This window comes from Acidovorax sp. SUPP1855 (assembly GCF_030158955.1).
GTDB lineage: Bacteria > Pseudomonadota > Gammaproteobacteria > Burkholderiales > Burkholderiaceae_C > Paracidovorax.
The window spans coordinates 1-54,543 of sequence record NZ_BQXI01000014.1; the positions used below are offsets into that span (position 1 = coordinate 1).

The 54,543-nt window shown below is 67.6% G+C and carries 54 protein-coding genes (1 of these 54 only partly in view); 32 read left to right on the top strand and 22 right to left on the bottom strand.

Features of this window, described 5'->3' with window-relative positions; all coding sequences use genetic code 11:
- The coding region (locus AVMA1855_RS13675) for a hypothetical protein (RefSeq protein WP_284426122.1) at window positions 1-958 on the bottom strand (958 nt) is incomplete at its 3' end.
- 632 nt (window positions 959-1,590) lie between these two features.
- Between AVMA1855_RS13675 and AVMA1855_RS13680 the strand changes: the two genes are divergently transcribed.
- From AVMA1855_RS13680 to hisA, 6 genes are read left to right on the top strand one after another with little or no spacing between them, the layout of a single operon-like run.
- Window positions 1,591-1,815 (top strand): CopG family transcriptional regulator, encoded by a 225-nt coding sequence (locus AVMA1855_RS13680; protein WP_284396732.1) that lies wholly within the window; start codon window positions 1,591-1,593, stop codon window positions 1,813-1,815.
- Entirely contained in the window at window positions 1,812-2,264 is a 453-nt protein-coding gene (locus AVMA1855_RS13685; protein WP_284426123.1) for a PIN domain-containing protein, read from the top strand. The genes AVMA1855_RS13680 and AVMA1855_RS13685 overlap by 4 nt, the downstream gene beginning before the upstream one ends.
- Window positions 2,261-3,391, top strand: coding sequence for a pyridoxal phosphate-dependent aminotransferase (locus AVMA1855_RS13690; protein WP_284426124.1), 1,131 nt, complete (start codon window positions 2,261-2,263; stop codon window positions 3,389-3,391). The genes AVMA1855_RS13685 and AVMA1855_RS13690 overlap by 4 nt, the downstream gene beginning before the upstream one ends.
- Window positions 3,388-4,026, top strand: a complete 639-nt coding sequence (hisB, locus tag AVMA1855_RS13695; RefSeq protein WP_284405132.1) for an imidazoleglycerol-phosphate dehydratase HisB — start codon at window positions 3,388-3,390, stop codon at window positions 4,024-4,026. Before AVMA1855_RS13690 ends, hisB begins: the two co-directional genes overlap by 4 nt.
- A gap of 51 nt (window positions 4,027-4,077) precedes the next feature.
- Window positions 4,078-4,746: an imidazole glycerol phosphate synthase subunit HisH gene (gene hisH / locus AVMA1855_RS13700; protein WP_284405133.1), complete on the top strand. Its 669-nt coding sequence runs from the start codon at window positions 4,078-4,080 to the stop codon at window positions 4,744-4,746.
- A gap of 57 nt (window positions 4,747-4,803) precedes the next feature.
- Window positions 4,804-5,550, top strand: coding sequence for a 1-(5-phosphoribosyl)-5-[(5-phosphoribosylamino)methylideneamino]imidazole-4-carboxamide isomerase (hisA, locus tag AVMA1855_RS13705; protein WP_284396741.1), 747 nt, complete (start codon window positions 4,804-4,806; stop codon window positions 5,548-5,550).
- A 171-nt stretch (window positions 5,551-5,721) separates the two neighbouring features.
- On the opposite strand, the gene AVMA1855_RS13710 is transcribed toward hisA, so the two are convergent.
- From AVMA1855_RS13710 to AVMA1855_RS13750, 9 genes are all read right to left on the bottom strand, one after another.
- Entirely contained in the window at window positions 5,722-6,927 is a 1,206-nt protein-coding gene (locus AVMA1855_RS13710) for a spherulation-specific family 4 protein (protein WP_284426125.1), read from the bottom strand.
- An 86-nt stretch (window positions 6,928-7,013) separates the two neighbouring features.
- On the bottom strand, window positions 7,014-8,234 hold the full coding sequence (locus AVMA1855_RS13715) for a spherulation-specific family 4 protein (protein ID WP_284426126.1): 1,221 nt from the start codon (window positions 8,232-8,234) through the stop codon (window positions 7,014-7,016).
- A 71-nt stretch (window positions 8,235-8,305) separates the two neighbouring features.
- Window positions 8,306-9,679: an exopolysaccharide Pel transporter PelG gene (gene pelG, locus AVMA1855_RS13720; RefSeq protein ID WP_284426127.1), complete on the bottom strand. Its 1,374-nt coding sequence runs from the start codon at window positions 9,677-9,679 to the stop codon at window positions 8,306-8,308.
- Window positions 9,679-11,211 carry a GT4 family glycosyltransferase PelF gene (pelF, locus tag AVMA1855_RS13725; RefSeq protein WP_284426128.1) on the bottom strand — a complete coding sequence of 511 codons (1,533 nt, stop codon included), beginning with the start codon at window positions 11,209-11,211 and terminating at the stop codon, window positions 9,679-9,681. Before pelF ends, pelG begins: the two co-directional genes overlap by 1 nt.
- On the bottom strand, window positions 11,208-12,221 hold the full coding sequence (locus AVMA1855_RS13730) for a tetratricopeptide repeat protein (protein ID WP_272567617.1): 1,014 nt from the start codon (window positions 12,219-12,221) through the stop codon (window positions 11,208-11,210). Before AVMA1855_RS13730 ends, pelF begins: the two co-directional genes overlap by 4 nt.
- Complete coding sequence (locus AVMA1855_RS13735) at window positions 12,214-13,614, bottom strand: PelD GGDEF domain-containing protein (protein WP_272567618.1); 1,401 nt, start codon at window positions 13,612-13,614, stop codon at window positions 12,214-12,216. The genes AVMA1855_RS13730 and AVMA1855_RS13735 overlap by 8 nt, the downstream gene beginning before the upstream one ends.
- A 4-nt stretch (window positions 13,615-13,618) precedes the next feature.
- Window positions 13,619-14,170 (bottom strand): penicillin-binding protein activator LpoB, encoded by a 552-nt coding sequence (locus AVMA1855_RS13740; protein WP_272567619.1) that lies wholly within the window; start codon window positions 14,168-14,170, stop codon window positions 13,619-13,621.
- 23 nt (window positions 14,171-14,193) lie between these two features.
- Window positions 14,194-18,243 carry a tetratricopeptide repeat protein gene (locus tag AVMA1855_RS13745; RefSeq protein WP_284426129.1) on the bottom strand — a complete coding sequence of 1,350 codons (4,050 nt, stop codon included), beginning with the start codon at window positions 18,241-18,243 and terminating at the stop codon, window positions 14,194-14,196.
- Window positions 18,179-21,037, bottom strand: coding sequence for a bifunctional glycoside hydrolase/polysaccharide deacetylase family protein (locus AVMA1855_RS13750; protein ID WP_502870335.1), 2,859 nt, complete (start codon window positions 21,035-21,037; stop codon window positions 18,179-18,181). The genes AVMA1855_RS13745 and AVMA1855_RS13750 overlap by 65 nt, the downstream gene beginning before the upstream one ends.
- Before the next feature lie 362 nt (window positions 21,038-21,399).
- Between AVMA1855_RS13750 and galE the strand changes: the two genes are divergently transcribed.
- Window positions 21,400-22,407 (top strand): UDP-glucose 4-epimerase GalE, encoded by a 1,008-nt coding sequence (gene galE, locus AVMA1855_RS13755; RefSeq protein ID WP_284426131.1) that lies wholly within the window; start codon window positions 21,400-21,402, stop codon window positions 22,405-22,407.
- Between the two features lie 12 nt (window positions 22,408-22,419).
- On the opposite strand, the gene AVMA1855_RS13760 is transcribed toward galE, so the two are convergent.
- Entirely contained in the window at window positions 22,420-23,748 is a 1,329-nt protein-coding gene (locus AVMA1855_RS13760; protein ID WP_284426132.1) for a dicarboxylate/amino acid:cation symporter, read from the bottom strand.
- A 151-nt stretch (window positions 23,749-23,899) separates the two neighbouring features.
- Between AVMA1855_RS13760 and AVMA1855_RS13765 the strand changes: the two genes are divergently transcribed.
- From AVMA1855_RS13765 to tatC, 11 genes are all read left to right on the top strand, one after another.
- On the top strand, window positions 23,900-24,781 hold the full coding sequence (locus tag AVMA1855_RS13765) for a D-hexose-6-phosphate mutarotase (protein ID WP_284426133.1): 882 nt from the start codon (window positions 23,900-23,902) through the stop codon (window positions 24,779-24,781).
- Window positions 24,782-24,817: 36 nt separating this feature from the next.
- Complete coding sequence (gene hisF, locus AVMA1855_RS13770) at window positions 24,818-25,597, top strand: imidazole glycerol phosphate synthase subunit HisF (protein WP_284426134.1); 780 nt, start codon at window positions 24,818-24,820, stop codon at window positions 25,595-25,597.
- Window positions 25,594-26,196, top strand: a complete 603-nt coding sequence (locus AVMA1855_RS13775; protein ID WP_284405144.1) for a hypothetical protein — start codon at window positions 25,594-25,596, stop codon at window positions 26,194-26,196. The genes hisF and AVMA1855_RS13775 overlap by 4 nt, the downstream gene beginning before the upstream one ends.
- 104 nt (window positions 26,197-26,300) lie before the next feature.
- A complete protein-coding gene (hisI, locus tag AVMA1855_RS13780; RefSeq protein ID WP_487090342.1) occupies window positions 26,301-26,708 on the top strand; it encodes a phosphoribosyl-AMP cyclohydrolase in 408 nt (135 codons plus the stop codon).
- An 11-nt stretch (window positions 26,709-26,719) separates the two neighbouring features.
- Window positions 26,720-27,139, top strand: a complete 420-nt coding sequence (locus tag AVMA1855_RS13785; protein ID WP_284426135.1) for a phosphoribosyl-ATP diphosphatase — start codon at window positions 26,720-26,722, stop codon at window positions 27,137-27,139.
- Window positions 27,136-27,519 (top strand): DUF4870 family protein, encoded by a 384-nt coding sequence (locus AVMA1855_RS13790; RefSeq protein WP_272567628.1) that lies wholly within the window; start codon window positions 27,136-27,138, stop codon window positions 27,517-27,519. The genes AVMA1855_RS13785 and AVMA1855_RS13790 overlap by 4 nt, the downstream gene beginning before the upstream one ends.
- Entirely contained in the window at window positions 27,512-28,546 is a 1,035-nt protein-coding gene (locus tag AVMA1855_RS13795) for a patatin-like phospholipase family protein (protein ID WP_284426136.1), read from the top strand. Before AVMA1855_RS13790 ends, AVMA1855_RS13795 begins: the two co-directional genes overlap by 8 nt.
- Before the next feature lie 53 nt (window positions 28,547-28,599).
- The gene (locus AVMA1855_RS13800; RefSeq protein ID WP_284405146.1) at window positions 28,600-28,959 is read left to right on the top strand and encodes a histidine triad nucleotide-binding protein; all 360 of its coding nucleotides are present in this window, start codon (window positions 28,600-28,602) and stop codon (window positions 28,957-28,959) included.
- 104 nt (window positions 28,960-29,063) lie between these two features.
- The gene (tatA, locus tag AVMA1855_RS13805; protein ID WP_284396782.1) at window positions 29,064-29,312 is read left to right on the top strand and encodes a Sec-independent protein translocase subunit TatA; all 249 of its coding nucleotides are present in this window, start codon (window positions 29,064-29,066) and stop codon (window positions 29,310-29,312) included.
- 21 nt (window positions 29,313-29,333) lie between these two features.
- Entirely contained in the window at window positions 29,334-29,825 is a 492-nt protein-coding gene (tatB, locus tag AVMA1855_RS13810; protein ID WP_284396785.1) for a Sec-independent protein translocase protein TatB, read from the top strand.
- Window positions 29,826-29,882: 57 nt separating this feature from the next.
- Entirely contained in the window at window positions 29,883-30,674 is a 792-nt protein-coding gene (gene tatC, locus AVMA1855_RS13815; RefSeq protein ID WP_272567636.1) for a twin-arginine translocase subunit TatC, read from the top strand.
- Window positions 30,675-30,972: 298 nt separating this feature from the next.
- Here the strand turns inward: tatC and AVMA1855_RS13820 are convergent, their stop codons facing one another.
- A complete protein-coding gene (locus AVMA1855_RS13820) occupies window positions 30,973-32,127 on the bottom strand; it encodes a S1C family serine protease (RefSeq protein ID WP_284426137.1) in 1,155 nt (384 codons plus the stop codon).
- Window positions 32,128-32,427: 300 nt separating this feature from the next.
- Here AVMA1855_RS13820 and AVMA1855_RS13825 point away from each other — a divergent pair, with 300 nt between their 5' ends.
- From AVMA1855_RS13825 to AVMA1855_RS13835, 3 genes are all read left to right on the top strand, one after another.
- Window positions 32,428-33,750: an MFS transporter gene (locus tag AVMA1855_RS13825; RefSeq protein WP_284426138.1), complete on the top strand. Its 1,323-nt coding sequence runs from the start codon at window positions 32,428-32,430 to the stop codon at window positions 33,748-33,750.
- A 101-nt stretch (window positions 33,751-33,851) separates the two neighbouring features.
- Window positions 33,852-34,259 (top strand): GFA family protein, encoded by a 408-nt coding sequence (locus AVMA1855_RS13830; RefSeq protein WP_272551375.1) that lies wholly within the window; start codon window positions 33,852-33,854, stop codon window positions 34,257-34,259.
- A gap of 199 nt (window positions 34,260-34,458) precedes the next feature.
- On the top strand, window positions 34,459-35,412 hold the full coding sequence (locus tag AVMA1855_RS13835) for an ADP-ribosylglycohydrolase family protein (protein ID WP_284426139.1): 954 nt from the start codon (window positions 34,459-34,461) through the stop codon (window positions 35,410-35,412).
- 50 nt (window positions 35,413-35,462) lie between these two features.
- Here AVMA1855_RS13835 and AVMA1855_RS13840 read toward each other — a convergent pair whose 3' ends face one another.
- On the bottom strand, window positions 35,463-35,900 hold the full coding sequence (locus AVMA1855_RS13840) for a GNAT family N-acetyltransferase (RefSeq protein WP_284426140.1): 438 nt from the start codon (window positions 35,898-35,900) through the stop codon (window positions 35,463-35,465).
- A 174-nt stretch (window positions 35,901-36,074) separates the two neighbouring features.
- Here AVMA1855_RS13840 and AVMA1855_RS13845 point away from each other — a divergent pair, with 174 nt between their 5' ends.
- Window positions 36,075-36,866, top strand: coding sequence for a Nif3-like dinuclear metal center hexameric protein (locus AVMA1855_RS13845; protein WP_284426141.1), 792 nt, complete (start codon window positions 36,075-36,077; stop codon window positions 36,864-36,866).
- Window positions 36,867-37,028: 162 nt separating this feature from the next.
- Here AVMA1855_RS13845 and AVMA1855_RS13850 read toward each other — a convergent pair whose 3' ends face one another.
- The 5 genes from AVMA1855_RS13850 to AVMA1855_RS13870 form a co-directional block, all read right to left on the bottom strand.
- Window positions 37,029-37,775 carry a hypothetical protein gene (locus tag AVMA1855_RS13850; RefSeq protein WP_284426142.1) on the bottom strand — a complete coding sequence of 249 codons (747 nt, stop codon included), beginning with the start codon at window positions 37,773-37,775 and terminating at the stop codon, window positions 37,029-37,031.
- Between the two features lie 221 nt (window positions 37,776-37,996).
- Entirely contained in the window at window positions 37,997-39,040 is a 1,044-nt protein-coding gene (locus tag AVMA1855_RS13855) for a VWA domain-containing protein (RefSeq protein ID WP_284426143.1), read from the bottom strand.
- 25 nt (window positions 39,041-39,065) lie between these two features.
- On the bottom strand, window positions 39,066-40,118 hold the full coding sequence (locus AVMA1855_RS13860) for a DUF58 domain-containing protein (RefSeq protein WP_284426144.1): 1,053 nt from the start codon (window positions 40,116-40,118) through the stop codon (window positions 39,066-39,068).
- Window positions 40,099-41,121 (bottom strand): AAA family ATPase, encoded by a 1,023-nt coding sequence (locus AVMA1855_RS13865; protein WP_272567651.1) that lies wholly within the window; start codon window positions 41,119-41,121, stop codon window positions 40,099-40,101. Before AVMA1855_RS13865 ends, AVMA1855_RS13860 begins: the two co-directional genes overlap by 20 nt.
- A 214-nt stretch (window positions 41,122-41,335) precedes the next feature.
- A complete protein-coding gene (locus AVMA1855_RS13870) occupies window positions 41,336-42,319 on the bottom strand; it encodes a S1C family serine protease (RefSeq protein WP_284426145.1) in 984 nt (327 codons plus the stop codon).
- Window positions 42,320-42,466: 147 nt separating this feature from the next.
- On the opposite strand from AVMA1855_RS13870, the gene AVMA1855_RS13875 reads away from it, so the two are divergent.
- The 7 genes from AVMA1855_RS13875 (at window position 42,467) to AVMA1855_RS13905 (ending at window position 50,161) form a co-directional block, all read left to right on the top strand.
- A complete protein-coding gene (locus AVMA1855_RS13875; RefSeq protein WP_284405158.1) occupies window positions 42,467-43,303 on the top strand; it encodes a TatD family hydrolase in 837 nt (278 codons plus the stop codon).
- Between the two features lie 164 nt (window positions 43,304-43,467).
- Window positions 43,468-44,061, top strand: a complete 594-nt coding sequence (locus tag AVMA1855_RS13880; protein WP_284426146.1) for a DNA-deoxyinosine glycosylase — start codon at window positions 43,468-43,470, stop codon at window positions 44,059-44,061.
- A complete protein-coding gene (locus AVMA1855_RS13885; RefSeq protein ID WP_372588158.1) occupies window positions 44,048-44,830 on the top strand; it encodes a class I SAM-dependent methyltransferase in 783 nt (260 codons plus the stop codon). The genes AVMA1855_RS13880 and AVMA1855_RS13885 overlap by 14 nt, the downstream gene beginning before the upstream one ends.
- Before the next feature lie 93 nt (window positions 44,831-44,923).
- Window positions 44,924-46,717, top strand: coding sequence for a type IV pilus assembly ATPase TfpB (tfpB, locus tag AVMA1855_RS13890; RefSeq protein WP_284426147.1), 1,794 nt, complete (start codon window positions 44,924-44,926; stop codon window positions 46,715-46,717).
- 232 nt (window positions 46,718-46,949) lie between these two features.
- On the top strand, window positions 46,950-47,438 hold the full coding sequence (locus AVMA1855_RS13895) for a tripartite tricarboxylate transporter TctB family protein (RefSeq protein ID WP_284426148.1): 489 nt from the start codon (window positions 46,950-46,952) through the stop codon (window positions 47,436-47,438).
- Between the two features lie 18 nt (window positions 47,439-47,456).
- Window positions 47,457-48,968, top strand: a complete 1,512-nt coding sequence (locus tag AVMA1855_RS13900) for a tripartite tricarboxylate transporter permease (RefSeq protein ID WP_284426149.1) — start codon at window positions 47,457-47,459, stop codon at window positions 48,966-48,968.
- 635 nt (window positions 48,969-49,603) lie between these two features.
- Window positions 49,604-50,161, top strand: a complete 558-nt coding sequence (locus tag AVMA1855_RS13905; RefSeq protein WP_284426150.1) for a hypothetical protein — start codon at window positions 49,604-49,606, stop codon at window positions 50,159-50,161.
- A gap of 104 nt (window positions 50,162-50,265) precedes the next feature.
- On the opposite strand, the gene AVMA1855_RS13910 is transcribed toward AVMA1855_RS13905, so the two are convergent.
- The gene (locus tag AVMA1855_RS13910; RefSeq protein ID WP_349817111.1) at window positions 50,266-50,820 is read right to left on the bottom strand and encodes a DUF6402 family protein; all 555 of its coding nucleotides are present in this window, start codon (window positions 50,818-50,820) and stop codon (window positions 50,266-50,268) included.
- 48 nt (window positions 50,821-50,868) lie between these two features.
- Between AVMA1855_RS13910 and AVMA1855_RS13915 the strand changes: the two genes are divergently transcribed.
- On the top strand, window positions 50,869-51,000 hold the full coding sequence (locus AVMA1855_RS13915) for a hypothetical protein (protein WP_284426151.1): 132 nt from the start codon (window positions 50,869-50,871) through the stop codon (window positions 50,998-51,000).
- Between the two features lie 91 nt (window positions 51,001-51,091).
- Here the strand turns inward: AVMA1855_RS13915 and AVMA1855_RS13920 are convergent, their stop codons facing one another.
- From AVMA1855_RS13920 to AVMA1855_RS13930, 3 genes are read right to left on the bottom strand one after another with little or no spacing between them, the layout of a single operon-like run.
- Window positions 51,092-51,499, bottom strand: coding sequence for a hypothetical protein (locus tag AVMA1855_RS13920; RefSeq protein ID WP_284426152.1), 408 nt, complete (start codon window positions 51,497-51,499; stop codon window positions 51,092-51,094).
- Window positions 51,480-51,866 (bottom strand): hypothetical protein, encoded by a 387-nt coding sequence (locus AVMA1855_RS13925; RefSeq protein WP_284396840.1) that lies wholly within the window; start codon window positions 51,864-51,866, stop codon window positions 51,480-51,482. Before AVMA1855_RS13925 ends, AVMA1855_RS13920 begins: the two co-directional genes overlap by 20 nt.
- Window positions 51,867-51,877: 11 nt before the next feature.
- Entirely contained in the window at window positions 51,878-52,771 is an 894-nt protein-coding gene (locus AVMA1855_RS13930) for a DUF6402 family protein (protein ID WP_284426153.1), read from the bottom strand.
- A 441-nt stretch (window positions 52,772-53,212) separates the two neighbouring features.
- Here AVMA1855_RS13930 and AVMA1855_RS13935 point away from each other — a divergent pair, with 441 nt between their 5' ends.
- Together AVMA1855_RS13935 and AVMA1855_RS13940 are read left to right on the top strand one after the other, a co-directional pair.
- Window positions 53,213-54,088 (top strand): DMT family transporter, encoded by an 876-nt coding sequence (locus AVMA1855_RS13935; RefSeq protein ID WP_272569612.1) that lies wholly within the window; start codon window positions 53,213-53,215, stop codon window positions 54,086-54,088.
- A 167-nt stretch (window positions 54,089-54,255) separates the two neighbouring features.
- On the top strand, window positions 54,256-54,543 hold the beginning of the coding sequence (locus tag AVMA1855_RS13940) for an SDR family oxidoreductase (protein ID WP_284426154.1). It continues 543 nt past the right edge of the window; the window shows 288 of its 831 coding nt (coding positions 1-288); its start codon is at window positions 54,256-54,258; its stop codon lies off the right edge, out of view.

Genomic DNA, 54,543 nt, shown 5'->3' on the forward strand with positions numbered 1-54,543 from the left:
AGGTTGCTTCACCAGCTTCACCGCTTCCCGTTTGAACTCGTCCGTAAATGCTCTTCTCGTCCTTGGCATGTTTGCCTCCTAAACACATCATGTCATTCGATGTGTCCGGGAAACCGGGGGAAGCCCAATTCTTACGAGCCGCCTTCAAATCAGTGACTGTGTCCTTGAGCACTGCCTGAAGCTCCTTGCGGTCCAATGAATCGAGGTCTTCTGCCATCGCGGCGTGAGCTGAGCGAATCTTGCCTAGCGCTGCAGTCGCGGTGTCCACACGCTTAATGAAGTCCTCATAGCGCTGCTCGTACTCTTGCATTCGGTCACGCGCCAGCATACGAACAAGGGGGGAAGTGTCCCTCGCGGAGGACAATGCGAACAGTGCATCCCCCACCGTTCGCGAATCGTTTTCCAGCATGCCACGCCAGCTTTTTGCTACCAACTCGAGCCTGGAAAGGAGGCGCGTCGCCGTCGGCCCACCTTCATTCACGAGTTCCTTGATGGCTGAACTTTGAGCGCGAGAAAGCACAAGGCGCTGGGCAATTTTGGTCAACGCGATTGCGCCTTCTGTGGTGCCGGTATCCAGCGTGCCATCCGGAAGCGACTTCAGCCCCAAGGCAATAGCATCCAGCTCCTTATCGAGCGTGAAGGAATCCTCGCCCGCAAGCTGGGCCAGCGTAGAAAAATAGCCAACCAAAGTGCTCTGCAACGCATTTGCAGCGGCCACCTGCTTTTTCCGAGCATCAGGGACGTCTGCCCGTGCCGGAGCGTTGGTCAGATAAGGCTGAATCGTGCGGGCACTGTCCTGATAGGCGTTACCAGCATCAACGTAGCTGGTGACCTCAGCAGCAGATTTGCCGAACTCACGCACAGCGGTGAGATTCGCGCAGCCTTGTAAGGCTCCAATAATGAGAACAAAGGCCCAAGCGCGAAGCATCACTTGTGCGGTCGAATAAGGTTGTTTCATCATCCCTCCATCAAGTAACTGAGCTAAATAGCGTCGGGCGCCATCCAAAATCTCTCCAGTCTTATGCAAAAACGCACAGGAGCAAGCGAGGTGAATTGATGGACCACTGACTCGCTTCATCAGGAATGAAGCCGCGAAGGCAGTAGTAGTCGCCACTCCCAAGTCTTTTGACGCCTTTGCTGTGTTTCAGTCAGGCGCTCTCAAAAATGTGTCGATTTATTACAACCGCTATGGCAAACATAGTCAATAGTTCAAACGATTTCCCATGTGATGCACCGTTGATATGGGTTCAGGCAGAGAGTCGGACTGCGCTGATCTGGCAAATGGGTTTTGCAGACCTTCCCTAACGGCAGGTAGAAATAAAAACAGCGCAAGAGTGAAAAGGTTGTTTTACTTATATTTAATTTGGTCGGCGACGCACCTTGTGGAATTGATGGTAATGCCGTAGCCAATCCGTCCTACCGCTCGCCGCCACTGCCTAGCATCGCGGTCGGGCGTGTCTCAAGCTCCTGGATGGCTATGGCACGGCACACGAATGTTGCTTCCGCCGTGGCGCGCGTCGATTAAAAGGAAAGGATAGGCTTAAATCACACGAACTTCGTGCTCCACGAAGTTCGTGTAGCATTTGCCCCATGAAGAACGTGACCATCACCATGGACGACGCCGCTGCCGAGTGGGTGCGCGTGGAGGCGGCCAAGCGGGGCAGCAGCGTCTCGCGGCTGGTGGGCGAATGGCTGGCCGAGAAGATGCGGCAGGAAGATGCCTATGCGCAGGCCATGCGCGAGGCGCTGAGCTTCGAGAGCTGGGGCGCCTCCGACGGCCCCTACGTGCCGCGCGAAATCCTGTTCCAGCGATGAGCACCGCACCGATCTTCGTCGACACCGAAGTGCTGCTGTCCAGCGTGGACGACCGCGATGCGGTCCGGCAGGCGCGTGCGCGCGAATGGCTCACGTTCTGCTGGCAGACACGCAGCGGCCGCGTCAGCTCGCAGGTGCTCAACGAGCTGTACAACCAGGCCATCCAGCGCTTTCGGGGGCCGCACACGCTGCAGCAGGTGCGTGCGCAGGTGCGGCGCTTTCGCGTGTGGCAGCCGCCGCACCTGGACGCCTACACCGTCGATGGCGCGTGGGACCTGCAGGACCGCTACGGCCTGGGCTACTGGGATGCGCTCATCCTCTCCTCCGCGCACCAGCAGGGCTGCCGCTACCTGCTGACCGAGGCGCTGCCGCACGACCAGCCCATGGACGCCGTGCGCCCCATCAACCCCTTCCTCATGGCCCCCCACGAACTGGACACCGCCGAATGACGAGCCCCGCCACCCCCGCTGCCCCACCACCCAGCGCCCTCGACCGCATCCGCCCCGACGTGCGCGCCATGCACGCCTACACCGTGCAGCCCTCGGCCGGCCTGCTCAAGATGGACGCGATGGAAAACCCGTTCCGCCTGCCGGCGAACCTGCAGGCGGCCCTGGGCGAGCGGCTGGGCGCGCTGGCGCTCAACCGCTATCCCGGCGACCGCATCGCCGACCTGAAGGCCGCGCTGGCCGATTACGTGGGCATGCCGGACGGCCACGCCATCGTGCTGGGCAACGGCTCCGACGAACTCATCACGCTGCTGGCGCTGGCCTGCGCGCAGCCCGGCACCGGCCAGCGCGCCACGCTGCTCGCGCCCATGCCGGGCTTCGTGATGTACCCCTTGAGCGCGCAGCTGCAGGGGCTGGACTTCGTCGGCGTGCCGCTCACGGCCGACTTCGAGCTCGACGAGCCGGCCATGCTCGCGGCCATCGCCCGGCACCGCCCGGCCATCACCTACATCGCCTACCCCAACAACCCCACCGCCACGCTGTGGGACGAGGGCGCGGTGCAGCGCATCATCGACGCCGCGGGCGCGCAGGGCGGCATCGTGGCCATGGACGAGGCCTACCAGCCTTTCGCCAGCCGCACCTGGATCGCCCGCATGCGCGCCGAGCCCGGGCGCAACGCGCACGTGCTGCTGATGCGCACGCTCAGCAAGTTCGGGCTGGCCGGCGTGCGGCTGGGCTACCTGATGGGGCCCCGCGCGCTGGTTGCCGAGATCGACAAGGTGCGCCCGCCCTACAACGTGAGCGTGCTCAACTGCGAGGCCGCGCTGTTCGCCCTGGAGCATGCCGGCGTGTTCGCGGCACAGGCGGCCGAGCTGCGGCACGAGCGCGCCGCGCTGCTGGCTGCGCTGAGGGCGATGCCGGGCGTCGAGAAGGTCTGGGACAGCGAGGCCAACATGGTGCTGCTGCGCGTGGCCGATGCCGCCCGCACCTATGAGGGCATGAAGGCCCGCAAGGTGCTCGTCAAGAACGTTTCTACAATGCACCCACTGCTGGCCAATTGCCTGCGCCTCACGGTCGGCAATGCGGCCGACAACGCCCAGATGCTCGCCGCGCTCCAGGCCTCCCTATGACCTCTTCTGCACTCGTTCCTTCCGCCCCGTCCGACAGCCCCGACGCCGACCGCATCGCGGAGGTGTCCCGCGCCACGGCGGAAACCCGCATCCACGTGCGCGTGAACCTCGACGGCACGGGCGAAGCGCGCCTGTCCACGGGCATCGGCTTCTTCGACCACATGCTCGACCAGATCGCGCGCCACGGCCTGATCGACCTGCGCATCGAATGCGAGGGCGATCTGCACATCGACGGCCACCACACGGTGGAAGACGTGGGCATCACGCTCGGCCAGGCGTTCGCGCGGGCCGTGGGCGACAAGAAGGGCATTCGTCGCTATGGCCATGCCTATGTGCCGCTGGACGAGGCGCTGTCGCGCGTGGTGGTCGACTTCTCAGGCCGTCCGGGGCTGCACCTGCACATTCCGTTCACGGCGGGCAGCATCGGCGGCTTCGACACGCAGCTCACGTATGAATTTTTCCAGGGCTTCGTGAACCATGCGGGCGTCACGCTGCACATCGACAACATCAAGGGCATCAATGCCCACCACCAGTGCGAGACGGTGTTCAAGGCCTTCGCCCGCGCGCTGCGCGCTGCGCTGGAGCGCGACCCCCGTGCGGCCGGTGTCATTCCCTCCACCAAAGGGTCCCTCTGAGGTTTTCGGCTCCATGGGCCTCCAGCGCTCATCCAACATGCGCAAGCAGCTATGAAAAGTGAAGCAAAAACCGTGGCCGTCGTGGACTACGGCATGGGCAACCTGCGCTCCGTCTCGCAGGCCGTCCAGGCCGCCGCCGAGGGCACCGGCTGGACCGTCGTGGTCACCTCGCGTCCCGAGGACGTGCGCGCCGCGCAGCGCGTGGTGCTGCCGGGGCAGGGCGCCATGCCCGACTGCATGAGCGAACTGCGCGAATCGGGCCTGCAGGCGTCGGTGCTGGAGGCCGCTGCGTCCAAGCCGATGTTCGGCGTGTGCGTGGGCATGCAGATGCTGCTGGACCGCAGCGCCGAGGGCGACACGCCCGGCCTGTCACTCATCCACGGCGAAGTGCTCAAGTTCGACCTGGCCGGCCGCCAGCAGCCGGACGGCAGCCGCTACAAGGTGCCCCAGATGGGCTGGAACCGCGTGGGCCAGGTGCGCCACGGCGGCGCGGCGCACCCTGTGTGGGCCGGCGTGCCGGACCAGAGCTACTTCTATTTCGTACACAGCTTCTATGCGCGCCCGCGGGATGCGGCGCACTGCGCGGGCGAGGCCGATTACGGCGGCCCCTTTGCAGCGGCGATTGCGCGCGATAATATTTTTGCCACGCAATTCCATCCGGAAAAGAGCGCGGAGCACGGCCTGGCGCTCTATCGCAACTTCCTTCACTGGAATCCCTGATCTTCAACCCCTTGCCGGGCCTGCGGCCCGACCTGGCACATCCTTAGCCTTTCCATCATGCTGCTCATCCCCGCCATCGACCTCAAGGACGGACACTGCGTGCGCCTCAAGCAAGGTGACATGGACCAATCCACCACCTTCGGAGAAGACCCGGGCGCCATGGCCCGCAAGTGGGTGGAAGCCGGGGCGCGACGCCTGCACCTGGTGGACCTGAACGGCGCCTTTGCCGGCACGCCCAAGAATTACACGGCCATCAAGTCCATCCTGAAGGAAGTCGGCGACGACATCCCCGTGCAGCTCGGCGGCGGCATCCGCGATCTGGACACGATCGAGAAGTACATCGACGGCGGCCTGCGCTACGTGATCATCGGCACCGCCGCCGTGAAGAACCCCGGGTTCCTGAAAGACGCCTGCAGCGCCTTCGGTGGCCACATCATCGTGGGCCTGGATGCCAAGGACGGCAAGGTCGCCACCGATGGCTGGAGCAAGCTCACGGGCCACGAGGTGGTCGATCTGGCCAAGAAGTTCGAGGACTGGGGCGTGGAGTCGATCATCTACACCGACATCGGTCGCGACGGCATGCTCTCGGGCATCAACATCGACGCCACGGTCAAGCTGGCGCAATCGCTCACCATTCCGGTCATCGCCTCGGGCGGCCTGGCCAACATGGCCGACATCGAGCAGCTTTGCGCGGTGGAAGGCGAAGGCATCGAAGGCGTGATCTGCGGCCGCGCCATCTATTCCGGCGACCTGGATTTCGCTGCGGCGCAGGCCCGTGCGGACGAATTGAACGGCGCTGCCTGACGCCTCGGTCCGGCCGCCTCAGGATGCCTTGCGGCGACTGAGGCGGGTTTTCAGGCGCCGGTCCTTGCAAGCCCCGGTGCCGTGCCATCCGGACCATCGGTCCGGCGGCGTTCCATCCAACGCGATGGCCTCAGAGCGCCAGGCCAGCCCGGCGCCAGGCGCCGTCCGGGATCAGCACCCCGTGACGGCCCGCCCCTGGTTCACCGCGGCCACGGTCTGCAGCAGGTTCGTCCAGTACGAAGGCAGGGCGTCCCAGGGGTTGCCGACATCCGCCACCGGGTCGTATTCAAGGTTCGTCATGTAGATCGGACCGGCGTTGTACCGGGCCGAGGCGGCGGTCTGCACGGCCTGCTGCATGTCGGCGCAGGTGGCGGTGTTGTGCACCAGCGAGCTTTGGCGACTGTTGGCCAGCGTGTACAGCCAGGGCGCGGTGCGCGGGTCGTAGCTGGCGTAGGTGCTGTTGCGCCCTTCGAAGGTGACGAGCACATCGGCCACCGCGGCGTAGCCGGCGGCAGGCACCATGCCGGGGTTGCCGATCACGCGCAGGCTGGCGTCCTTGGCCTTGATGTAGCTGTAGATCTCGCTGTAGAAATCGAGCCGCGTGGTCTCAGAGGCCATTTCGTCCAGGAAGATGCCGCTGATCGCCCCGCGCCCGAAGAGCGCGATGTAGTTGTCGATGTTGGCCTTGATGCTGGCCAGCGACCGCGAGCCCGTGCCGTAGCCGGTATAGACATAGCCCACCACCTTGCCACCGGCCGAAACGAACGCGTTGACGGCGCTCACATAGCTGGCCTCCGCCGTGGTGAACACCCCGTTGTTGGGGTTCAGGATGGCGGTGACGGACACCGCCGGATTGGCCGCCGCGCCGCTGGCCAGCAGGGCCCAGCCCTGGCCCGACGAGGGGTGGAAGTAGGCGGGCACCAGCACTTCCAGCGCCGCAGGGGCCGGGCGCAGGTACACCACGCGGGTGGCGGTGACCGACTGGCCGGACACGCTGGTGGTGGCGCTGATCTCCTGCCGGCCTGCCGCGGCGCTGGACAGGGTGGCGGTCGCCACGCCCGCGCGGGTGGCGCTGGTGGCCGAGAACGCGCCGGGCAGGGCGGAGAAGTTCACCGCCGTGCCATCGGCCGCGTCGGCGCCGTTCACCGTGACGCGCGCGCTGATGGCCAGGGCTGCATTCGCGTTGAAGACGGCCTCCGCCTGCGGAGCGCTGAGGGTGATGGCGATGCTGGTCGGGGTGGGGGTCACCGGCGTCGTCGGATCGGTGGAACCCCCTCCACCGCCGCCACCGCAGGCGGCCAGCAAGGCGGCGAGTGACAGGCCGCACCAGCGGGTGATGCGGGCAATGAGGGTGACGCGGGCGGGAATGCGGGGCATGGGATGTCCTTGGCGGGCGGGAAAGGGGATGGTGAGGGGTTGGACAGGGACTGGTGCAATCGGCGTGCCGGCTGCGGATCTGTGGGTCAGCAGGTGGGCAGCGTGGCGCCCCGGTTGACGGAATCCACGGTGCCCAGCAGTCGGGTCCAGTAGGCCGGAAGGGTGTCCCAGGGGTTGCCTTCCTGCGTGTCGGGGTTGAAAGTGTCGTCGGTGACGTAGATCACGCCGCTGTTCAGGCGGGCCGTGGCCGCCGCACGCACGGCGGTTTGCATGGCCGCGCAGTCGGCCGCGTCGTGCACCAGAGCGTTCTGGCGCGTGTTGGCCATCTGGTAGAGCCAGCCGCCGCTGGCGCGGGGATCGTAGTCGGCAAAGGCCGCGTTGCGGTTCTCGAAAGTCACCAGGGTATCGGCCACGGCGGCATAGGCGGCGTTGGGCACGGTGCCCGGGTTGCCCACCACGCGCAAGCTGGCGCCTTTGCTCTTGATGTAGTCGAAGAGCTGCCGGTAGTAGTTGATCCGGCCGGGCGCGGACGACATCTCGTCGATGAAAAAGCCGCTCACCAGCCCGGTCCCGTAGAGACTGAGGTACTTGTCGATGTTGCCCTTGACCTTGCTGATCGAGCGCGATCCGTAGCCGGTGTACACGTAGCCCAGCAGCTTGCCGCCCGCCTGCACGAAGGCCGTGGCGGCAGCCGTGAACTCGGGGTTGGCGCGGGTGAAGACGCCGTTGCTGGGGTTGAGAATGGCCGTGATGCTGACGGAGGGGTACGCGCTAGCGCCAGCGGTCATGGCGTCCCAGGGCGAGCCCGCCGAGGGGTAGAAATACGCGGGGACCAGCACTTCCATGGGTGCGGCAGCCGGGCGCACGTAAAGGATGCGCGAGGCGGTCACGGCGCCGCCGCTAGAGGCCACTGAAGCGGTCAGGGTCTGGCGCCCCGGCCCGGCGGGGGTGAAGGTGGTGCCGGCCTCGCCGCCGCGCAGCGCGGCCACCGGCGGCGCAAAGCTGCCCGAGGTGGCGGAAAAATCGACGGACACGCCGTCGGGGATGGCGCTGGCGACCCCCGCCTGCACCGTGAGGGAAACCGGCACGCTGGCTCCGGCGTCGAATACATCCTGGTCGAGCGGGGCGGCGAAGGCGGCCTGCGCACCTGCCGTGGCGGCTTCGGCTTTTTGCGCCGAGGTTTCTGCGGGTTCACTGCTGCCGCCCCCGCAGCCGGCCAGCCCTGCGGCGAGCAATCCGGAGACCGACCAGAACGCCAGCCGCAGCGCAGCGCGGCTCGGCAAGGCACGATGGATCGCGTTCGGCATGGCGCCTCCCTTTTTTCTGTGGCCCGGGTGGATTTCAGTTTTTTGCCATTGTCCACCGAACGCGGGCCGGGCTACTGCAGCATGAAGGTTTCGTACTCCAGCCGGTTGAGTTGGCGCGACAGCAGGTACATGCCGGTGCACAGCGTGAGCAGCGTGGACAGCGCGAAGCCGTAGCCATACAGGGCCGCGCCGGCATACAGCGTGAAGCCGGTGAGCGCGATGTTCAGCAGCACGAACTGCACGCACAGCAGCAGCACGATGCGGCGCTGGTCCAGGTAGAAGAACACGTTCAGGATGGCCATCAGCCCCACCTGCAGGCCCGCGCCGATCACCTGCACGTGCAGCAACGGTAGGTAAAGCCGCGAGATGCCCAGCACGTCCAGCAGCGCCGGGCCGGCCACCAAGGTGACCAGGATGGCCAGCGTCTGGATCTTGCCGATCTCGCCCAGACCTTGCTGGATCGAATAGACCATCTCGTCGCGCATGGCCTCGATGTACTCGAGCGAGCCGCCGCTGCGCACCGCGTCGTAGAACTTGTCGTAGTACTCGACGAAGTCGGTCTCGATGCGCACCAGGAACACCGCCATGCCCGGAATGATGGACAGGTAGGCCAGGAACACCGGCAGGTCGTAGATGAGCGATGCGCGCAGCCCGCCGATGATGTTCTGGGACGTCGGTGGGAAGTACCAGAACATGAACTTGTCGATCCAGATCCCGAAGTTGTAGAGGAACCCGATGGCCACGAGCGACGGATACAGCAGCTTGCGCTCCGCGAAGTCGAACGCGATCAGCCGGCCCTTGGGGTTGAATTCCTGCACCACCAGGATCCACATGCCGGCCAGCAGCAGGTAGTTGCCCAGCACGAAGCCCGTGAGCAGCCCCTCCAGGCCCCAGGGGCGCATGAAGAGCGAGCCGATCACGATCACCGCGTAGGCCAGCCCGAACAGCACCACGATCTCCTTGTAGCGCTTCATGCCGGACAGCAGCACCGTCAGCACCCACACGTCGCACATCAGGGTGAAGCCCGCCAGCATCAGCATGCGGTACACCAGCCCCAGGTTGGGCAGCAGCAGGAACAGCGCGATCGTGCCCAGGGCACCGGCCACGAGCGTGACCACCAGCAGCAGCCCGTGCAGGTTGGGCAGGATGAGGTCCTTGCGCTTTTCGAAGAGCCGGTCGGACACGAAGCGCGTGAAGGCCAGCTGCACCAGCCCCGTGAGGATCAGGCTGCCCGCCACCATGTAGGTGACCGAGGTCTGGAACTGCGTGACCAGAAAGCCCGGCACCACCACGCTGGCGCTGAAGATACCGATGAGCAGGATGCCCACGATGGAGAAGACCCACGGGCCCGAGCCGATGACGCCCGCATAGGCGTAGGCCTGCACCAGGCTCACCAGCGTGTTCTTGCGCAGCATGCGGCGCAGTTCGAATCCGATGCCAGCCATCAGCGGGGGCCCTCCGTCTTCTGGAACGCGGTTTCGTACACGCGGCGGTAGCGGTCGAACATCATGGTGTCGGTGTAGTAGCGCTCCACGCGCGCAATGGCCGCCCGGCTGGCGCTCTCCCAGGCGGCGGGGTCGTTGAGCAGCGACAGCGAGGCGTCGGCCAGGCGCTGCGGATCGGCGATCGGCACCACCTTGCCCGAGGCGCCCAGCGCCTTGTCTTCATCGTCCAGCCCTTCGATGAGCTGGCGGCACGACCCCACGTCGGTGGACACGGTCGGCACACCCGCGGCGTAACCCTCCAGGATCACCAGGGGCAGCGCCTCGCTGATCGACGACAGGATCACCAGCCCGATGCGCGGCATGAGGTCTTCCACGCGCTGAAAGCCCAGGAAGCGGATGTTCTGCTCCAGTCCCAGGCTGCGCACGAGGTTCGTGCATTCCTGGGCATAGGCCGGGTCCTCCTCGGTCGGGCCGGCGATCCAGCCCTCGGCCTGCGGCAGCTGGTTGACCACGCGGCGCATGGCGCGGATGAAGGTTTTGATGTCCTTGATGGGCACCACGCGGCCGATGAGGCACAGAATCGGCGGCACCTGGGCGGGGCGCTTGTCGCGCAGCGGCGCGAAGCGGCCCAGGTTGATGCCGTTCGGGATGTTGAAGGTGCGCGATGCCTCGGCGCCATCGGTCACCTGGCGCAGCCGGTTGGTTTCGTAGAGCGCAATGATCGGGTCGGCAGCCGCGTAGCAGTAGTAGCCCAGCCATTCGAAGAACTGGATCCACATCTGGCGGAAGTACGACAGCTCGGTCGGATCGCGCTGGAAGATGTTGCGGTTGTCGCGGATCCACTCGCTCTTGAACAGGTCGATCTTGCGTTCCTTGGTATAGATGCCGTGCTCCGACAGGATCAGCGGCACACCGCGCGCCTGCTCGATCAGCCCGCCGAGGAAGCCGGCGTACCCCGTGGAGGCGCAATGCACCACGCGCACCGGAATGAGCTGCTGCGCCACGCGGGCCAGCGTCCACAGCGGCTGGTACATGATGCGCACCGTCCAGAAGTAGTCCACGAACGACGGGTCGGTGCAATGGTCGCGGTAGCTCTTGCAAATGATTTCCCAGGCCCGCTCGCTGTAGAGGAAATCCTCCAGCGGCAGGCGCCCGCCCGGCTGCATCTGCTGGGTGATCTCGCGGAACGCGGCCATCGTCTGCGGGCTGCGGTCGCCCGTGCGGAACGACTCGACCAGGGTGTGCACCATGTCCAGGGCCGCGCGGCTGCCCTTGCGCCGCGCGGGCAGGGTGCGCACGCCCAGGTGGTCGTAGAGGTAGTGCTCCTCGAAGTGCACGACGTTCGGCGGCAGCTCGTACTTGAACGCGGAATAGTCCTCGCGGCGGCTGCCCAGGAAGACGATGGCAAAGCGGTACTCCGGGTAGGCGCGGATGATCTGGTTGATCCAGCTCGACACGCCCCCGCTCACATAGGGGAAGGTGCCCTCCAGCAGCAGTGCCACGTCCGCCTCGCTGGCTCTGGGCCCTGTCATGGCGCGCTCCAGTAGTCGAGGACGGGGCGCAGCCGGGGCAGCGCGCGCCACTGGTTAAGCTGCTGCACCAGTTCGCGCGTCTGCGCGAAGTCGCGCCGCTCGAAGCACAGTTCGGCCTGGTAGGGCAGTACGCGCGTGGCGGGCAATCCCAAGTTCCGGGCGAGCGCGTAGGCGGCTTCGGCCTCTTCCACGCGGCCCAGCAGGTGCAGCAGGCGGCCGCGGCGCAGGTTCAGTTGCGGATGGTCCGGCTGCTGCGCCAGCACCTGATCGCAGTACTGCAGCGATTCCTTCACGGCGTGGTCGCGCAGATCGCCCTGTACCAGCTCCTGATAGACCAGCTCCCAATACAGGTCGGACAGCCGGAAAGCCGATTCGACGGTGAGCGGCCCCGGCACGTCGCCTTCGGTTTCCTTGGCCAGGCGCAGCGCATCCAGTTCGCTGTCGATGGTGCGGTTGATGCGCTTTTCCAGGGTGTCCAGCATGCCGTAGGCGAGCAGGCGCAAATCCTCGCTCGGATCGCTCAGCACCGTGCGCAAAAGGGGCGAGGCAATGCGGCCGGAGACGTGCTGCAGCGCCACCATGGCGCGCATGCGTGTCTGCATCGGGGCCTGGCTGTTGCCCAAGAAGGACCGCAAACCGGACTGGCGAAAGCTCCCCTGCATGCGCTGGTGGCGATCGAACTCCGGCAGCCGCAGCGATTCGAAGTCGCCCTGCGACGAAGGGCTGCGGTAGATGCGCAGCACCACCACGGCGGCGATCACCCCGATGAATCCGACGATGGGCACGGCATAGCTGAACACCGCCATCAGGCCCAGCACCGGCGCGCGCGGCCGGGCCTGCTCGCCCGACAGCAGGGGCAGCAGAAAGAAGGACAGCATCACGCAGGCCAGAGCGTGCACCAGCAGGTAGCTCGACAGGGCCGCATCCGTGTGGCCCTGCAGCAGCGCGGGCCCGCTCCATGCGCCGATCTCCAGCAGCAGCGCGGAGATGGCGAACTTGAGGTTAAGCATGGGCCATCCCGTTCAGCCGCTTGAGCACGGCCAGGGGCTCGCCGTTCAGCGGGATGATGTGCGGAAACACGCCGGCCTCGGCCAGCGGCTTGCCGCTCTTTTGGCCCGACCAGACCTCCAGGCGGTTGATGTAGCCCTCGGCGGTGGCGTTGTCGCCCAGCGGCATCAGCATGGCGAGCACCTGGCGATCATTGCCGGTGATGAGCCAGCTTTCGTCCAGCTCGCGTTTCAGCCGCTCGATCTGGCCCGGTAGGCCGGCCTCCATGGCGCGCGGCAGGAACTCCAGCGCCACGATCACGCTGGGCACCTTTGCCGTGTCGCGGATGTGGGCCAGGCGCTGCGCTTCGAAGGCGAAGTCGGCGGGGCACTGCGGCAGCTCCTTCAGGATCGGCGCGGCCACCGTCTGCATGGCCAGGCCGTCGGTGTAGTAGCCCAGCAGCAGGTTGATGGTCTGCAGGTTCTCGGCCTGCAGCGAGAAGAACGGCATGTCCTCGATCACCAGCAGCCCGTAGATCTCGCCCCCTAAGTCCAGCAGCGGCGCGGCGGCGAGGTAGCGGGTCTGCTGCTGGTCCGCCAGCATCTGGCTTACGTGGCAGAGCTTGCGGGTTTCCAGTGCCTGTTGCACGAGCGGGTCGCGCGCGTCCAGCTCGGCGCCGCTGCCGATGCGGGCCACGGCCCGGGCTTCGATGCTGTCTTCCGTGGCGGCGTACAGCGCCGCGGATTCGAGCTGGCAGTACTGGGCCAGCAGCCGCAGCAGGGTCTGCGCGCCCTGGGCCGCGTCCTCTTCGGAGCCGCCCAGCGCCTGCAGCGTGGACAGTGCATCGCGCATGGACATCGGCCGGCCGATCAGCTCCTGCTCCAGGCGGTCGTGTGACAGGCGCAGCAGGTAGTACTGGCGCACCAGGTGCTCCAGGCGCTGGTCCAGGTACAGCTGCACGTTCTCGGCCCGGCGGGTGCGCGCCTGCCAGAGGCTGGAGAACTCGCCCACCAGCATCACGAGGATCAGGCCGCCGAGAAAGAAGATCTGCGGAAAGGTGTCGTAGTGCCCGAAGTTGAGCGCCAGCCAGCCGGCCAGCAGCACGCAGGCGCCGCCCAGCCCGGCCAGCGGGCCGTAGCGCAGGGCCACGATCACCGGGGCCAGCCAGGACCACGGGAACGCGGCCTCGCTCCACAGCGGGTCGAAGGGCTCCAGCAGCATGCCCAGCGCGAGCGCGATGATCGGCAACAGCAGCGTCTCGCCCAGCATGATGGCCGGACGGGTGTCGGTGTCGGCCAGCTTGCCCAGCAGGTTGGAGGGCAGGTGCCGCACGCTCGGCTTGGCCGGCGGCTCGGGCGCGGCCGCCCCGACGGTGCGCCGCCGCTGTTCCACCGACGAGGGGGTCTCTGATGCCATGGCTTCAGCGGGCTCGGGACAGGCCGGAATCCAGCAGGTCGCGGATCAGCTTTTGCGCCACGCCGGAGAGGGCTTCGCGGCTCCAGCCGCTCTTGCCGCCGGTGCCGCTCCAGATTGTGTCGCCGGAGGCCACATCGATGATCTGCAGCGTCACGCCCGCGGCGGGCTCGCCGTCCACGCCGACCTTGTAGCGCCATTCGTCCACCGCCCCCGTGAGGGCGTATTTCGCCTGTTGCTCGCGTGCCCAGGCCAGCACTTCCTGCTGGCGCTTGGCGTCGCCCGCATCGAACAGCGCTTCCTGCTGCGTGGTGGTGGGATAGCGCTGGATGCGGCCCACGCCGCGCGCGTGCAGCAGGGCCTGCGCGATGGCTTCGGCGCGGTTGCCGGCCAACGGAGTCTCGGTGTGGTTGGCGAACGGCAGCACCACCCACGTGGCATTGCGCTCCAGCGCGGGGGGCTCGCCCCGGTCGATGGTGGAGCAGGCGGCCAGCAGCAGCAGGGCGCCGCCGGCGGCGAAAACTTGCAGGCGTTGCAGCAGGGTGCGGTGGTGTTGCATGGTGGATTCCTTTGGAGACGACATCAGAAATGGAGACGGTAGGTGAACAGCAGGCTGCGCGTGAGGCCCTGCAGCTGCAGGCCCGACTTGCCCACGCCCCAGCTCAGGCCCAGGTGGTCGGAGCCGAGCACGCTGCCGGCCATGCCCAGGCGCAGCTCGTAGCCCGGGCCGAGCACGCTGTGCCAGGTGCGGCTGGCCGTGGCGAATGGCAGCAGGGCGCGCGTGTATTCCTGCTCGTAGCGCATGTTGGTGGACACCTGCAGGCCATAGAAGCTGAAGCTCTCGGGCAGGAAGAAGTCCTGCCCCAGCGGGCCGGCGTTCACGGGCACGTAGCGGCGCACTTCCAGGTCCCGCGGTGCGAGCGTGTTCAGGTCGCGCCGCGAAAAATCGTGGTGCGACCAGAACGCGCCGAACTCCAGCAGCGGCGTCTCCTGCCGGTAGGTGTGCGTGTAGTTGATCGACGTGTGGCGGCCGCTGCCCAGCGAGGCGCCGGTCTGCAGCGTGTAGCGCTCGTCGGCATAGCCGATGGTGAACTGGTCCTGCCGCGTGGCCTGGTAGCGCAGGCTGGCGCCGGCGCGGTCCTTCATGCCGGCGATGCGCAGCGCCAGGCTTTCCTGGCTGGGCAGCTGCATGCCGAGTTCCATGCGCAGGGTCAGCCGGTTGTCGATGCGCTGCTCGTGCTCGACCTGCAGCGGCGTGTAGGCCAGAAAGCTCTCGCGGCGGCCGGCGCGGAACATCGTCTCGCCGTCGGGATGGCGCCAGCGCACCTGCACGTCCAGCGCACGCTCGTCGGGCGGGTTGCGCACCACGAGCGCATTGGTGGCATGCCGGCGGATGCTGATGAAGTTCACGTCCATGGCCAGCCGCGGGCTGATGGCGATGTGGAACACCGCGTCGGCCTCGCTCTCGTCCATGCCGCCCAACTGCTGGAACTGCAGCTTCGTGCCCGCGTGGTCGCTGAAGGCCAGCAGGCTTTCGGTGAGTTGCAGATGCAGGGGCTGGTCGTCGTGCTGGTCCTGCTGGGCGTCGAAGGCGGCGGTCTGCGCGAGGCGGATGTCGTTCACGGCGCGCGCCGCGTTCACGCGGTCGTAGCGGGGCAGGCGTTCGTCGAACTCCTGCAGCAGCTGGCCGGTGGCGGCCTTGTCGTCTTCGGCCAGCGCGACCGTGATCTCGGCCCACAGCGGGCGATTGCTGCGCACGCCGCGGCTACGGGCGTACTGGTGCCACAGGAAGCCGCGCTCGGCCGTGTATTCGCCGGCGTCCTGCAGCCAGCCGATGGCCGTCTCGGCCGCCGCGTTGGACATGCCGCCCTGGGCGTCGCGGTCCAGTCGCAGCAGTTCACGCAGCACGTCGACCGAGGGGTCGCCGGGCCGCTGCGTGAGGAACAGCCGGGTACGGGCGATGCGCCGGGTCTGGTCCAGGCCCTCTTCGGTGAGCCAGCGCTGGCGCGCCTGCGCGGACGTGAGGCGCACGCCGCCGTCGCCCTTGCGCACCGACTTCCATTCGCGCGACAGCAGTTCGCGGCGCAGCCGCCACGAGCGGTCGGACTGCTGGTTCTGGTCCAGCGCATCGGCGTAGTTCATGAGCCACAGGAAGTCGTCCTGGTGCTCCCGCAGGTGTGGCGTGAGGTAGCGGTCCAGCGCCACCTGCGGCAGCGACAGGGCCTGGTAGGCCGCCGCCAGCGCATCATGCACATCGCTGTCGCGTGCCCAGCTGCGCTCCTGTGTGGCCAGCAGGGTGCGCAGCGAGACGGCATCGTTGCTGTCGATGAACAGCCACATCAGCGCCTGGCGCATTTCCGACGAATCGGGGCTCAGCCGCAGGCCGGCTTCGAAGTGCCGGCGTGCCTCGGGCAGGTTGCCGGTGTTCTGGTAGTAGGTGCCGGCCAGCCGCAGGAACTCGGGAATCTGCCAAAAGCGCGCCAGCGAGCGCCGGGTCGCCGTGGGGCTCGCGTCCAGCTGGGCGAGCAGGGGGCCGAACGCCTCCCACCGGCTGCGGCCCGAATACAGCGCCAGGGCCTCGACCAGGTAGCGCGGCTCGTCGAACCGCTGCCAGGCCAGCACGGACACGCGCGCGGCTTCCAGCGGCTGGTCGGTGATGAGCAGGCGCACCAGGGCGTCGAAGTCCGACACGTCCGTGCCCTTGGTTTCCACCAGGCGCCGGTAGGCTTGCACGGCCAGGTCGTTGCGTTCGCGGCTCTCGGCCAGCTGGCCCGTGAGCCGCCAGAAGTCGGTCTCCATGTCCTGCGCGGGCAATTGCTGCTGCTGGGCCGTCTCCAGCCACTTCAGGCCTTCGTCGGGCCGGCCGTGGGTGAGGGCGAGGATGGCCGCGCGCATGGCGCGGGCGGGTGTCACCTGGGCCTTGTCGGCCAGCAGGCGGCGCCAGTTGTCGAGCGCGAGGGTGGGCTGGCCCGCGCGTTCGGCGAGGTTGGCCAGCAGTTCCACCGCTTGCGGGCTCTTGGCGTGGTCCTTCAGGTAGTCGATGGCGGGCTGCGGCTCGCCGATGCGCTCATAGGCATCCACCAGCGCGCGCACCAGGTTGAAGTCGTCGGGCCGGCTGCGCAACTGGTGGCGCAGGGCAAGCACCAGGGCGCCGTCGTCGAACTGGCCCGGCGCCAGGCGCAGCACGGCCTGCCAGGCGGCCTCCTTCTGCGTCTGCCGGGCGATGAAAAGCCAGTTCTCCAGCGCCGGGGCGGGGCGCTGCGTCCATTCGGACACCTGGGCCAGCCGCTCGCGCCACGCGAGGTCCTGCGGCTGCTGCTGCACGGCGGCGTTGGCCAGCGCCCAGGCGTCGTCCAGCTTGCGGTTTTCGAGAAAGACCTCGTAGCCCAGCGTGTAGATCTTGTCGTCGAAAGGCAGGCCGGGCGGCGGCACGTTGCGCGGCGCGGGCCGCGCGGCAGGGGTGGCCGGTGCGGCGGCGGTTGCTGCGGGCGTGGGTTCTGCCGCCTGCGCCATGCGCTGCAGGCGCCAGGGCCCGGCAGGCACGGTGTCGGGTGCTTGCAGGCGCAGCCACGGCGGCACCATCAGGTGGGCGCCATCGTCGTACCGGTGCAGCGGCGCGGCCGCTGTAGCGGGGCTCGTCAAGGGGCGCAGCAGGGCGCCCACGGGCCGCATGGCTTCGGCATCGTCGCCCTGGGCCAATGCGCTGGGCGGTGCCGGCCAGGGCGGGCTGAGCGAGATGCGCAGCAGGCGCCGCACATAGCGGTCCGCCACCGCCGGCTTACCGGCCGCCCGGGCCAGGTTGGTGATCATGAGCAGCGTCTGCGGGTCGTCGGCCAGAGGGCCGATCTCGCGCTCGGCCAGGGCCAGGGCGGCCACGGGCTGGTTGCCCGACTGCAGCGTGCGCACGGCGGCCAGGTAGTAGGCCTTGGCCTGTTCCGGGTCGGGCGTGACCTGGCGCGCCAGCATGTACAGCTCGGCGCTGCCCGCGTAGTCGCCCGTGCCCAGTGCTTCCTTGGCGGCCCGCTCGTACAGGCGCGCAGCCTCGCGCGGGTCTTTGGCCTCCTGCGCCAACTGGCGGCTCATGGCGACGCCGGTGGCGCGGTCTTCCATTTCGGCCGCGCGGCGGGCCAGCAGCAATTGGCGGTCGGCGGGCCACTTTTCCTTGGCCAGGGCCTGGAGCTGGCGCTTGAGGCCCTCGCGCTGGGCTTTGCGGCGCTCGGTTTCCTTCTCGGGCGTGCGTTGGTATTCGGCGTACGACAGGTCCCACAGGCTCCACAGCGCGTCGCGGTGCAGTTCCGGGTCGCTGGAATCCAGCGCGGGCTGCAGCGTGGCCCGCGCGTCCGCCATTTCGCCCACGGCGATCTGGCGCTGCGCCAGCAGCAGGCGCAGGCGGGGGTTGTCGGGATCGCTGCGCAGCAGATTGGTCAGGTAGGCCACCGACAGCGCGATGTCGGTGGTCTCGGACAGCCGGCGCTCCAGATCCTGGCGGGGGTACAGCAGCCACAGCCCCCCGCCGACCATGCTGGCCAGCAGGGCGATCAGCCACGAAGGCGCCAGGACGGGGCGCTCAGCGGGCTGGGCACTGGAGCTGGATTTGCGCAGCAGCATCGGCGATCCGGAATTGTTGGACATCCGGGCCGGCCGGAGTGGCCGCCCGCGTGGGTGTGAGCAGTTTCTGGTTGGCGCGCACCTGGCAGTTACCGGCCGCCGCCACGCTGAACGCGAGCGGGGCGTAGGCCTTTAGCGTGAACTCGGTGCGCGCGCCCTGGTCGCGCACGTTCCAGTCGCCGAGCCGGCCGTTGGCATCGAACAGGTAGGGGCCCTGGGCCACCGCGGCGGGCGTGCTGGCCGTGGCCGCAGGCGCCGCGGCGCCGGCCTCCGCCGCCGCGCCACGGGTCTGCACCCACGCCGCGCCGCCGGTCAGATGCACGTAGGTGCCCTCGGCGCCGGCGCGGTAGCCCGCCACGCCCTGGCTGCCCTGCACCAGCGGCGTGCCGAGCACGGAGGGCAGGCGCAGCGTGCGCAGCTCGCCGTCACCGCGCACGCGCCAGCCCGCGCCGTCGCGCGCCAGCGCGTAGGTGTGGAAGTCGCGCACCTTGCGGATGAACTCCGAGGCGAACACCGGGTGCAGCGGCTGGGCCACCGCCCAGTCGTACACCTTGCGCAGCACGTTGAGACCGGCGCGCTTGGTGGTGGAGTACACGTGGTAGTAGATGTCCACGGGCTTGATGCGGCGGGGCGTTTCCGTCATCTCGAAGCTCTGCAGCACCTGCTCGTAGCCGTAGTAGGGGCCGCGCCACAGGTTGGTGTAGATGTTCTCGTTGGTGATGGGTGCGTACACCTGCAGGTAGCCGTTCTTCTGGATGCCGTGCGCGCCCACCGCGGTGAGCGAGGGGTTGGTGCGCGTGATGGACGTGTCGCCGCCGTTCATGTTGAGCAGGCCCGCCCGTTCGGTGATCTCCAGCGCCTCGGCGCCGGGCGCGGTGTCGCCCGACCACAGCAGGATCTTGACCTTCTTGTCCGGCGGCGCCAGCCGGGTGTTGATGTATTCGGTCGAGCCTACGATCTCGCGTTTCAGGTCCATGGTGTAGCCGGGCACGTCCAGGCTCATGGCGGCTTCCGAGTTCTCGCTGAACAGCCCGTGGCGCACGCTGCGGTCCCACAGGAACGGGTGCGAGTAGGTGTGGCTGGCGATCTCCACGTGGGGCAGGCGGAACATGCGCCGCGCGATGTCCTCCAGTTCCTTGCTCATCTCCGGGTGCAGGCCGTGCGGCGCGATCTCGGCCTCGATCACGGACATGGTCTGCGGCACGGTGCGGTATTTTTCGAACACTTCCTTGAGCAGCACCAGCCCGGCGTTGGGGCTGCCCGGCAGTTCGGCCAGGGAGGGGAAGCCGTCGCCGTCCACGTGCGAGAACATCAGCCGGCGGCCGTTCTCGGTGGTCACGTCCGGCACCGGAATGGGTGGCAGGCGAAGCGCCTGCGTGAGGAAGGCGAAGGGGTCCACCACCCAGCGTGCGTAGTCGGTGCCCGGCACCTCCACCACGACGAAGGGGTCCACCACGAAGCCGCCCCAGGGCATGATCGCGCCGCCGACGAAGGACTGGCCGCGCTGATCCTTGAACTCCACCAGGGAGCGGCCCGCCTGCACCGGCACGCCGTTGCGCATGACGGGCTCGAACTGCGCCCGGGCCGCCGGTTCCACCGCCATCTCGAAGCCCATCATCGGGTCCTGGACCACGGGATTCTGCGTGCCGCGCGGTGGCGAGGCATTGCCCTGGATGCCCAGTTTGTCGTTGAGCTGGCGGTCCAGCGCGAAGCCGAAGTTGCCGAACACCGCCAGGGGCGTGCGCTCGGCCAGCCGGGCCTGCAGCCACTGGTTCATCGCCTTGGTGCGGGTCTCGGGCAGGAAGCCGGAGAACCACGTCACGATGCCCGCGTAGCGGTCCTGGTACACGCCGGCAGGCAGTTCGTTGCGCACGTCCGCATAGTCCACCACGTAGCCCATGTGGTTGAGCGGCATCTGCAGGAAGCGGTGGGCCGCGGCGTAGTTCAGCGCCGGGCTTTCGCCGCCGTAATAGACCACCAGCACCCGCCGCGGCACCACCTCGATGCTGCCGATGCCGACGGTGTGCACCTGGCTGTCCGTCACCCAGGGGATGAAGCCCAGGTCCTTGATCTTCTGTGCCGTGGCGCGCGTCAGCTCGCGGTCCGCGGGCGGCACGTAGTCGATGGCCAGTACCGGCAGGCCGTCGCGCTCGCGGATCGTGCGCAACTGGCCCAGCAGCCATTCGCGGTCTTCCGCCTTGACGGGTTCGTAGCGCTGGGCGCCGGCGTTCCAGCCCTGGTAGAGCGACTCGGCCGCCACCATCTGGATCTTGTCCTTGACGCGCGGCACGACCTCGAAGCCCCGGTTCAGGATGAGCTTGATGCCCGGAAAGCGCTGGTGCAGCAGTTCGATCACCCGGACGATGCCGGCCTGCTGCGCTGCCTCGTCGAACTGGTTGGCGAGCCGGTACGAGTCGAGGGTGTCCAGGAAAAAGCCGCGGTAGCCGCTTTGCCACAGCGGGCCGACCACGCGGGAGGCAAAGAACTCGGGCCAGTCGGCCGGCGTCTGGTCGATCACCTCGGAATTCCAGGCGCCGTTGCGGGCCAGCTTCCATGCAGCGGGGATGTCGCCGTAATAGGGGCGGGACGACTGCACCTCCGCCACCGAGACGTAGGCATACAGCTCGCTGCCGCCTTGGCGGTAGGCCACGGGGTCCTGGCCATGGCCGGGTTCGACCACCACGATGTCGAACACCTTCAGCTCCGACAGCGGGGCGGTCGGACCGTAGTGCAGCGCCACCGCCGGCGCAGCAGCCCAAGCCCAGGCCGGCAGCACCAGGAATAGGCTTAAAAACAACAGTCGAAGCGTGGTTGGCACGATGGATCGAGGGTGGGGACGCACAAGATGAAGCGGTTCGGATGCAGGGGATCTCGTTCGGATCATTGGGCCTGGCATCGTGGAAGCGGTGACTCTTCCGATTGAATGTTGCTACTTATAGACACATTGGCGCGGAAAAGGGAGACGGATACACCCCCGCATTAAGAAAAACAATCGAAACAATAGGTTTCATATGTGCATATTCCACACCGAAGTTCAGCACCGGGTTAAATACCAGCACGGCTCCATTTCCCCATCTTGACGGCTGGCAGGGTTTTGTGTTTTCCCGCCGACTTCTTTCGCGCGGCGCCCGGCACGGTACGCGGGGCTCGGGCATCCGGTTTCAAAAAAGGAGAAATTTTGTGATCCTCGTCACAGGCGGGGCCGGCTTCATCGGCTCCCACACTTGCGTCGCGCTGGCAGCCGCCGGCATTCCCTATCTCATCCTCGACAACTTCGGCAACAGCCGCCGCTCGGTGCTGGACCGCCTGGCCCGCATCACGGGTGCGACGCCCGAGTGCATCGAGGGCGACGTGCGCGACGAGGCCCTGCTGGCGCGCATCTTTGCCGAGCACCCCATCGAGGCCGTGGTGCATTTCGCGGCGCTCAAGGCGGTGGGCGAGTCGGTGCGCCAGCCGCTCGCCTACTACGACAACAACGTGGCCGGCACCGTGGTGCTGCTGCGGGCCATGCAGAAGGCGGGGGTGCGGTCGCTGGTGTTCTCCTCGTCGGCCACGGTGTACGGCGAACCGGCCTCGGTGCCGATCCGCGAGGATTTCCCCCTGTCGGCCACCAATCCCTACGGCTGGACCAAGCTCATGATGGAGCAGGTGCTGGCCGACGTGGACGCGGCCGAGCCCGGCCAGTGGCGCATCGCGCGGCTGCGCTACTTCAACCCCGTGGGCGCCCACGAGAGCGGCCTGATCGGCGAAGACCCGCAGGACGTGCCCAACAACCTGCTGCCCTACGTGGCCCAGGTCGCCGTCGGCATGCGCGAGAGCCTGAGCGTCTACGGCGACGACTACCCCACTCCCGACGGCACGGGCGTGCGCGACTACATCCACGTGTGCGACCTGGCCGACGGCCACGTGGCGGCGCTGCGCTATCTGCGCGAGCACCCCGGCCTGCTCACCGTGAACCTGGGGACGGGCCGGCCCGTGTCGGTGCTGGAGATGGTGCGCGGCTTCGAGCGCGCGAGCGGCCGCCCGGTGCCCTACCGCGTGGTGGCGCGCCGGCCGGGCGACGTGGCCCAGTGCTGGGCCGACCCGGCGCTGGCCGAGCAACTGCTCGGCTGGAAGGCCCACCACGGCCTGGACCGCATGTGCGCCGACGCCTGGCGTTGGCAGGACGGGGCGGCGCGCACGCTCTGACGCGCCGCGGTCTCAGGCCGGCGCTTGGGCCGGGACGCCGTCGCCGCGCGGCGCATCGGGCTCGGTGTCCAGCGTGGCGGCGTGCACGGCCGCCTCTTCCTCGGACAGCAGCGCGCCTTCCCACTTGGCCACCACCGCCGCGGCGATCGAGTTGCCCACCGCGTTGGTCGCCGAGCGGCCCATGTCGAGGAAGGTGTCCACGCCCAAAATCAGCAGCAGGCCCGCTTCGGGAATGTTGAAGTGGTTGAGCGTGGCGGCGATCACCACCAGCGAGGCGCGCGGCACGCCCGCCAAGCCCTTGGAGGTGAGCATCAGGATCAGCAGCATGGTCACCTGCGTCTCCAGCGGCAGGTGGATGCCGTAGGCCTGCGCGATGAACAGCGTGGCGAACGTGCAGTAGATCATCGAGCCGTCGAGGTTGAACGAGTAGCCCATCGGCATCACGAAGCTGGAGATGCGGCGCTTCACGCCGAACCGGTCCAGCGCGTCCAGCAGCTTGGGGTAGGCCGCTTCCGAGCTGGCCGTGGCGAACGACAGCAGGAACGCCTCGCGGATGTTGCGCAGCAGCACGATGATGCGCCGGCCCAGGGCCAGGTAGCCGGCCAGGATCAGCACGGCCCACAGGATCACCAGCGCCAGGTAGAAGTCGCCCATGAACACGGCGAACTTCAGCAGGATGCCCAGGCCGTTCACCGCCACGGTGGCGGCCATGGCCGCCAGCACCGCCACGGGGGCGAACTTCATCACGTAGCCGGTGATCTTGAGCATCACGTGCGACAGCTCCTCGATGCCGCGCACCAGCGTGCGGGCCTTCTCGCCCAGGCCCGCCAGGGCGATGCCGAAAAACATCGAGAACACCACGATCTGCAGGATCTCGTTGTTGGCCATGGCCTCCACGAACGAGCGCGGCACCAGATGGTTCACGAAGTCCTTGAGCGTGAACTTGGACGTCGCCAGGTGCGCGGACTGCCCCGCATCCGGCAGCGCCAGCCCCATGTTCGCGCCCGGCTGCAGCACGTTGGCCAGCACCAGGCCCAGCAGCAGCGACACCAGCGATGCCGTGAGGAACCACCCCATGGCCTTGGCGAACACCCGGCCCACCGACGACGCATCGCCCATGTGGGCGATGCCCACCACCAGGGTGGAGAACACCAGCGGCGCGATCAGCATCTTGATGAGGCGCAGGAACACGTCCGACGCGATGGAGATGTAGCCCGCGATGCGCGCGGCTTCCTCCGGCTGGAGCACGTTGGCGTGGATCAGGTGGCCGATCACGATGCCGAGCGCCATCGCGACGAGGATGCCGACCGCGGGCGGGAGCTTTCTTTTCTTGGGCTGCATGGGTGACAGGGCGCGGCCGGTGGGCCCCGAAAGGGGGATCCGGCGATGCACCGATTTGGGGAAAACCCGCGATTGTGCTGCATGCGGGACGCCGCCCTGCCACCGGCCCCGCGCCCCTGCCCGGCGTGTGGCGGGCTCCTACAATCGCCGGATGACCGCCACTCCGCCCGTGCCGCCCTCCGCGCGCTCCGTGACCTTCCATGGCCTGCCCGCGCTGCAGCTGGCGCTGCCGACGGGCGAGACCGCCACCGTCGCGCTGCAGGGCGCCCAGGTGCTGTCCTGGACCGGCCGTGACGGCGCTGAGCGGTTCTTCCTGAGCCCGCGCGCCGCCCTGGACGGCCACTCGCCGATCCGCGGGGGCGTTCCCGTGTGCTTTCCCCAGTTCAACCAGCGCGGCCCGCTGGCCAAGCATGGCTTTGCGCGCACCTTGCCCTGGCGGGTGGAGCACAGCGAGGCCGATGGCGACAGCGGCAGCGATGGCCCCGTGGCCCGCGCCGTGTTCGCGCTGGACGACACGCCCGAGACGCGGGCCTGGTGGCCCCACGGCTTCGCGGCGCGCCTCACGGTGGCGCTGTCCGCCGAACACCTTCTGCTCGACCTGTCGGTGCGCAACACCGGCACCACGGCGTGGGATTTCACCGCTGCGCTGCACGGCTACTACCGCGTGAGCGACATCGCCGCCACCCGCGTAGAGGGGCTCGATGGCTGCGCCCGCTGGGATTCGGTGGCCGACGTGCATTCGGTGCAGCAGGGCCCCGTGGCGTTCGACGGCGAATACGACTGCATCTTCTCGGCCGCGCCCGCGCCACTGCGGCTGCACGCGGGCGACCACGCGCTGACCCTCGCGCAAAGCCCGTCCTGGGGCAACACGGTGGTCTGGAACCCCGGCGCCGCGCTGTGCGCCAAGCTGGCCGACCTGCCCCCCGACGGCTACCGGCACATGGTGTGCGTGGAAGCCGCCTGCATCGACCAACCCGTGCACCTGGCGCCCGGCGCCGGCTGGTCGGGCTGGCAGCGCCTGGGGGCCGGCTGAGCCGCCCCTTCACCCGTTTCTTTCTTCGGACTTCCCATGCTTGCCAAACGCATCATTCCCTGCCTCGACGTGACCGGCGGTCGCGTGGTCAAGGGCGTCAACTTCCTCGAACTGCGCGACGCGGGCGATCCCGTCGAGATCGCCGCGCGCTACAACGGCCAGGGCGCCGACGAGCTGACCTTCCTGGACATCACCGCCACCAGCGACGGACGCGACCTCATCCTGCACATCATCGAAGCCGTGGCCAGCCAGGTCTTCATTCCCCTCACCGTGGGCGGGGGCGTGCGCACGGTGGAAGACGTGCGCCGCCTGCTGAACGCGGGCGCCGACAAAACGAGCTTCAACTCCGCAGCCATCGCCAACCCGGACGTCATCAGCGCTGCCTCGGCCAAGTACGGCGCGCAGTGCATCGTCGTGGCCATCGATGCCAAGCGCCGCCAGGGCGAGGACGTGCAGGCGCGGGGCGAGGGCTGGGACGTGTACAGCCACGGCGGGCGCAAGAACACCGGGCTGGACGTTTTGCAATGGGCCACCGAGATGGCGCGGCGCGGCGCGGGCGAGATCCTGCTCACCAGCATGGACCGCGACGGCACCAAGTCCGGCTTCGACCTGCAGCTCACCCGCGCCGTGAGCGACGCGGTCAGCGTGCCGGTGATCGCCTCGGGCGGGGTGGGCAACCTCGACCACCTGGCGGACGGCGTGCAGCAGGGCGGGGCCGATGCCGTGCTGGCCGCCAGCATCTTCCACTATGGCGAATACACCGTCGGCCAGGCGAAGGCGCGCATGGCCGAGCGGGGCATTCCGGTGCGGCTGTGACGGGCCGCACCCGGGGCCGCGCCCGCCTCGCGGCGGGGATCTGCACGGTCCTTTTCGCCGCCGTGCTGGCGGGCTGCGCGCAGGGTCCGCGCTCTGCGGGCAGCACGCCGGCGCCGTCCTATGCCTCGGGCTACTTCGACCGCGCGCCTTGCGCCGACCGCATCGGCCGCTGCTTCGACGCCACCATCGGCGGCCAGCCGGTGGAGGTGATCGCCACGCGCGAGGAGTTCGAACGCCTGCGGGCGCAGCTGCGCGCCCTCGACGGTGGCGTGCGCGACGTGTACTGGACCGTGCGCCGCCCCCTGGGCAGGGCCGCGGCGCTCGATGTGGAGACGTTCGCCAACGCGTTCGGGCGTGCCCATGTCGGCGAGCCCCGCGAGGAGGCCGACGTGACGGTGTATGCCCTCGACGGGCAGAACCTGGAGAGCGAGACCGAGCACGTCGCCAGCCCCGACGTGCGCATCGGCGGCCGCCCGGCCGTGGTGCAGCAGGAGACGCTCACGCAGGACACGCTGCCCCCCGGCCGCTACGCCTTCGCCATCAAGTACCTGGGCCGCACCAACTGGGACCGCAAATGGGTGTTCCTGTCGGTGCAGTGAGGCCCGCATGCCTTTTTGCATGAAAATGGCCTTCAGTGCAATCGATACTAGGGCGTTGTGCTATAAAAATAATAGCAAAACAGGCCTTTCCCGCAGTGCAGCAAATGACCGAGAATGACTCCATGAACTGGCTCGACGAAGTGAAATGGGATGCGCAGGGCCTGGTGCCCGCCATCGCGCAGGAGGCGGCCACGGGCGATGTGCTCATGTTCGCGTGGATGGACCGCGAGGCCCTGGCCAAGACGGCCGAACTGGGGCGCGCGGTGTATTTCAGCCGCTCGCGCGGCAAGCTGTGGTTCAAGGGCGAGGAGTCGGGCCACGTGCAGACGGTGCACGAGATCCGCCTGGACTGCGACAACGACGTGGTGCTGCTCAAGGTGACGCAGCTCGGCCACGAGCCGGGCATCGCCTGCCACACCGGCCGCCACAGCTGTTTTTTCAGCGTGCTCAAGGACGGCGCCTGGCAGGCGGTCGATCCGGTCTTGAAAGACCCCGAGTCCATCTACAAATAACGGCAATGCCCATGACCATTCCCCTCAACGACGCCCCGGCTGCTCCGCAGGCCCGCCCGTCCGAAGACGCGCTTGCGCGGCTGGCCGCCGTGATCGAAAGCCGCAAGCCCGCCCATGGCGGCGATGCCGACAAGAGCTACGTGGCGCGGCTGCTGCACAAGGGGCCGGACGCCTTCCTCAAGAAGATCGGCGAGGAAGCCACCGAGGTCGTCATGGCAGCCAAAGACGTGGACCATGGCGCCGACCCGTCCAAGCTGGTGTACGAAGTGGCCGACCTGTGGTTTCATTCCATGATCGCCCTCGCGCACTACGGCCTGACCCCGGCCGACGTGGTGGCCGAGCTGGAGCGCCGCGAGGGCACCAGCGGCATCGAGGAAAAATCCCTGCGCAAGGCCCTGGCCCGCGCCAACGACGAAGGAGCCAACGCGTGAGCGACATCATCGACGTGGAGCCGAACGAGCGGGCCGAATCGCTCAAGACCGTGGGTTGGATCAGCTACTTCCTGCACCTGATCGTCGCCGTCGGCGCCGTCATCCCCGGCGCCCAGCCCGGGGCCCTGCTGCTGGTCATCGCCCTGGTCATCGACCTGGTCAAGAAAAGCGATGCCGAAGGCACCTGGCAGGCCAGCCATTTCTCGTACCGCATCCGCACCGTCCTCTGGGCCGGCGTGCTCTACGTGGTGACCGCGCCGCTGTGGCTGCTGTTCATCGCGCCGGGCTGGATCGCCTGGGGCCTGATCTCCATCTGGTTCCTGTACCGCATCGTGCGCGGCATGGTGGCGATGAACAAGGGTCAGGCGATCGATGCCTGAGGCAGCGGCCCCCGCAGCGCCGCGGCGGCTCAACCTTGCCCTGCAGGGCGGCGGCTCGCACGGCGCGCTGACCTGGGGCGTGCTCGATGCGCTGCTGGAAGACGGGCGCTTCACGCTCGACGGCATCAGCGGCACGAGCGCGGGCGCCATGAACGCCGTGGCCCTGGCCCACGGCTTCGCGCAGGCCGCCAAGGCCCACCGGCATGCCAGCGCCGACGCGGCGCACCGCGCCGGCTGCGAGGCGGCGCGCGCCACGCTGCGGCAGCTGTGGGAGGGCGTGGGCGCCATGGGCAGCCTGCTGTGGGGCGTGCCGCTGGCCTCCAGCCCCTTCATGGGCATGATGACCCAGTGGCTCTCGCCCTACCAGACGAACCCGCTGGACATCAACCCGCTGCGCCGGCTGCTGGAGCGCGAGGTGGACTTCGACGTGCTGAGCGCCGCGCGCCACCCCCGCGTCTTCGTGTGCGCCACCAACGTGCGCACCGGGCGCGGCGAGATCTTCTCCGGCAAGGCCCTGAGCGCCGATGCCGTCATGGCCTCGGCCTGCCTGCCCCTCATGTTCAAGGCCGTGCAGATCGGAACCGAGCACTACTGGGACGGCGGCTACTCCGGCAACCCGGCCCTGTACCCCTTGATCTACAACACCGAGTGCAGCGACGTCCTGCTGGTGCAGATCAACCCCATCGAGCATGCCGAGGTGCCCGACACCGCCTCCGAGATCATGGAGCGCATGAACGAGGTCACCTTCAACGCCAGCCTCCTGGGCGAGATGCGCGCCATCGAGTTCGTGCGGCGCCTGCTGGCCGAGGGCAAGCTGGATGCGCGGCGCTACAAGAGCGTGCGCATGCACCGCATCGACGGCGGCTCGCTGCTGGCGGGGTTCGGCGCCTCCAGCAAGACGCGGGCGGATCTGCCGTTCATCCGCCAGCTGTTCGAGCTGGGCCGCACCGCGGGGCAGGGCTGGATCCAGGCCCACCAGGCCGACGTCGGCGTGCGTCCCACGGTGAACATGGCCGACAATGCCTGACCCGGCGCCTCCAGCCAGGCCCCGTTTTTCCAGTTCCACCCCATCCCCCATCCATGCAGCACGATCCGAACTGCCTTTTCTGCAAGATCATCGCGGGCCAGATTCCCTCCAGGAAGGTGTACGAGGACGAAGACATCTTCGCCTTCCACGACATCCACCCCTGGGCGCCCGTGCATTTTTTGATGGTGCCCAAGGAGCATGTGCACTCCATGGCTGGCGTGACCGAGGCCCATGCCGGCGTGCTGGGCCGCATGATGGCGCTGGCCCCGCGCCTGGCGCTGGAGCAGGGCTGCAATCCCTATCCGGAGGGTGGATTCCGCATCGTGGTGAACACGGGCGCCGAGGGCGGCCAGGAAGTGCACCACCTGCACGTGCACGTGATGGGCGGCCCCCGGCCCTGGCTCAAGGGCTGAACCGGCGGCCGCCGGGAAGGGCGTGGAGCCCGGGCGCCGCAGGGATATGAACTTCCCCGTCATGCGGCGGGTCTAGAATGGTCCGTATTCGTTAGGAGATTGACATGGGTTCGTTTTCCATCTGGCACTGGCTGATCGTGCTGCTGATCGTGGTGATGGTGTTCGGCACGAAGAAGCTCAAGAACATGGGCTCCGACCTGGGCGGCGCCGTCAAGGGGTTCAAGGACGGCATGAAGGACGGCTCCGCGAGCGACGTGCCGCCGGCCACGCCCCCCGCAGGGCAGGTCGTCAACCACACCGCCGCCGACCCCAAGGGCACCACCATCGACGTCGAAGCCAAGCACAAGGGCTAAAGCCCTGCCGGCCCTGCTTCCATGATTGATATTGGCCTGTCCAAAATGGCGCTGATCGGCGCCGTGGCGCTGATCGTCATCGGCCCCGAGAAGCTGCCGCGCGTGGCGCGTACCGTCGGCACGCTGCTGGGCAAGGCCCAGCGGTACGTGGCCGACGTGAAGTCCGAGGTCAACCGTTCCATGGAGCTGGACGAGCTGCGCAAGATGAAGGAAACGATGGAAGGTGCCGCACGCGACGTGCACCAGAGCATCCACACCAGCGCCAGCGACTTCGAGAAAGACTGGAACAACGACTTTTCCGGCACCGCGTCCGGCACGGGCACCGACACCGGTGTGCCTTACGACGCCGCCGGCGACGCCAGCGTGGTGCCCGCGTACAAGCACCCCGGCAAGAACTGGCGCCTCAAGCGGGGCGCCACGCCGCAGTGGTACAAAGCCCGCAGCGGCGTGCGCACCAAGGCCCAGTCGGGCGCGGCGCGCGTGGCCCGCTTTCGGCCCCAGAAATTCCATTGATGGCTGCGCACCCCGCGCAGCCACCCGAGCGGGTGCAATGCCCGCCCCTCCTGCACCATGTCCGAAACCCCCACTAAAGAAGACGAGCTGGCCGGCACCGAACAGCCGTTCGTGCAGCACCTCATGGAGCTGCGCGACCGCCTGGTCAAGGCGCTGATCGCCATCGGCATCGCCGCGGGCATCCTGTTCCTGTACCCCGGCCCGGGCGCGCTCTACGACCTGCTGGCCGCGCCCCTGGTGGCGCACCTGCCCAAGGGCGCCACGCTGATCGCCACCTCGGTGATCTCGCCGTTCATGGTGCCGCTCAAGATTTTGCTGATGTCGGCCTTCCTGCTGGCACTGCCCGTGGTGCTGTGGCAGGTGTGGGCCTTCGTGGCGCCGGGCCTGTATTCGCACGAGAAGAAGCTGGTGCTGCCGCTGGTGGTCTCCAGCACGCTGCTGTTCCTGGTGGGCGTGGCGTTCTGCTACTTCTTCGTGTTCGGGCAGGTGTTCGCCTTTATCCAGGGCTTCGCGCCCAAGAGCATCACCGCCGCGCCTGACATCGAGGCGTACCTGAGCTTCGTGCTCACCATGTTCCTCGCGTTCGGCCTGTCGTTCGAGGTGCCGATCGTCGTGATCGTGCTGGCGCGCATGGGGCTGGTCAGCGTGGAAAAGCTCAAGGGCTTTCGCGGCTACTTCATCGTGCTGGCCTTCATCATCGCCGCCGTGGTCACCCCGCCGGACGTGGTGTCCCAGTTGGCCTTGGCCGTGCCGATGTGCCTGCTCTACGAGCTGGGCATCTGGGCGGCGCAACTCTTCATCCGGCACACCAAGGCGCCCGAGGACGAACAGGCGCAGGAACCCACCTGACATTGGACTGGGGCTGGGCAACGCCTGCGCGGCGTGCCTTGCCCTTGCGCGCTGCCGTCCGGTCGCATCGCCGATGGCAGGGCGTGATCGATTCTTCATTGCGACGCGTGATGCCACGCCAGGGGTTGCCTGCAGTGCGCTCCACGGCCTGTTCGATGGCCCGATCCGCGCCGGATGTTCACGTCGCGCCGGCGAGCCTTCAAGACCACGGTGCTACCCATGGGCCGCCCGCAAGGCCCATCCATCACCCATCCGTTTCAATCGTGTCCCGCGGCGGAGCCCCCGGGACAACGCCTCTTCAACGCTGTGGCTGAGGTGCCCGCTGCGGCCGGGGCCGGGTTCCGGGCACCACCTCCAGCTCCACCTGCGAATCGCCGCGCTGCAGCTGGAACGTGGCGGGCGTGCCGGGCTTGAGGGAGGCCACGGCGGTGAGCAGGGCGGAGACGCTGGCGGTCGGCTTGTCCTGCACCTGCACGATCACGTCGCCCGGGCGCATGCCGGCGCGGGCGGCGGGGCCGTCCTGCAGCACGCCCGTGATGATCACGCCCTCGGAGGCCTTCACGCCGAAGGTCTGCGCCAGTTCGGGCGACAGCTCGTTCGGCTCCACGCCGATCCAGCCGCGCGTGACCTGCCCGTCCTTCACGATGCCGTCCAGCACCAGCTTGGCGGTGGACACGGGAATGGCGAAGCCGATGCCCATGCTGCCACCCGAGCGCGAGTAGATGGCGGTGTTGATGCCCATCAGGTTGCCGTTCACGTCCACCAGCGCGCCGCCCGAATTGCCGGGGTTGATGGCCGCGTCGGTCTGGATGAAGTTCTCGAACGTGTTGATGCCCAGCTGGCTGCGGCCCAGCGCGCTCACGATGCCGCTGGTGACCGTCTGCCCCACGCCGAACGGGTTGCCGATGGCCAGCACATGGTCGCCCACGGCGAGCTGGTCGGAGTTGCCCAGCACTATCACGGGCAGCTTGTCCAACTGCACCTTCAGGATGGCCAGGTCGGTGTCCGGGTCGGTACCGATCACGGTGGCGCGCGTGCGGCGGCTGTCGGTCAGGGTGACCTCGATCTCGTCCGCGCCCTCGACCACGTGGTTGTTGGTCAGGATGTAGCCGTCCGGGCTGATGATCACGCCACTGCCCAGGCCGGTCTGCGCCTGCTGCGTGCCCTGGTCGCCGAAGAAGAACTGGAACCACGGGTCGTTGCTGCGCGGGTGGCGCACGGCCTTGCTGGTGTTGATGCTGACCACCGCCGGCGCCGCCTTGCGTGCCGCTGCGGCGAAGCTGCCGGGGGCGGGGGGCGCGGCCGGGGTGCCGGGCGCCTCGATGAGGGCCACCCCCGCACCGCTGCGCGTCGTGCCGCGCCGCAGCCAGTCCGGCTGGAGGGTGGCGACGACGAAATAGGCCGCGACGAGCACCGTCACGGTTTGGGAAAACAGCAGCCAAAAGCGCTTCATGGTGGGCAGTGATGAAAACCGGGGGAAAGGCGATTGTCGCCAGTTTGGGCCGGACCTTGGGCGAACCAAGCCGTGGGGCCGTCAGCCCGGGGTCAGCCCCGCAGGCGGGCCGCTCAGGGCAAACCCTTAAAATGCCGCAGCGACTGCCACCGCACCCCCTGTCCCGTTCTCCCCGCGCGGCCCGGCCCACCGGCCCCGCCGCCTGCAACACGCCCCATCCGGAATGCCTGCTGAACGCCGGCCGCGCACCGCGCCCGCGGTGCCGCGCAGTCCCGCCATCGATCTCTCCGGAACCTGTTCATGACTTCTCCTTCCCCCGCCGCCGGCGCCCTGGCCGCTGCGCCCCGCCGCCCGCTCACCCGCCACGACTACCAGACGCTGGGCCTGTCCGCCCTGGGCGGCACGCTCGAGTTCTACGACTTCGTCATCTACGTCTTCTTCGCCGCCGTGCTGGGCGGGCTGTTTTTTCCGGCCGACATGCCCGACTGGCTGCGCCAGCTGCAGACCTTCGGCATCTTCGCCGCCGGCTACCTGGCGCGTCCCGTGGGCGGCATCATAATTGCCCACTTCGGCGACAAGCTGGGCCGCAAGCGCATGTTCACGCTGTCGATCTTCCTGATGGCCGTGCCCACGCTGGTCATCGGCCTGCTGCCCACCTACGCCAGCATCGGCGTGGCGGCGCCGCTGCTGCTGCTGGCCATGCGCGTGCTGCAGGGCGCGGCCATCGGCGGCGAGATGCCCGGGGCCTGGGTGTTCGTGGCCGAGCACGTGCCCGCCAATCGCTACGGCCTGGGCGTGGGCACGCTCACGGCCGGCATCACGGGCGGCATCCTGCTCGGGTCGCTGGTGGCGATCGGCATCAACCGCAGCTACGCGCCCGCCGAGGTGCAGGAATTCGCGTGGCGCATTCCGTTCATCCTGGGCGGCGTGTTCGGCCTGGTGTCGGTGTACCTGCGGCGCTTCCTGCACGAAACGCCCGTGTTCCAGGAGCTGGCTGCGCGCCGCGCCGTGGCGCGCGAGCTGCCGGTCAAGACCGTGCTGCGCGATCACCGCGGCGCCATGCTGCTGGTGGCGCTGATGACCTGGGTGCTGTCCACCGCCATCGTGGTGGTGGTGCTCATCACGCCGACCTACCTGCAGAAGGTGTTCCACATTCCCGCCACGCTGGCGCTGGAGGCCAACGCGGTCGCCACGCTCACGCTCACCATCGGCTGCGTGCTCGTCGGCTGGGCCACGGACCGCTTCGGCACCCGCCCGGTCATGCTGGTGGGCTGGGGCGGGCTGGTGGTCACCACCTACCTGTTCTACACCGGCCTGCCGGGCACGCCGGCCTCGCTGGTGTTCAACTATGGGTTGATCGGCCTGTTCGTGGGCTCCATCGCGCTGCTGCCGATCGTGGGCGTGCGGGCGTTTCCGCCCGAGGTGCGCTTCACCGGCCTGTCCTTCTCGTACAACATGGCCTATGCGGTGTTCGGCGGCATCACGCCCATCCTCATCACGCTGTGGCAGCAGCACGACGTGCTGGCCAACGCCCACTACGTGGCGGCCATGGGCGTGCTGGGTTTCGCGCTCGGGTTCGTACCGCTGGCCTCGCGTGGCTGGCAGCCGGCGGCGAAGGCCTGATGCGGAAGGCTTGCTCCTCTGAGGGGCTGCCGTCAACGAACGGGCTGTTGGCTTCGCCATTGGTGGAACCAGAAGAGGTCGTCAAGACCAAGGAGTAGACGATGAAGATCGAAGGTGGGTGCTACTGCGGAGCAATCCAATACGAAGCGCAAGTTCAGCCCGGCACGACAACCGTCTGCCACTGCGACGATTGCCAGGCCCAGTCAGGGTCGGCCTTTCGCGCCAACATCGCCGCGCCCGCGTCCAGTTTTCGGCTCGTGAAGGGCACGCCCCGCACGTACATCAAGACAGCGGCCAGCGGAAACCAGCGCGTACTCGCGTTTTGCGAGGTGTGCGGCAGTTCGCTTTATGCGTGCGATGTGGACAGCCCCCAAACCTACTCGTTGCGGATCGGCACGGTGAAGCAACGGCAGGAACTCGGCACACCGCAGCGCCAGATCTGGACACGGCGCCGTCATGAATGGGTCGGCCTGCCTGACGGCGTCCAGTCTTTTGAAGGACAGCCTTGAGCTCGCGCTCAGGCACCAAACGGGCGCAATGAGCAGGTTACCGTCTCACTCTGCGCTTCAGACGGTGAAGGTATGGGGCTGGATTCGGCGAGCATGAGGCTCTGATCCGGCGGCGGAGGAAGCATGAGAGGGCAGTCCCGGCCATGGCCGACCGCTCGATGTACGCTCACATCCAATCCAAAGCCGAAATTCACGCTGAATGCCCGCGATACCAACCCATCCGCCCTCCAGGAAATCGCGCCTTCGCGGTGCGATCTACGGCCTGTTGGTCGGCGATGCGCTGGGGGTGCCTTACGAATTCTCCAGTGCAGCGGAGTTGCCCCGGCCCGGTCTCATCGAGATGGCGCCTCCAGCGCATTTTCAACGTGCGCACCCAGGCGTTCCCCCGGGCACGTGGAGCGATGACGGCGCACAAGCACTGCATTTGCTCAAGGTCCTTCTCGGTGGGCATGTGGCCATCGAGACCCAGTTGGCCGAGGGCTTGCAATCCTGGATGACCTCGGCCGAATTGACGCCCGATGGTCGCGTGTTCGATGTGGGAATCCAAACGCAGGAGGCGCTTTCCCGCCTTGCGCGGGGTGTTCCTCCCCATCAGAGCGGTCCCTATGAAGAGCGAAACAACGGCAATGGATCACTCATGAGAGTTCTTCCCGCCGCTTTGCTGCCCGCCGCCGACGACAGCGTTCTCATTGAACGCGCGCGCAGGCAGAGCCTTCCCACCCACGGGCACGCCAGGTCATTGCTCGCGTGCTCTCTGGCCACCCTGATTTCGGCACGGCTGCTGGAAGGCTCCACGCTGGTCCAGGCACTTGACGGAGCGCAGGACCGTCTCGAAGAGATGACCGTCGAGGGGGAGAGAGGCGAGCTTCGGGTTCTGCTGGATGGCCGCCTGGACGCTCCAACCGGAAGCGGCTATGTGGTGGACTGCCTCTGGTCCGCAGTGGCCGCAGTGCTTCGGACCCGCACCTTTGAGGATTGCGTGCGCTGCGCGATCTGCTTTGGCAACGACACGGACACCACGGCGTGCGTCGCTGGGGGATGGGCCGGGCTGCTGTATGGCGAGGAATCCATTCCATTGCGGTGGCGAGAGCAATTGCGAGGCAAGCATCTGGTGGAACCGCTGCTCGAACGCTTGATCGCGTGCTGGGACTGACTTCGGCCAGAACCCGGCTTCCCTCGATAGCCGGGATGCCGGTCGCCCGTTCAAGGCTTGCGCATCTCTCCCAAGAAAATGCAGTCGTCCGGTATGGGTGAATCGGGCGCATCAAGGTGTGCGTGCATGGCCGCATTCTTGGCCTCTGCGTCGTGGCCTGAGAACCTGAACCCCTTTTTGAAGAAAAATTCGGCTGCGCCTTCGTCTTGGCAGAGCAGGGTGGTGGAAGGCAACTGCCGCTGCTGCCGGATGTTCTCAGCCATGGCCAGAAGCTGTCTGCCAACGCCGCTGAATCGCCTTCGATTCGCGTTTTCGATGGTCAGCACTTTCAGGGCGCCGGGCAGCGGCGCCAAGCTCATGGTGCCGAAGTGCGTGCTTTTTGTCGGGCTTGTGCTGCGCAGCTCGACGATGCTGGCGCTGCCAGAGGCCCGGATGACGGGCTCTGCGGGTCGATACCGGTTCTGGGATTTGTCATGGATGCGAGTCATGGGCTCAAGGTGTTGTGTGGATGGGCAGGCGGTACTGAAAGCCGATTGAACATTCCATGGTCCAGCTCGCGTCTTGGGTGCGCGAAGGGGCTTGCCGGTGCCCGAAGCCTTCAGGGCGGCCACCGGGTCTTGCCCCTTGCGGCCAGTCCATGGCCGCGCTGCCACAATCGTTCCATGACCCGTCCCATCGCTTCCCCCTCCCACGGCATCGCCACCCCCGGGGTGTCCCGGCACGACCTGCAGCGCGCGTTCGACGCCCTGCTGCAGCCCGAGCGCTTCAAGGACTACGGCCCCAACGGGCTGCAGGTGGAGGGCAAGGCGCGCATCGCGCGCATCGTGAGCGGCGTCACCGCCAGCCGGGCGCTGATCGATGCGGCCATCGAGGACGGCGCCGATGCGATCTTCGTGCACCACGGCCTGTTCTGGCGCGGGCAGGACGGCCGCGTGACGGGCTGGATGAAGCAGCGGCTGCAGCGCCTGCTGGCCCACGACATCAACCTGTTCGCCTACCACCTGCCGCTGGATGCGCACGCCGAATTGGGCAACAACGCGCAGCTGGGCCGCGTGCTCGGCGTGGCGGCCGATGCGCGCTTCGGCGAGCAGGACCTGGGCTTTGTGGGCCCCGCGCAGTTCGCCGATGCGCAGGCCCTGGCCCGGCATGTGGAGAGCGTGCTCGGCCGCGCCGTGACGCTGGTGCAGCCCGAGCGACGACCGATCACCCGCCTGGCCTGGTGCACGGGCGGGGCGCAGGGCTATTTCGAGGGGGCGATCGCCGCGGGGGCCGACGCCTTCATCACCGGCGAGATCTCCGAGCCGCAGGCCCACCTGGCGCGCGAGACGGGCGTGGCCTTCGTCGCGGCAGGGCACCATGCCACCGAGCGCTACGGCGCCCCCGCCGTGGCCGAACGGGTGGCCGGGCAACTGGGCATCGCCCACCGCTTCATTGAGATCGACAACCCGGCGTGAAGGTATTTGCTATTTAATTGATAGCGTAATGCCCTGGTACTGATTGCGCTGTAGGGCTGTGGGAGGTATGGTCGCCGACTCCATTCATGAGATCGGTCTGCCTACCGGCTTTGCAGGCGCTTCTCAGACAAAGCCGCTTTCCCGGAGTTCGGATGAGACAGCTCATTGGCCCACCACCTTTTCTCCGTGCAGCACGTCGTTCACCCACCGCTGATCGGTCGGTAAGACAAAGCCTGCGGGTGCATAGCCAACCAACTTGCCGTCATCCTCCCACTTCTTCATCTTGCGGGTGAACTCTGCGGGATAGTCCCTCGCGCTGCATGCGATGTTGCTCCATGGATCGCACACGTACACGTCTGCAGGCCATGTCTTCATGTCTGCAGGCAAGGGGTTCGATGCGCGACCGATGACGGCAACGTCATGGGCAACACTTTGGTCATCGCCGCCGAGTTCAAGAATCTGCGCAGCCAGTCCACGTTCTTCAAGGTGATGCGCTGCCAGAAGCGCCAATTCCTGGCACTGGTGGGCCTTCCCTCGCTTGGCAGCCTGGAGTGGATCACGCTGGGCGCGAATGCGTTCGACCTCCAGCGTGGCTTGTTCCTGCCGGGCCTGTTCTTCCGGCCCGCCGTTTCCATTGACCTTATTGCCGGACTTCAGATTCGGTCGGTAGTAAGTGTCCCGCACGAAATTCAGGACATCGGTCACTGCAGCTTTTGCGTCGGATGGGCTCAGGCGCTGCGCGGAAGACAGTACCGCGGTGCGTTGCCTTTGAAAAGCGGAAGTTTCTGCGTTGGAGGTGCCCTGTCGATGGGGACTCAATCCACTCAAATGGTTACCGCCTTGGCCCGTTGTGCGCGCCTGGGCACTGCGATCAGTCGCGGCAGGCAAATGCTGGGTCCTCGAATCCATGTTGGGTCCATGCCGGTTGGAACCACTGCCCGATGTCGAAAAGCACAAGCCCATGACTCACCTCCTGATCGTTGACTGCAACAGTCAATTTTGCGAGAGGCGTGATTTGCACCGAGGTAAAACGCGAAGATTGGCTTGTCAGCGCGAAGCGGAAGCTCCGCGCTCCAGTCGGCACACCGGTGCGTTCAACGGGCAGGCCTGCCCTCAAAAGCAGACGCCTTCTACATGACCCGCCCGTACCACCACACCGACAGCGCCGCCGCCAGCAGTATGAACACCGCGCCGGCCAGCGCGAACAGGGCGGAGACCTCGGTTTCCTTTTTCTCCACCGTGAGGCGCGAGCTGAGTGTCTCGTACACCTTCTGCAGGTCGGCCGCCGTGGCGGCATGGAAGTATTCGGCGTTGGTGCGCAGGGCCACGGCCTTGAGCGTGTCCTCGTCCAGGCGCACGCGCATGGACCAGCCTTCGAAACCGATCGTCTCGCCAGCCACCGTGCCCACGCCCACGGTGTACACGCGCACGCCGCGGTCGGCGGCCCACTGGGCGGCCTCGAGCGGGTCCACGCCCGTGGTGCGCTGGCCGTCGGTCAGCATGATGATGGCGGCCGAGGTGTAGGAGCCCGGCGCCACGGGCGTGAAGGGCTTCCTGCCCTGCGCCCGGCCCACCTCGTCGATGGGCTGCGAGCGCATGGCCTGCCGCCCGCCCAGGGCGGCGATGTCGATGCCCGAATCGGGGAACAGCGTGGCCAGCGACAGCAGGATGCCGTTGCCCGTCGCCGTGCCGCGCTGCAGCTGGAAGCTGTCGATGGCCTTCACCAGGTCTTCATGATTTTGCGTGGGCAGCTGCGCCAGCTGGGCGCTGCCGGCGAACGCCACCACGCCCACGCGCACGTGGCGCGGCAGGTCGGCGATGAAGGCCTTGGCGGCGTTCTGCGCGGCGGTGATGCGGTCGGGCAGCACGTCGGCGGCGCGCATGCTGCCCGAGACGTCCATGGCCAGCATGATGGTCTGCTGCTGCGAGGGCAGGGTGATGACGGCCAGCGGCCGCGCCGCGGCCAGCAGCAGCGCGGCCAGCCCCAGCAGGAACAGGGCGGGCGGCACATGGCGCCGCCAGGTCGTGCGCGCGCCCAGGGCCTCGCGCACCAGCGCGAGGCTGGGGTAGTGCAGGGCGGTGGCCCGGCGCCGGCGCAGCAGCCACGCATAGAGCAGCACCAGCACCGGCAGCGCGATCAGCAGCCAGAGGAACGTGGGCCAGAGAAAGACCATGGTGCGGTGGCTCCTACTTTTTTGTCTACGCGGCCCGGGCGGCAGCGCCCGCGACGGTGGGGGAGGCCGGGGCGCGGTAGGCGGGCTTGGCCGGCTGGCGGCCGCGCAGCTCCATGAAGCGCACCAGGGCGTCCAGCAGGTCGTCGCCGGTGGCCAGCTCCAGCGTGTCGGCCCCGGCGCGCGCGAGCGATTCGCGCAGGGCGGCCTCGCGCTGCGCGGCCAGGCGGGCGAAGCGGTGGCGAAAGGCCTTGTCGCGCGTGTCCACCTGCAGCTGGTCGCCGGTCTCGGGGTCGCGCAGGGTGACCAGGCCCACGTCGGGCAGTTCCAGCTCCAGCGGGTCGAGCAGGCGCACGGCGACGACGTCGTGGCGCTGCGCGAGCTGGGCCAGGGGCTTTTCCCAGCCGGGCGCGGTGATGAAGTCCGACACCACGAACACCGCCGAGCGCCGCCGCACGGTGCCCAGGGCCGTGCCCAGCAGGTGCGACAGGTCGGTGGCGCCGGGCGGCGCCGCAGCGGGCCCGGGCACCTGCAGCAGGCGGTGCAGCAGGTGCAGCACATGGGCGCGGCTGGCGCGCGGCGGCAGGATGGCGTCCACGCCCGGGGCCCGTACCGCGCCGGCGGGCGCAGGGGAGGGGGCGGCCGCGGCACCCGCGCCGTACAGCATGGCGCCCACGCGGTTGCCGTGGCGCGTGAGCAGGCGCGCCAGCACGGCCACGAAGCCGGCCAGGATGTCGCGCTTGGCCTGCCCCGGCGGGCCGAAGTCCAGCGACGGGCTCAGGTCCAGCAAAAACCACGCGGCCATCTCGCGGTCCTCGGAGAACACGCGCACGTGCGGCACGGCGAGCCGCGCGGTCACGTTCCAGTCGATGTGGCGCACGTCGTCGTGCGGCTGGTATTCGCGCAGGTCGGCCAGGTCCAGCCCGCCGCCGCGCAGCAGCGTGCGGTAGTCGCCCTGCAGCAGGCCGTCGAGCCGGCGGATCACCGTCCACTCGAGCTGGCGCAGCAGCCGCTCGGCCTGGCCGGGCAGCGCCGCTGCGTTTGCGGCCGGCGGGGCGGCGTCAGGCGCGCTGCGGCTCATGGCGGGCCCCGTCCTGGGCGTCGTGGTGCAGGGGCCGGGGCGGCGCGGGCAGGTGGGCCATGAGCTGGCCGATCAGGGCGTCGGCGTCCAGCCCGTCCGACAGCGCCTCGTACGACAGCGTGATGCGGTGGCGCAGCACGTCGGGCGCGAGGTCGGCCATGTCCTCGGGCAGCACGTAGGCACGCCCGCGCAGCATGGCCAGGGCCCGCGCGCCCTCGGCCAGGTGGATGGTGGCGCGGGGGCTGGCGCCGCAGGCGATGCGCGGGGCCAGGCCGGGCAGGCCGTACTGGGCCGGCGCGCGCGTGGCGGCCACCAGGCGCACGGCGTACTGCAGCAGGGACGGGTCCACGTACACCGTGCGGCACTCGGCCTGCAGCGCGGCGAGCTGGCCGGTGGTGGCCACGGCGGCCACCTGCACGGCGGGTGCGAGCGCGCGCTGGGCGATCACGAACTCTTCCTCTTCGCTTGGGTAGCCCACGAGCACCTTCATCATGAAGCGGTCCACCTGCGCTTCGGGCAGCGCGTAGGTGCCCTCGGTCTCGATGGGGTTCTGCGTGGCCATCACCAGAAAGGGCTCGGGCACGCGGTGCGTCTCGCCCGCGATGGTTACCTGGCGCTCCTGCATCACCTCCAGCAGCGCGCTCTGCACCTTGGCGGGCGCGCGGTTGATCTCGTCGGCCAGCAGCAGGTTGGTGAACACCGGGCCGCGCGTGGTGCTGAACTCGCCCGTGCGCTGGTTGTACATGCGCGTGCCCACCAGATCGGCGGGCACCAGGTCGGGCGTGAACTGGATGCGCTTGAACTGGCCCTGCACGGTGCTGGCCAGGGTCTTGACGGTGAGCGTCTTGGCCAGGCCGGGCACGCCCTCGACCAGCAAGTGGCCCTGCGACAGCATGGCCACCATCACGCGCTCCAGGAAGCGGTCCTGCCCGACCACGACGCGCTTGACCTCGTAGAGGATCTGCTCCATCAGCGTGGCGGTGTGCGGTGTGGCGTGTTCCATGGCTGTCCTTTTTGATGCGTTATCGAGGAGGCGGCAAGTGCAAAGGCCCATGCACTGGCGGGCGCTGTCCCTTCCGAAGGCCACGGAGCAGGCCGCGCCAGCAGACGCCGCGCAAGGGCCGCCCCGCCGCGCTGGCGTCGTCCCCCTGCCCGCAGTGCGCAGCGCTGCGAGAGCGGGGGGGAAGCGGCGCAGCCGCTCAGGGGGGTGTTCATCTTCAAAACGGCGGCATGCCGACGGCGGCCGCCGCGTTCTCGATGGGCACGGCAAAGCCGATGCCGATGAAGGTGCGCGCGGGCGTGGGGTTCAGGATGGCGGTGACGATGCCGACCACCTCGCCGTCGAGCGTGACCAGCGGCCCGCCGGAGTTGCCGGGGTTGGCCGCGGCGTCGAACTGGATCAGGTGCTGCAGCTCGCGCTTGCCCTCGGGCGAGTCGAACTCGCGCTCCAGCCCCGACACCACGCCGGCCGAGGCCGAGGGCCCGATGCCGAACGGAAAGCCCACCGCCACCACCGGATCGCCCGGGCGCAGGTTCTGCGTGGAGCGCAGCGGGGCGGCCACCAGATCGTCGGGAATCTTGTGGGCCTGCAGCACCGCCAGGTCGTTCTCGGGCTGCACGCCGGTGACGCTGGCGCCGGCCTCCATGCCGTCGGAGAACGTGATCTGCACGCGTGTGGTGCCCTGCACCACGTGCAGGTTGGTGAGGATGACGCCCTTGTCCAGGATCACCACGCCGGTGCCGATGCCGCGCTCGACCTCCTTGCCCTTCTTGGTGCGGGCGTAGCCCACCACGCGCACCACCGAGGGCGCGATGGTCTGCACCGCGCGCGCCGTGGCCGCGGGCAGGGGCTGCGTCTCCAGCGTGCGCAGCACGGCGGCGTCGATGTCCTTTTGCGTGATGGGCGGGGCGGACGGGCGCTGGCCCATCCAGACGCTGGCGGCCAGCAGCACCGACAGCAGGGCGATGGCGGCCCACAGGGCACGCTGGTGCAGGCGTGGGGCCGCGCGCACGGGGTGATCGCCGGTGGGGGCGGCCATGGCGGAAAGGGCCTCGGGCGTCTGCGCGGCTTCGGCCGAGCGCCCGGCGCCGGGGCGTGGCGCGGCGCCGGCCGGGCCACGCGGTGCGGCCGGGTGCGGTGCCGCCTCGGGGGCGCTGCGGCGGTCGGAGCGGGAGCTGCTGTAGCGGGGTGGCCTGGGCATGCTGACACCTCTGGAAGCGGGCGCGCCACGGGCGGGCGGCGGCGGAGCGTTCACGGTAGCACGGAAAAGCCCGCCGCGCATGTGACAGGGCGTATCGGAGCGGGCCATGGCGCCCGCAGGGCCTGCCGCCTCGGGCATCATCCGCGCATGCACACCTGGATCGACACCCACTGCCATCTGGACGAGTTCGAGGCGCATGCCGGGCCCGCGCACCTGGCCCAGGTCCGCGCCGAGGCCGCGCGCGCCGGTGTCGCGCACTGCGTGCTGCCGGCGGTGGAGCTGGGCAACCTGGACGCCGTGCGCCGCCTGGCGCACCAGCATGGCGACAGCTACGCGCTCGGCATCCACCCGCTGTTCACCGGCCGCGCGGGCGATGGCGATGTGGACACGCTGGCCGGGGCGCTGCAGACCCACCACGCCGACCCGCGCCTGGTCGCCATCGGCGAGATCGGCCTCGATTACTTCGTGCCCACGCTGGACGGCCCGCGGCAGGAGCGCTTTTACCGGGCGCAGCTGCAGCTGGCGCAGCGCTTTGACCTGCCGGTGATCCTGCACGTGCGGCGCTCGTCGGACAAGGTGCTCAAGGGCCTGCGCGAGCGGCCGGTGCGCGGCGGCATCGCCCATGCCTTCAACGGCAGTCTGCAGCAGGCCCAGGCGTTCATCGCCATGGGCTTCAAGCTCGGCTTCGGCGGGGCGGTCACGTTCGACCGCGCGCTGCAGCTGCGCCGGCTGGCGGCGGAGTTGCCGCTCGAATCGCTGGTGCTGGAGACCGATGCCCCCGACATTCCTCCGCATTGGCTCTACGTGACCGCCGCCCAGCGGGCCGCCGGCGCACCGCCCGCGCGCAATGCGCCGGGCGAGCTGCCCCGCATCGCCGAGGTGGTGGCCGGGCTGCGCGGCATGCCGGTGGCGGAGCTGGCACAGGCCACGCGGGCCAACGCCTGTGCGGCGCTGCCGCGTCTGGGGGCGCTGCTGGCGATCTGAGCCTTTTGGGCCGCCAGTGCAATTGGTACTAGGGCATGTTGCTATGATATTGATAGTAAGCCGATGCTCCGCCGTGCGCCTCGGCCCGGTCTCGCGACCCGGCTGGGCCCGCCGATTCCCCGTTCCCCTCTTTTTCTCCCCAATGCCCCCCGATGATGGCCGCCATGGATTCCGCCTCCGATCCGCCTGAGCCCTGGTTCCCCCCGCCTTCCGATCCGGTGCCGGCAGCCCCGCGCCTGGTCGGGCTGGCGCCGGTCGTCTCGCCGCGCACCGTGGTGCTGGTGCTCGGCAGCTTTCCTGGCGCGGCCTCGCTGCGGGCAGGGCAGTACTACGGGCACCCGCAGAACCACTTCTGGCGCATCCTGCAGGCGCTATGGCCGCAACCCGTGCTGCCCGGGCGGGACGACTACGCCGGTCGCTGCGCCTGGCTGCTGGACCGGGGCCTGGGCCTGTGGGACGTGTACGCCGCCTGCGAGCGCGAGGGCAGCCTGGACACCGACATCCGCAACGCCGTGGTGAACGATTTCCGGGCGCTGCGGGCGCAGTGCCCCCGCCTGGCCGCCATCGCCCACAATGGCGGGGAGAGCTTCCGGCACGCCAAGGCCGTGCGCGCCCACCTGGGGCTGCCGCCCGCGCTGCGGGAGGGCGGCGTGCAGTCCCTGCGGCTGCCTTCCACCAGCCCGGCCAACGCCTCGTGGAGCTTTGACAAGAAACTTAACGCCTGGGCTGCCGCCCTGGCCCCTTATGGATTGGTGTGACGATTTGACCCGCAAGAAAAACGACAGCGAAGCCCTGCCCGAGGTGAGCGTCTCCGACGATGGCGAGGTGCGCCACCTGCACCTGGGCACGCCGTGGATCCAGGGCTCCATGCGCGTGGCCGAGCCGTTCGAGCTCGAGCTGGAATACGTGCAGCGCATGATGGCCTGGCTGCTCTTCGTCGAGCCCGCCAGCGTCACCAAGCGCCACGCAATGCAGCTGGGCCTGGGGGCCGGCGCCCTCACCAAGTTCTGCCACAAGAAACTGCGCATGTGCGCCACCGCCATCGAGCTCAACCCTCAGGTGCTGGCCGTGTGCCGCGCCTGGTTCAAGCTGCCGCCCGACGGCCCCAAGCTGCGCGTGATCCTGGGCGATGCCGCCGCGGAGATCCGCGACCCGATGTGGCTGGGCACGGTGGATGCCCTGCAGGTGGACCTGTACGACCACGACGCCGCCGCGCCCGTGCTCGACAGCGCCGCCTTCTATGCCGACTGCCGGGCGCTGCTGTCCGAGGACGGCGCCATGACCGTCAACCTGTTCGGCCGCGCCTCCAGCTACGAGCGCAGCCTGGGCAAGATGGCCGAGGCCTTCGGCGCCGACGCGCTGTGGGCCTTCAAGCCCACGCGCGAAGGCAACACCGTGGTGCTGGCGCAGCGCACGCCCACGCGGCCCAAGCGCGCCGACCTGCTCGCGCGCGCCGAGGCCGTGCAGGCCCGCTGGGACCTGCCGGCCACCAAGTGGGCGCGCGTTTTCAAGCCGGTGGCCGCATGACGCGGGCCGCTTCGGCCTTCCGCCGTGGTGCGTGCTGCTGCAGCCGCCGCACCGCTGCGCTCGCCCTTCCTCTCCTTTGAACGAGGCCCGCCCATGAGCACCGCCACCCCCACCGACACCCCGAGGAAGCCCCCTGCCTATACCGGGCCGCTGGAGTGGCGCCGGCTGGTGGACTGGCTGCGGGCCGATGGCGTGATCTCGGCCGAGGAGGCCGCCCGCACCATCGCCCGCTGCTCGCAGGCCGAAAGCCGCCAGCACCCGCTGGTGCGCCTGGCCAACGTGGCCATGGCCCGCGCGAGCGATGGCCGCCCGCTCGATGCCGAGGCGCTCACGCAGTACCTGGCGCAGCGCAGCGGCCTGGCCTACCTGCGCATCGACCCGCTCAAGGTGGACGTGGGCCGCGTGGCCGACACCATGAGCGCCAGCTACGCCGAGCGCCACAAGGTGCTGCCCGTGCAGGTCACGCCCAAGGAGGTGGTGATCGCCACGGCCGAACCCTTCATCGACGACTGGGTGGCCGAGGTGGAGCGCCAGGCGCGCCGCTCGGTGCGCCGCGTGGTCGCCAACCCGCAGGACATCCAGCGCTTCACCGCCGAGTTCTTCGCGCTGGCCAAGTCGGTGCGCGCCGCGCAGAAGGCCGGCGGGGCCTCGGCGGGCAGCAGCTTCGAGCAACTAGTGGAACTGGGCAAGAGCAACAAGCAGCTCGATGCCAACGACCAGGGTGTGGTCAAGGTGGTGGACTGGCTGTGGCAGTACGCCTTCGACCAGCGCGCGAGCGACATCCACCTGGAGCCGCGCCGCGAGCAGGGCGTGATCCGCTTTCGCATCGACGGCGTGCTGCACCCGGTCTACCAGATGCCCATGGGCGTGCTCAACGCGATGGTCTCGCGCGTGAAGCTGCTCGGGCGCATGGACGTGGTGGAAAAGCGCCGCCCGCAGGACGGCCGCATCAAGACCCGCAACCCGCGCGGCGACGAGGTGGAAATGCGCCTGTCCACGCTGCCCACGGCCTTCGGCGAGAAGATGGTGATGCGCATCTTCGACCCCGACAACGCCGTCAAGGACCTGGACGCGCTGGGCTTCGCGCAGCACGATGCCACGCGCTGGGAGGCGCTGGTCAAGCGCCCGCACGGCATCATCCTGGTGACCGGGCCCACGGGCTCGGGCAAGACCACCACGCTGTACTCCACGCTCAAGCGCGTGGCGACCGAAGAGGTCAACGTGAGCACGGTGGAAGACCCGATCGAAATGATCGAGCCCAGCTTCAACCAGACCCAGGTGCAGCCGCAGCTCGACTTCAACTTCGCCGAAGGCCTGCGCGCGCTGATGCGGCAGGACCCGGACATCATCATGGTGGGCGAGATCCGCGACCTCGCCACCGCCGACATGGCCGTGCAGGCCGCGCTCACCGGCCACCTCGTGTTCAGCACGCTGCACACCAACGATGCGCCCAGCGCCGTCACGCGGCTCATGGAGCTGGGCGTGCCACCCTACCTCATCAACGCCACGCTGCTGGGCATCCTGGCGCAGCGGCTGGTGCGCACGCTGTGCAAGCAGTGCAAGCAAAAGGACGAGGCGGCCTCGGCCGAGGCGCTGGCCGCCGTGGTCAAGCCGTGGAAGCTCAATGGCGGGTACCACCCGTACAAGCCCGTGGGCTGCGTGGACTGCCGCATGACGGGCTTCCATGGCCGCATGGGCCTGTACGAGCTGCTCACCGTGAGCGAGGCGCTCAAGGACCGCATCAACCAGGCGCCCTCCATCGACGTGCTGCGCCGCCAGGCTGTGCAGGATGGCATGCGCCCGCTGCGCCTGGCCGGCGCGCTGCGCGTGGCCGAAGGCATCACCACGCTGGAAGAAGTGATGGCGGCCACGCCGCCGATGGAGTAGGCCGTGTCGCCGCGCGCGGCGCTCCGGGGGGGCGGCTGCGCGCGTGTTGTCCGAGCCGTGCCGGGCCCTTCATCCACCGCCTGCGGACGCTCTGCCGTAGTGCTCCGGCGCGGCTTTTTCCGAGGCGCCACCCTGCGGTTTTCCCTAGGCGCTGGATAGGTGGAATCCACATCGATCCCGAGTGGACCGGACTGCACAATCGCCCGTCAAGTTCTTGTAAGGAGACGTTTTCGTGAAAATCAAGAGCCAGAAAGATTTCTTTTCGGGCCTCATGTTCATGGGTGTGGGCGTGGCCTTCGCGGTCGGTGCCTCCAACTACAACATCGGCAACGGCGCCCGCATGGGCCCCGGCTACTTCCCCCTGATCCTGGGCATCCTGCTCGCCATTCTTGGCGTGGCGATCACGTTCTACGCCACGGTGGTGGAGAGCGTGGATGGCGACAAGGTCGGCAAGTGGGCGTGGAAGCAGCTGTTCTTCATCCTGGCCTCGAACTTCGCGTTCGGCGTGCTGCTGGCGGGGCTGCCCTCGTTCGGCGTGCCGGCCATGGGGCTGATCGTCGCGATCTATGCGCTGGTGTTCATCGCCGGCCTGGCCGGCGACACCTTCAACGCCAAGGAAGTGTTTATTCTGGCCACCGTCCTCGCGGTGGGCAGCTACGTGGCTTTCGTGTGGGCGCTGAAGCTGCAGTTCCCTGTGTGGCCCAGTTTCATTTCGGGTTGAGCAGGAGCATCGAAGACCATGGAATTGTTTGACAACCTGGCGACCGGCTTCGGCGTCGCCTTCACGTTTCAGAACCTCATCTACTGCTTCGTCGGCTGCCTGCTGGGCACGCTGATCGGCGTGCTGCCGGGCATCGGGCCCGTGGCCACCATCGCCATGCTGCTGCCCGCCACGTATGCGCTGCCCCCGGTGGCCGCGCTGATCATGCTGGCCGGCATCTACTACGGCGCGCAATACGGCGGATCGACCACGGCCATCCTGGTGAACCTGCCGGGCGAATCGTCCTCGGTGGTGACCGTGATCGACGGCTACCAGATGGCGCGCAAAGGCCGTGCGGGTCCCGCGCTGGCAGCCGCCGGCCTGGGCTCGTTCTTCGCCGGCTGCGTGGGCACGCTGATCCTGGCCGCCTTCGCGCCGCCGCTGACCGAAGTCGCCTTCAAGTTCGGCCCCGCCGAATACTTCTCGCTGATGGTGCTGGGCCTGATCGGCGCCGTGGTGCTGGCCTCGGGCTCGCTGCTCAAGGCGGTCGCCATGATCGTGCTGGGCCTGCTGCTGGGCCTGGTTGGCACCGACGTGAACTCGGGCGTCGCCCGCTACAGCTTCGACATCCCTGAACTGACCGACGGCATCAACTTCGTCGTGATCGCCATGGGCGTGTTCGGCTACGGCGAAATCATCGCCAACCTGTCCAAGCCCGAAGACGACCGCGAGGTGTTCACCGCCAAGGTGCACGGCCTCCTGCCGACCAAGGAAGACTTCAAGCGCATGATCCCCGCCGTGCTGCGCGGCACGGCCCTCGGCTCGGCCCTGGGCATCCTGCCCGGCGGCGGCGCGCTGCTGGCGGCCTTCGCGGCCTACACCATCGAAAAGAAGACCAAGCTGCAACCCGGCGAAGTTCCTTTCGGCAAGGGCAACATCCGCGGTGTGGCGGCCCCCGAGTCGGCCAACAACGCCGGCGCGCAGACCTCCTTCATCCCGCTGCTGACGCTGGGCATTCCGCCCAACGCCGTGATGGCGCTGATGGTGGGTGCCATGACGATCCACAACATCCAGCCTGGCCCCCAGGTGATGACGAGCAACCCCGAACTCTTCTGGGGCCTGATCGCCTCGATGTGGCTCGGCAACGCGATGCTGATCATCCTGAACCTGCCGCTGATCGGCCTGTGGATCAAGCTGCTGACCGTGCCTTACCGCTGGCTGTTCCCCTCCATCGTGCTGTTCTGCGCGGTGGGTGTATACGGCACGAACAACAACACGTTCGACGTGTGGCTGGTCGGCATCTTCGGCTTCATCGGCTACCTGTTCCACAAGCTGGGCACCGAACCCGCGCCGCTGCTGCTCGGGTTCATCCTGGGCCCGATGATGGAAGAAAACCTGCGCCGCGCCCTGCTGCTGTCGCGCGGCGACTGGAGCGTGTTCGTCACGCGCCCCATCTCCGCTGGCCTGCTGGCTGCCGCCGTGCTGCTGCTCATCATCGTGCTGCTGCCGGCCGTGAAGAACAAGCGCGAGGAAGCCTTCGTCGAGGACTGACGTCCCGGCTGGGTACCCTCTCACGATTGAGAACGACGGCACCTTCGGGTGCCGTTTTTCTTGGGTGTCTCGGGCGCCTATGGAGTTGCACGACCAGGCGACCTGATCCGGTTTGACAAACGGATACAAGCCCATGCCCGGGTTTCGCTAGCCAGCGAGATGAAAGACACGCTGGTACGCGGCGACCGAACGGCTACCGGCGCGCCATCTGCTTATCAGGTGAACCAGTCGATTCCCGAGGAGGTGAAGGTGTTGAACTGAAGGCGCTTGATGGCGTTTTGCATCTGGTAATTTGTATTTTTGGGTTTCGCACAGGGAGCGGTTGTTTCGGGCTGTGATGTCATGCAGGTCGCGCTGGCCGCCACGCTTCCGGCCATTGAAACACTGAGGTAAACACCATGGGCGTGAGCTCTTCCAAACCAAGTGGGCGCTCCAGCGGACCGGGCCGTGAAGTAGCTGGCGCAAGCTTGCCAACGCCACGTGATCAGCCATCATCCAGACGTTCTGGCATTCAGAGCAATAGTCACCTGAGTCACTTAGGTGCGTTGGGCCGCAATCGACCTGGGACATCCAGCACCGGCGTTGCAGCCCTACAGCCGGTACGGCAATCGCTCCCTTCTCCAGGGCAGGCGGTAGTGACCGATGTCCTGAAATTTGTGCGTGAAACCTACTACAAGCCCAATATGAAATCGGGCAACAAAGTAAAGGGAGAAGGTGGAGACGACGAGTTGCGCCGTCAAAAAATGGCAACGCAAGAAGTCATACGGATTCGGAAGCAGGACGATCCCGTCGCCGCCGCCATGGCGGGGAAAGCCCACCAATGCGGAGAATTGACGGATCTGGCCATACATCATCTGCAAAAGCGACATATCCAAGCCCAATGTCTATCGCTTGGCGAAGATGAAGAAGGAGATGCACTGCATGAAGTCGCCATCATTGGGCCTGCTTCAAATCCCTTGCCTGTGGACATGACGGAGTGGCATCCAGACGTGTATGTCTGCGATCCCTGGGCCAACATCGCATGCAGTGCCAGGGACTATCCTAAACAGTTCGAGCAGAAGATGAAGAAGTGGCAGGATGCTGGCAAGCTGATTGGCTGTCCACCAGAAGGCTTTGTCCCGCCCAACAACGAGAAGTGGGTGAATGGCGTGCTTCATTCAAAAAAAAAGGCGCTAGGGGCAGAGCTTCAATAGGCTGCGGATGTTCACTGATCACGGCGAAAGGCGATGTGGAACGGCGTCGCGTGAGGTCGTCAGCACCGAGGTGCACGATACCCACGGCATGCATGGTCAAGGCATCACCGCAGAGTCCGGCAAGGGCGGGCAGTCCGTGCATTCCGGAGGGATGAATCACCACCCCTTTGATGCCGGTCCCGCCATCGGCGGAAGTCTTGGTTTTGCACGATGTATTTGTAGCCTTGCACCGATGCAGGGGGCTCATCCACTGCGACTTCTTCAATCGGCACATTCAACTGCGTGCGGATGCCACATTCCATCCCGTTGAAGCCCCAGCAGCCGAGGGGCTGGGAAATAAAGGACCTGCCATCATTGAAATCGTAGGCATCGCGCAAATAGAACCCCAGTTCATCAATTTGCACGACAGCCTTGCCGTTTCCTAATGGGGTAACGATCCCGGTTGCGGCTACTTTGATCTGCGCTTCACCCATCGCCCCACAGAAATCGTCCATGGGATCACTCCATCGGCCAAATACCAGGTAGTTCACCTGACAGGTATTTTCGAGAACCTTTGCCGGAAGGGCCAAGTTGCCCAGTCGCCAGCATTGCTCCCCCACCCCCGGTCCTTCCCCTTCGGCTCCCTTGGCCACCGGCTTGCCGACGCCGGTTCCGGGCACTCTGCGCCCCTACCTGCGTCCGCACCCGCCACGGGCGTGGCCGCCGGCATGGCGCTCGCCTTGGTCGGCGCTATTGCCTTCAGCGGCAAGGCCATCATCGTCAAGCTGGCTGGCTGGCTGGCTGCCGTGCTGCTGCCAGCTGTGAAAAACAAGCGCGAGGAAGCCTTCGTCGAGGACTGACGTCCCGGCTGGGTACCCTCTCACGATTGAGAACGACGGCACCTTCGGGTGCCGTTTTTCTTTGGGGCCGGTCGGGAGGAGGGTGCGAGGCTCAGGGCATGATTTCGGCATCGGTCAGCGGTGGACAGTCAGCGCACTCCGGCGGAATGTTCTCGAACACCACGTCGCGCCCTACACGCACCTTGTACATGGGCGGGTTGAGGTACCAATACAACTGGCCGTTGATCCAGAGGTCCACTACATCGCTGGTGCCCAACAGTGTCCCCGGCTCTACGCGATAAAGCCGAATCACGTGGGGATAACGCATGTCCATGTGCGTTAAACGTTGAAGACAGGAGGCTTCGTAGTAGTCCAACCGGTACACACGGCGGGGGCTGTAGTGACTTCGATCGTAGGTCGGAGTAACGAAGTACCAGCCCCCGACGATCAAGGCAATCGCGAGAGCAGCCCGTTTTAGAAGAACCCGGTATTTTTTCTTCTCAGGGCATGATTTCGGCATCGGTCAGCGGCGGACAGTCAACGCACTCCGGCGGAATGTTCTCGAACACCACGTCGCGTCCTACGCGCACCTTGTTCATGGGCGGGTTGAGGTACCAATACAACTGGCCGTTGATCCAGAGGTCCACTACATCGCTTTCCCCGAGCAGCGTTTCGGGTGCGATCCGATACAGACGCACGAATGACGGCATCTTGAAATTAGGGTGAATGAGGCTTTGCAGTAACGAGGCTTCGTAGTATTCCAAACGATAGACGTTGCGTGGGCTGATCGCACTGTGGAACAGTTTGGGTTGGGAGCCGTACCAAAGACCGCAACCCAACGGAACGATCAAAAGCCAGAGCCATTTTTTTCGATATTTCCAAGCCATTGGCAGTCCAGTCACCATGAAATTTTTTGCGGGAATGGCAGCTGCACCCGGCGCACGTCCGACAACACCATGAAGTCGCCTCCCCTTTGGTGCTTGGCCCGCCACTCGCGAAAGTCCTTGTTTTGAACGACGTACTTGTAGCCCTGAACGGCAGCAGGGGATTCGTCCACCAGCACTTCTCCAAGCGGCACGTTCCACTGGGTACGAACGCCACATTCCACGCCATTGAAGCCCCAGCAGCCCAGCGGTTGTGAAATGAACGATTGGCCATCGTTGAAATCGTAGGCATCGCGCAGATAGAAGCCCAGTTCATTGATTTCGATGGTCGCTCTGCCCATGCCTTGAGGGGTCACCATTCCAGACGCTGCCACGTTGATCTGCGCTTCGCCCATGGCACCATAGAAGTCATCCATGGGATCGCTCCACTGGCCGAAAGCCAGGTAATTCACCTGACAGGTGTCTTCGAGTATTTTGGCGGGCTGGGCCAAGTTGCCAAAACGCCAGCATTGGTGACTGCGTCCACGACTCTCCTGTTTTACACGGTCTTTCAATTGCGCAATTCCTGCCGGGCTCGCCCATTTCGCTTGCAAACGGGCCATTGCAGCCTGCACACGCGCAAAGCTTAAAGCCCACGCCATGGAGACGGTATTCTCGTCAAGTTGCGTCGAGGGCAAATAACTCAAACGCTGACCTGCCACGCTGCCTTTGACTTGCGGGGTCATCTGGTATGCCGCACTGCTGAACCACCGCTCCATCAACGCCGCCGCCACCGGCCACCCCAAGCGCGAGCGCATCACCGATGGAATGTCCCGCAACTGGAACAGGCGGGTGGCATATTGCGGCGCATTCTTGCGCCCGAGCACGGACCGCAGGGCTTCCTGCGGCGCCTTCAGAAGATCGACCATTGACCCTGACTCCCTTTGTTTTTCAGTCACGCTGAGGCTTGCGTGAACGGGGCGGATTATGGCGAAGAAATGGCTTGATTCCCCGGTCGTCGCTGTATGGATTGGTTGCAGGGCGTAACCGTTCAGCAAATGATCGTGGTGCTTCGCGGAGCCATCCCGCACCGCCCGCAATGCCGCCGCAAAGCACCGCGACTTCGCCGGTATCGCCGATCGCGGGGCGGGCCGCGCACAGGGCCGATGGCTGTGCCGTCGCCTGCGTGCGACACTGAATGAATGCGCACCCGGCCAACGCACCGGGCTGCCCAACCCGCCGAATCCATGCAGCAGTCCACACCCCCCGATACCGCGCGCTCCACGGCCCCTGCCGTCGATGCGTCCGCTTCCGTTCCAGTGCAGCCCTCGGGGCCTTTGCCTGCGCCGAATGCCGGCGTGGCGGCCGGCATGGCGCTCGCCCTGGTCGGCGCCATCGCCTTCAGCGGCAAGGCCATCATCGTCAAGCTGGCCTATCGCCACGGCGTGGACGCGGTCACGCTCATCATGTACCGCATGCTGTTCGCGCTGCCGATCTTCGCGGCCATGGCGTGGTGGGCCAGCCGGGGCAAGGCGCCGCTCACGCGCCGCGACTGGGCGGGCGTGGCGTGGCTGGGGTTCACGGGCTACTACCTGGCGAGCTTTCTCGACTTCGCCGGGCTGGCCTACATCAGCGCCAGCCTGGAGCGGCTGATCCTGTACCTCAACCCGACCTTGGTGGTGGTGCTGGGCTGGGTGCTGTATCGCCGCAGCATCCGCTGGGGGCAGATGCTGGGCATGGCGATCAGTTACTGCGGCGTGGTGCTGGTGTTCGGGCACGAGGCGGGCCTGCAGGGCGCGTACGTGGCCTGGGGGGTGCTGCTGGTGTTCCTGTCGGCCGTGAGCTACGCGGTCTATCTGGTGTACAGCGGCGAGATGGTCAAGCGCATCGGCTCGCTGCGCCTGGTGGGCCTGGCGACCACGGTGGCGTGCGTGTGCTGCCTGCTGCAGTTCGCGGTGCTGCGGCCGCTGGGCGCGGCGGTGGTGGCGCCCGAGGTGCTGTGGCTGTCGTTGCTGAACGCCACGCTGTGCACGGCGGTGCCGGTGCTGCTGGTGATGATGGCCATCGAGCGCGTGGGCGCGGGCCTGGCCGCGCAGGCCGGCATGGTGGGGCCCCTGTCCACGATCCTGATGGGGGTGTGGCTGCTGGACGAGCCGTTCACGCTGTGGGTGGCGTCGGGCACGGCGCTGGTGCTCACGGGCATCTTCGTCTTCACCCGCATGGCGGCGCGCAAGCCCGCGGGCTGACGTCCTGCGGAGCCAGTGCCTGGCGCCGCGCATTCCCCTTGCCCGGCGCTGGCGCGTCGCGCTTCGTATCATGGTCCTTTGATCGCTGGCGCACCGGAAGCAGGGCGCCTTCGGTGCCTCTTGGTGTGATTCGCAACGGGCCGGACGACCGGCCGTGAAAGGAGACTATGGACCTGGGTATTGCCGGTAAATGGGCGTTGGTGTGCGGCGCCAGCAAGGGATTGGGGTATGGCTGCGCCGAGGCGCTGGTGCGCGAGGGCGTGAACGTGGTGATCAACGCCCGCAACGCCGAGGCGCTGGACCAGGCCGCGGCGCAGTTGCTGGCCGCGGCGGCCAACGAGTCGGCCACGCTGGCGCACAAGCACCCGCAGCCGATCGTGCTGGCCGTGGCGGCGGACATCACCACGCCCGAGGGCCGGGCCGCCGCGCTGTCGGTGGCGGGCGGGCCCGGGGCG

What these genes read in the sequence shown, in the direction of transcription:
- AVMA1855_RS13680 (WP_284396732.1), top strand. Translation starts at nt 1,591, where the DNA reads ATGAAGAACGTGACCATCACCATGGACGACGCCGCTGCCGAGTGGGTG.
- AVMA1855_RS13685 (WP_284426123.1), top strand. Translation starts at nt 1,812, where the DNA reads ATGAGCACCGCACCGATCTTCGTCGACACCGAAGTGCTGCTGTCCAGC.
- AVMA1855_RS13690 (WP_284426124.1), top strand. Translation starts at nt 2,261, where the DNA reads ATGACGAGCCCCGCCACCCCCGCTGCCCCACCACCCAGCGCCCTCGAC.
- hisB (WP_284405132.1), top strand. Translation starts at nt 3,388, where the DNA reads ATGACCTCTTCTGCACTCGTTCCTTCCGCCCCGTCCGACAGCCCCGAC.
- hisH (WP_284405133.1), top strand. Translation starts at nt 4,078, where the DNA reads ATGAAAAGTGAAGCAAAAACCGTGGCCGTCGTGGACTACGGCATGGGC.
- hisA (WP_284396741.1), top strand. Translation starts at nt 4,804, where the DNA reads ATGCTGCTCATCCCCGCCATCGACCTCAAGGACGGACACTGCGTGCGC.
- AVMA1855_RS13710 (WP_284426125.1), bottom strand. Translation starts at nt 6,927, where the DNA reads ATGCCCCGCATTCCCGCCCGCGTCACCCTCATTGCCCGCATCACCCGC.
- AVMA1855_RS13715 (WP_284426126.1), bottom strand. Translation starts at nt 8,234, where the DNA reads ATGCCGAACGCGATCCATCGTGCCTTGCCGAGCCGCGCTGCGCTGCGG.
- pelG (WP_284426127.1), bottom strand. Translation starts at nt 9,679, where the DNA reads ATGGCTGGCATCGGATTCGAACTGCGCCGCATGCTGCGCAAGAACACG.
- pelF (WP_284426128.1), bottom strand. Translation starts at nt 11,211, where the DNA reads ATGACAGGGCCCAGAGCCAGCGAGGCGGACGTGGCACTGCTGCTGGAG.
- AVMA1855_RS13730 (WP_272567617.1), bottom strand. Translation starts at nt 12,221, where the DNA reads ATGCTTAACCTCAAGTTCGCCATCTCCGCGCTGCTGCTGGAGATCGGC.
- AVMA1855_RS13735 (WP_272567618.1), bottom strand. Translation starts at nt 13,614, where the DNA reads ATGGCATCAGAGACCCCCTCGTCGGTGGAACAGCGGCGGCGCACCGTC.
- AVMA1855_RS13740 (WP_272567619.1), bottom strand. Translation starts at nt 14,170, where the DNA reads ATGCAACACCACCGCACCCTGCTGCAACGCCTGCAAGTTTTCGCCGCC.
- AVMA1855_RS13745 (WP_284426129.1), bottom strand. Translation starts at nt 18,243, where the DNA reads ATGTCCAACAATTCCGGATCGCCGATGCTGCTGCGCAAATCCAGCTCC.
- AVMA1855_RS13760 (WP_284426132.1), bottom strand. Translation starts at nt 23,748, where the DNA reads ATGCAGCCCAAGAAAAGAAAGCTCCCGCCCGCGGTCGGCATCCTCGTC.
- AVMA1855_RS13765 (WP_284426133.1), top strand. Translation starts at nt 23,900, where the DNA reads ATGACCGCCACTCCGCCCGTGCCGCCCTCCGCGCGCTCCGTGACCTTC.
- hisF (WP_284426134.1), top strand. Translation starts at nt 24,818, where the DNA reads ATGCTTGCCAAACGCATCATTCCCTGCCTCGACGTGACCGGCGGTCGC.
- hisI (WP_487090342.1), top strand. Translation starts at nt 26,301, where the DNA reads ATGACCGAGAATGACTCCATGAACTGGCTCGACGAAGTGAAATGGGAT.
- AVMA1855_RS13785 (WP_284426135.1), top strand. Translation starts at nt 26,720, where the DNA reads ATGACCATTCCCCTCAACGACGCCCCGGCTGCTCCGCAGGCCCGCCCG.
- AVMA1855_RS13795 (WP_284426136.1), top strand. Translation starts at nt 27,512, where the DNA reads ATGCCTGAGGCAGCGGCCCCCGCAGCGCCGCGGCGGCTCAACCTTGCC.
- AVMA1855_RS13800 (WP_284405146.1), top strand. Translation starts at nt 28,600, where the DNA reads ATGCAGCACGATCCGAACTGCCTTTTCTGCAAGATCATCGCGGGCCAG.
- tatA (WP_284396782.1), top strand. Translation starts at nt 29,064, where the DNA reads ATGGGTTCGTTTTCCATCTGGCACTGGCTGATCGTGCTGCTGATCGTG.
- tatB (WP_284396785.1), top strand. Translation starts at nt 29,334, where the DNA reads ATGATTGATATTGGCCTGTCCAAAATGGCGCTGATCGGCGCCGTGGCG.
- tatC (WP_272567636.1), top strand. Translation starts at nt 29,883, where the DNA reads ATGTCCGAAACCCCCACTAAAGAAGACGAGCTGGCCGGCACCGAACAG.
- AVMA1855_RS13820 (WP_284426137.1), bottom strand. Translation starts at nt 32,127, where the DNA reads ATGAAGCGCTTTTGGCTGCTGTTTTCCCAAACCGTGACGGTGCTCGTC.
- AVMA1855_RS13825 (WP_284426138.1), top strand. Translation starts at nt 32,428, where the DNA reads ATGACTTCTCCTTCCCCCGCCGCCGGCGCCCTGGCCGCTGCGCCCCGC.
- AVMA1855_RS13830 (WP_272551375.1), top strand. Translation starts at nt 33,852, where the DNA reads ATGAAGATCGAAGGTGGGTGCTACTGCGGAGCAATCCAATACGAAGCG.
- AVMA1855_RS13835 (WP_284426139.1), top strand. Translation starts at nt 34,459, where the DNA reads ATGCCCGCGATACCAACCCATCCGCCCTCCAGGAAATCGCGCCTTCGC.
- AVMA1855_RS13840 (WP_284426140.1), bottom strand. Translation starts at nt 35,900, where the DNA reads ATGACTCGCATCCATGACAAATCCCAGAACCGGTATCGACCCGCAGAG.
- AVMA1855_RS13845 (WP_284426141.1), top strand. Translation starts at nt 36,075, where the DNA reads ATGACCCGTCCCATCGCTTCCCCCTCCCACGGCATCGCCACCCCCGGG.
- AVMA1855_RS13850 (WP_284426142.1), bottom strand. Translation starts at nt 37,775, where the DNA reads ATGGATTCGAGGACCCAGCATTTGCCTGCCGCGACTGATCGCAGTGCC.
- AVMA1855_RS13855 (WP_284426143.1), bottom strand. Translation starts at nt 39,040, where the DNA reads ATGGTCTTTCTCTGGCCCACGTTCCTCTGGCTGCTGATCGCGCTGCCG.
- AVMA1855_RS13860 (WP_284426144.1), bottom strand. Translation starts at nt 40,118, where the DNA reads ATGAGCCGCAGCGCGCCTGACGCCGCCCCGCCGGCCGCAAACGCAGCG.
- AVMA1855_RS13865 (WP_272567651.1), bottom strand. Translation starts at nt 41,121, where the DNA reads ATGGAACACGCCACACCGCACACCGCCACGCTGATGGAGCAGATCCTC.
- AVMA1855_RS13870 (WP_284426145.1), bottom strand. Translation starts at nt 42,319, where the DNA reads ATGCCCAGGCCACCCCGCTACAGCAGCTCCCGCTCCGACCGCCGCAGC.
- AVMA1855_RS13875 (WP_284405158.1), top strand. Translation starts at nt 42,467, where the DNA reads ATGCACACCTGGATCGACACCCACTGCCATCTGGACGAGTTCGAGGCG.
- AVMA1855_RS13880 (WP_284426146.1), top strand. Translation starts at nt 43,468, where the DNA reads ATGGATTCCGCCTCCGATCCGCCTGAGCCCTGGTTCCCCCCGCCTTCC.
- AVMA1855_RS13885 (WP_372588158.1), top strand. Translation starts at nt 44,048, where the DNA reads ATGGATTGGTGTGACGATTTGACCCGCAAGAAAAACGACAGCGAAGCC.
- tfpB (WP_284426147.1), top strand. Translation starts at nt 44,924, where the DNA reads ATGAGCACCGCCACCCCCACCGACACCCCGAGGAAGCCCCCTGCCTAT.
- AVMA1855_RS13900 (WP_284426149.1), top strand. Translation starts at nt 47,457, where the DNA reads ATGGAATTGTTTGACAACCTGGCGACCGGCTTCGGCGTCGCCTTCACG.
- AVMA1855_RS13915 (WP_284426151.1), top strand. Translation starts at nt 50,869, where the DNA reads ATGGCGCTCGCCTTGGTCGGCGCTATTGCCTTCAGCGGCAAGGCCATC.
- AVMA1855_RS13920 (WP_284426152.1), bottom strand. Translation starts at nt 51,499, where the DNA reads ATGCCGAAATCATGCCCTGAGAAGAAAAAATACCGGGTTCTTCTAAAA.
- AVMA1855_RS13925 (WP_284396840.1), bottom strand. Translation starts at nt 51,866, where the DNA reads ATGGCTTGGAAATATCGAAAAAAATGGCTCTGGCTTTTGATCGTTCCG.
- AVMA1855_RS13930 (WP_284426153.1), bottom strand. Translation starts at nt 52,771, where the DNA reads ATGGTCGATCTTCTGAAGGCGCCGCAGGAAGCCCTGCGGTCCGTGCTC.
- AVMA1855_RS13935 (WP_272569612.1), top strand. Translation starts at nt 53,213, where the DNA reads ATGGCGCTCGCCCTGGTCGGCGCCATCGCCTTCAGCGGCAAGGCCATC.